A 57,671-nucleotide genomic window follows, 5' to 3' on the forward strand; every position below is an offset into this window, starting at 1 on the left:
CAGCCTGCCCACCGACACGCTGGACATCGGCTTCGCGCTGAACGGCTTCGCGCTGGGCGACAGCAACTACCCGATCACGCCCAAGCTGACCCTGACCAACAACAGCGGCACCACCCTGCCCGGCGGCACGGAGTTCCAGTTCGACGTCCCGACCGCGATCCCGTCGACGGTGACCGACCAGAGCGGCTTCGGCCTGACGGTGATCGCCAATGGCTCGAACGCGGCCGGCCACAACGTCGGCGGGCTGAAGAACGACTTCCACCGCGCCAGCTTCAAGCTGCCCGCCTGGCAGAGCCTGGCGCCCGGCGCCAGCGTCACGCTGACCATCAACTACTACCTGCCCATGCCCATGCCCAGCAACTGGACGGTCACGTTCGGCGGCCGCAGCTACGCGCTGGCGCAGGAAGCGCGGCGCGGCGCGGTGCCCGCCACCACCGCGGCCAGGACCTCCACCGCCGCCCGGCAGTGATTCAAGAACCTCCCCACCCACCCAACCTCGACATCAGGAGCTCGACATGAAGAACCGCATGGTCCGCCTCGGCGGCATCGCGCTGGCCGCGGCGATGGCCGCCGGCACCGCCCAGGCCTATGACTGCACCAACGTGCCCGAATGGTCCGCCTCGGCGATCTACACCGGCACGTCCAACAGCTACGCCAAGCAGAACAACATCGCCTACCAGGCCAAGTGGTGGACGCAGAACAACCCGCCGGCCAGCAACTCGGGCCAGTGGGACGTGTGGAAATCGCTGGGCGCCTGCGACACCGGCGGCGCCGACACCACGCCCCCGAGCGTGCCGGGCGGGCTGAGCTCCAGCAACATCACCACCAGCAGCATCACGCTGAGCTGGGCCGCGTCGACCGACGCCGGCAGCGGCGTCAACAACTACGAGCTGCTGCGCGGCGGCTCGCTGGTCGCCTCGCCCACCGGCACCAGCCACACCGACACCGGCCTGAGCGCCGGCACCGCCTACAGCTACCAGGTGCGCGCCAAGGACAAGGCCGGCAATGTCTCGGCGCTGAGCGCGGCGCTGCTCACCAGCACCGCCAGCGGCAACTGCGCCGCGGCGCCGGCCACGCCGGCCGGGCTGAGCTCGCCGTCCAAGAGCGCCACCAGCGTGAACCTGGCCTGGAACGCCGTCGCCGCCGGCCCGAACTGCACGGTGCAGTACCGCGTCAACCAGGGCGCGACCCAGGTCGCGCAGGGCGCGGCCACCAGCGCCAGCGTCGCCAACCTGACACCCGACACCAGCTACACCTTCACCGTCAGCGCCTTCAACCAGGCCGGCAGCTCGCAGCCGTCGGCGCCGATCACGGTCAAGACCGACACCCAGACCGCCGGCGGCAAGGTGCTGCTGGGCTACTTCGCGCAGTGGGGCATCTACGGCCGCAACTACCACGTGAAGAACATCGACACCAGCGGCTCGGCGGCCAACCTCACGCACATCAACTACGCCTTCGGCAATGTGCGCAACAACCGCTGCGAGGTCGGCAAGGTCATCCCGAGCAACGAGAGCACCGGGGAAGGCGGCGACGCCTTCGCCGACTACAGCAAGGCCTACGGCGCCGACCTGAGCGTGGACGGCAAGGCCGACACCTGGGACCAGCCGCTGCGCGGCAGCTGGAACCAGCTCAAGAAGCTCAAGGCCAAGTACCCCAAGCTGAAGGTGCTGATCTCGCTGGGCGGCTGGACCTGGTCGCGCGGCTTCTCGAGCGCGGCGCGTCCGGAGAACCGGGTGGCCTTCGTGCAGAGCTGCGTGGACGCCTACATCAAGGGCAACCTGCCGGTGAGCGACGGCGCGGGCGGCCCGGGCGCGGCGCTGGGCGTGTTCGACGGCATCGACCTCGACTGGGAGTACCCCAACGCCTGCGGCCTGGCCTGCGGCGCGGCCGAGGACCGGGAGAACTTCACCGCGCTGCTGGCGGAGTTCCGCAAGCAGCTCGACGCGGTCAAGCCGGGCCTGCTGCTGACGATCGCCTCCGGCGCCGGCGTGGACAAGGTGCGGGCCTACGACCCGGACAAGGTGCACCCCTACCTGGACTTCATCAACGTGATGACCTACGACTTCCACGGCGGCTGGGACACCATCACCGGCTTCCATTCGCCGCTCTATGCGCCGGCGAACGATCCGTCCACCGGTGACGTGCGCAAGTACAACACCAACGACGCGATGCAGGCCTTCCTGGACAAGGGCGTGCCGGCGAAGAAGCTCAACGTGGGCATCGGCTTCTATGGCCGCGGCTGGACCAACGTCCCGAACGTCAACAACGGCCTGTTCCAGAGCGGCACGCCGGCGCCGGGCACCTACGAGGCCGGCAACGAGGACTACAAGGTCCTGAAGAACCTGCAGGGCTACACCAGCCGGATCGACGAGGTCAGCAAGGCGCAGTGGATCTACAACGGCACGACCTTCTGGAGCTTCGACACCCCGGCGACCATCGCCACCAAGATGGCCTACGTGAAGTCCAAGGGCTTCGGCGGCGCCTTCTTCTGGGAGTTCTCCGGCGACGATCCGACCGCCTCGCTGTCCAAGGCGATGGGCGCCGGCCTGAAGTGATCCGCGGCGGCTGAGGCCGCTCCGTCCCCCCATGACGCCCCCGCGCGGTCCGCCGCCCGGGGGCGTTCTTCATCCTGCCAACGGGTGGCAGCACCCCCCAAGACCCTGCCTTGAACACTGTATGTACATCCAGTATTCTCCTTCCTCCCCAATGCACCAGCGCCCGAGTGGAAGGAACCCGTCATGCGACGCTACGAAGTCATCCTGGAGAGAGTCATGGTCCCGTACCACGAGCGTGAGCTCGCGCGGGTGATCGCGTCGCAGGTGCTGGATGCCCGGCTCGGCGGGCCGGCGGGCGTCGTCGACGCCTTCCAGGCCGCGCAGGCGGTGACCGGCGGCGATCCACGCTGGCCGGTGCCGGAGAGCGCGAGCCGGTCCGACGTGGCCGCCGTCAAGCGCTGGCGCCGCGCGACCGAGGCGGCGCTGGACGCGGTCGAGCGCGGCTTCGCCCACGTGTTCCTGGGCATGTCGGAGGAGGAGATCGAGCTGGCCCGCGCCGACGAATTCCTGAGCATCGTCCCCACCAGCAACGACCTGCCGCTGCCGGCGCGGCTGCTGTCGGAGGCGCGCGTCGGACTGCCCTGGTCGGCGACCGCGGCGGTCGTCGTCAGCGCCGCGGCGCAGGCCGCGCTCGTGGCGCCGGCGGCCCTGGTCGCGCAGGCGCCGGTGATGGCGCATGCGGCCGCCTTCGCGCGCTGATGCGCTGGCCGCGAGGTCGCCAGGAGTCGGCGACGCTCAGCTGGCGCGGAACACCAGTTCCTTGATCCGTGCGAGCCGGGGCGCCACGATCGGCACCGTCAGCATCGTCGAGCCCACCGCCATCAGCAGCAGCGCGGTGAAGGTGGACGGCGTGATCAGCTGCTTGTCCAGCAGCACGTTGGAAAACACGATCATGATCAGCGCCTTGGTCTGCAGCAGCCAGCCGATGATGCCGGCCTCGCCCGGCTGCCAGCGCAGGATGCGGCCGGCCGCATGCACGCCGATCAGCTTGCCGCTGATCGATGCCGCCAGCAGGATCGCCGCCGCCAGCACGATGACCGCGCCGCCGTCGGTGCCCCACTGGGTGCGCAGCCCGGTGCTGAGGAAGTAGACCGGCATCATGACCAGCAGCACGTTGTGCCGGAGCTGGTCCATCTGCGCCTGGTCGAACCAGTCCGCGTCCATCACGACGCCGGCCAGGAAGGCGCCCACCATGTAATGCAGCCCGCACCAGTCCGCGCCCAGCGCGCACAGCGCCAGCCAGACGATGCCGACGTACCAGCGGTCGTTGCGGGGAATGCGGACCATCAGCCGGCGGAACAGCACCGTCAGCAGCGCGAACGCGCCCAGGAAGACGGCCTGCTTCCCGATCCGGGACCAGTCCATCAGGATGATGGCCAGCACCGACCAGATGGCGATGTCGTCCAGGCTGGCGTAGCGCAGGATGCGCTGCCCGATGGGCTGGCGCAGCACCTCGAGCTTCTCCATCAGCAGGATCAGGATGGGCAGCGCGGTCACCGCGCACGACATGCCCACGCCGACGATGAACTGCCAGGTCTGGGCGCGCTCGCCGATCCACTGCGGCCCCAGCTGCATCAGCGCCACCGCCGCCACCGCGCCGAACGCCATCGGCACGCCCAGGGCCAGGCCGGCGGTGATGCCGCTCTCGACGCGATGGGCCCAGGCCTTCTTGAGGTCGAGCTCGATGCCCGCGATCCACACGAACAGCATGACCGCCCACCAGGCGATGCCGTTCAGCGAGCCCACCACCTGCGGGTTGAACACGAACTGGTAGTACTCGGGAAAGGCCCGGCCCAGGATGCCTGGCCCCAGCACGATGCCCGACAGGATCTGCACGATCACCAGCGGCGCGAAGTAGTCGGTGCCGCCCAGTCGCCACACCAGGTAAGGCAGGGCGAAGGTGATCGCCATCGCGATCAGGAAGATCTCGGTCGTGCTCATGGGCGGCTCCTGGCGTCCTCGCGCGCTGTCCGCCGTCCGGTGCGCTTGCCCGGCCGGTCGATGACAACGTTGTCTCACGCGAATCCGATCCTAGGGCGCGAGGCCCTGGATCGCCGCTCTCGTTTCCCCTATGAAAGCGGTTTCATAGCATTTCACTCCGGCAGCCGGGCGCCGGCAATCGGGGATCTCCCGCTGGTGGCCGAGATCTGCCCCAGCAGCCGGCCCGGCTCGGCGCCGACCATGTCCCAGGTGAAGCGCCACTCCCAGTTGCCGCCGAGGGTGCCGGGAATGTTCATGCGGTGTTCGCTGCCCAGCCCCAGGACGTCCTGCAGCGGATAGACCGCCACGCTCGCCACCGAGTTCGCGCAGGCGCGGATCATGGCCCAGTGGATGTCCTGGTCGCCGGCCGGCAGGTAGGCGGCGGCGAAGGCGCGCTCATGGGCGCTGGCCTGGTTCCACCAGCCGCGCACCGTGTCGTTGTCGTGGGTCCCGGTGTAGCAGACGGCCGCGCGCGGCCAGTTGTGCGGCAGGAACTCGTGACCGCCGTCGCCGCCGAAGCCGAACTGCAGGATCTTCATGCCCGGGTAGTTCAGCGCGTCGCGCAGCTCGTGCACGTCGGGCGTGATGAAGCCCAGGTCCTCCGCGACGATGGGCAGCTCGCCCAGCGACTTGGCGATCGCATCGAACAGCGCCTTGCCGGGACCGGTCTTCCAGACGCCGCGGGTGGCGTCGGGGCTGTCGCCGGGGATCTCGTAATAGGCGGCGAAGCCGCGGAAGTGGTCGATGCGGAAGACGTCGGCCGAGCTGAGCATGCGCTTGACCCGCGCGGTCCACCAGGCGAAGTGCTCATGGGCCATCTTGTCCCAGCGGTACATCGGATTGCCCCAGCGCTGTCCGGTGACCGACATCGCATCCGGCGGCACGCCGGCCACGACGGTGGTCTGGAACTGCTCGTCCAGCTCGTACAGGTCGGGGCGCGCCCAGCAGTCGGCGCTGTCGTGGGCGACGAAGATCGGCAGGTCGCCCATGATGTGGACGCCGCGTTCATTGGCATAGGCCTTGAGCGCGCCGACCTGGGTGTCGAAGCACCACTGCACGAACTGCCAGAAGCCGACCTCGTCCGCGTACTGCTCGCGCGCCGCGGCCAGCGCGCGCGGCTCGCGGGCCGCCAGGTCGCGCGGCCACGCCCACCAGGGCTGGCCGCCGCGCGACGAGCGGGTCGCCATGAAAAGCGCGTAGTCGTCCAGCCAGTCGCGCTGGGAGGCGCACCACAACTCGTAGGAGGCACGGTCGTCGGCCGACGCCCGCGCGAAGAATCCCGCCGCCGCCGCGCGCAGCTGCTGCTCGCGCCAGGGCAGCACGCGGCCGTAGTCGACGCGCCGGTCGTCGAAGCCGCCCTCGGGCGCCGCCGGCTGCGCCAGCCAGCCGCGCGCGACCAGCGGCTCCAGCGCCACCATCCACGGGCTGCCGGCGAAGGCCGAGACGCCCTGGTACGGGCTCTCGCCGGGGCCGATCGGCGTGCTCGGCAGCCACTGCCAGATCGACTGCCCCGCCGACTGCAGCCAGTCGACGAAGCGATAGGCCTCGGGGCCGAAGTCGCCGATGCCGTTGGGGCCGGGCAGCGAGGTGATGTGCAGCAGGACGCCGGACTGGCGCTGGTGAAGGTCGATCGTCATGGTGTCGTGTCGCTCGAGAGGGTGTTCGTGGAATTGGATCGGGTGTCGGTGTCGATGTGCGCCCGGGAGGTCGATGCGGCATTCGTGCGCGGCCGTCCCCACAGCATCAACGCGCGGGCCGGGACCGTCACGCCATCTTCGCCGCGATGGCCCGTCGGCGTCTCGCCGCTGCTGTCCAGCAGCAGGGTCCAGCCGCCAGCGCCGTCACTGTCACCGTCACTGGGGCGGTCGATGTCGCCCGCCGTCGGCAGCGTGAACGGCGTCGGGTTGGCGTCCGGGTTGACCATCAGCAGCAGGCGATCCTCGCCATCGCCCAGCACCGCCGCCAGCGCCGTGCGGCCGTCGACTCGCCAGTCCTGCTCGCGCATCTCGTGGCTCATGGCGTCGAACCAGCGCAGCGTCGGCTGCCCCGGCGCTTCGACATCGCCGTCATCGCCGCCGCCGCGCGTCTCGCCCTGCGGCGACGGGAACCACCGCGCGTGGCGCAGCAGCGCATGATCGCGGCGCAGCCGCGTCAGCGCGGCGGTGTAGGCGATCAGCGACTCGTCGGCCGCGGGCCAGTCCAGCCAGCCGATCGGGTTGTCCTGGCAGTAGGCGTTGTTGTTCCCGCCCTGCCCGTTGCCGAACTCGTCGCCCGAATACAGCATCGGCGTCCCCTGCGACAGCAGCAGCGTCGCGAGCATCGCGCGGCGCACGCGCTCACGGGTGTCGCGGATCGCGGGATCGTCAGTCGGGCCTTCGACGCCGAAGTTGCCGCACAGCTCGCCGTCGCGGCCGTCGCGGTTGTCCTCGCCATTGGCCTCGTTGTGCTTGCGCGAGTGGCTGACCAGGTCGGCCAGCGTGTAGCCGTCGTGCACCGCCAGGAAGTTGATCGATGCCAGCGGCGAGCGCGCGCCGCCGCCATTCGTCGGCGGCGCCGGGTCGAAGACGTCACGCGAGGCGCTGAAGCGGCGCGCGAATTCGGCGCGGTCGATGCGCCGGCCTTCCGGCCCGTGGCCGAGCCAGAAGCCGCGGGCCGCGTCGCGGAACTTGTCGTTCCATTCCATGAAGCGGCCCGGGAAGCGGCCGAGCTGGTAGCCCTGCGGTCCCGCGTCCCAGGGCTCGGCGATCAGGTGCACCTGCGCCAGCAGCGGATCCTGGCGCAGCGCGGTGTAGAAGGCCGACTGCGGATCGTGGCCCTCGGCGGTGCGGCCCAGCACCGGCGCGAGGTCGAAACGGAAGCCGTCGACGCCCATCTCGCCGACCCAGTGGCGCAGCGAGTCCAGCACCAGCTGCGTCACGCGCGGATGCTCGACCTGAACGGTGTTGCCGCAGGCGGTCAGGTTCTCCATCCGCGACGGATCGTCGGGCTGCAGCCGGTAATAGCTCTTCTGGTCCAGCCCGCGCAGCGACAGCGTCGGCCCCCACTCGTTGCCCTCGGGCGTGTGGTTGTAGACCACGTCGAGCACCACCTCGAGCCCGGCCTCGTGCAGCGCGTGGACCATGGCGCGGAACTCGGCCACGACGGCGCTCGGGTCGTGGCGCACCGCGGCGCTGGCCAGTCGCGGATCGGGCGCGAAGAAGCCCAGCGTGTTGTAGCCCCAGTAGTTGCTCAGCCCGGTGCCGGACAGGTGCGGTTCGTCGACGGCGAATTGCACCGGCAGCAGCGACAGCGTGGTCACGCCCAGGCGCTGGAAGTGCGCGATGGCCACCGGATGCGCGAGCGCCGCGTAGCTGCCGCGCAGCGCCTCGGGGATGCCGGGATGGCGCATCGAGAAGCCCTTGACGTGCACCTCGTAGAGCACGACGTCGCGCGCCGCATGGCGCGGCGCATTGGCGCGCGGACCGGGCCCCGCCAGCGGCGCGGCCACGCGCGCCTTCAGCGCGGTCGCGCCGTTGTCGCGCTCATCCAGCGCGAACGGGCCGTCCGGATGACCGAAGGGATAGCCATGGTCCTCGGGCAGGTTGCGGAACTCGCCGACGATCTCGCGCGCATAGGGATCGAGCAGCAGCTTGGCGGGGTTGAAGCGGTGGCCGTCGCGCGGCGCATGCGGGCCGTGGGCGCGCAGGCCATAGAGGCGGCCGGGCGCGACGCCGGCCAGGAAGCCGGTCCAGAGCCCGTCCACCGGGCCCTGCAGCGCATGGCGCGAGAGCTCCCGCGTGCCGGTGTCGTCGAACAGGCAGAACTCGACGCGCGTCGCATGGGCCGAGAAGACGACGATGTTGACGCCGCCGTCGCGGACGGTGACGCCCAGGGGTTCGTGGCGGCCGGCCTCGACCGCGGCTGGGATCGCGGGCAGCCCGGTACCCGCGGAGAGGGCGGAAGCAGCGCTCATTCGATTCATCGGAAAGCAGTGGCGCCGACGGCGGCGCTCGTCATGGAGCGAAGTATCCATCAGACGCTTGTAGTTTCTGTAGTTTCACTACATCGGGTTATCCCGATATTCGACGTAAGCCATTGATTTCACGCGATTCGACGACAATTGAACGGGTGTAGCCGCGTTGTGAATCGTCAATCCGCCATGTATATTCTCTACAAACATCGTTCGCTCCTTCGCCGCTGCGCGGTCGCGGCGACGGACGATCGATCGACACCAACGAACGAGACAGGCGGCGCCCTCCCCGGGCGCGCGCGGAGGTATCCAAGTGGCGGACGTGAAGCTGCACAGCGTGGTCAAGGCCTATGGCGAGACCAAGATCCTGCATGGCATCGACCTGGAGATCCGGGACGGCGAGTTCATGGTCTTCGTCGGCCCGTCGGGCTGCGGCAAGTCGACGCTGCTGCGCACGATCGCGGGGCTGGAAGACATCACCGGCGGCGAGATGCGCATCGGCGGGCGCCTGGTCAACGACGTGCCGCCGGCCGAGCGCGGCATCGCGATGGTGTTCCAGAGCTACGCGCTCTACCCCCACATGAACCTGTACGACAACATGGCGTTCGGGTTGAAGCTGGCCAAGGTGCCCAAGGACGAGATCGACCGCGCGGTGCGCTACGCCGCGCGCATCCTGCACATCGAGCATCTGCTCGAGCGCAAGCCCAAGGACCTGTCGGGCGGCCAGCGCCAGCGCGTGGCCATCGGCCGCGCGATCGTGCGCAAGCCCGAGGTGTTCCTGTTCGACGAGCCGCTGTCCAACCTCGATGCCGCGCTGCGCGTGCGCATGCGCTACGAGTTCGCGAAGCTGCACGAGGACCTCAAGACGACCATGGTCTACGTCACCCATGACCAGGTCGAGGCGATGACGCTGGCCGACCGCATCGTGGTGCTGAGCGCCGGGAAGATCGAGCAGGTCGGCACGCCGCTGGAGCTGTACGAGCATCCGGACAACCTCTTCGTCGCCGGCTTCATCGGCAGCCCGAAGATGAACTTCATCGAGGCCGAGATCGTCGCCGCCGCGGCCGATCACGCGGTGCTGCGGCTGAGCGACGGCGCGACCATCCGCGCCCACGTGGACGCCTCGCGCGCCAAGGCCGGCGACAAGGTCACGCTGGGCCTGCGGCCCGAGCACTTCGAGGTCGGCGGCGATGCCAACCTGATCTCGAGCACGGTGACCTTCGTCGAATCGCTGGGCGGCGTCACGCATGCGTACTGCGCCTATCCCGGCGTCGAGGAGGCGCTGACCTGCGAATTCGACGGCCGCAAGCGCGTGCGCTCCGGCGACACGCTGCAGCTGCAGCTGCCGCCCGACCTCTGCTACCTCTTCGACGCGCAGGGCCTGGCGTTCCAGCGCCTCGGGGCCGCGGCATGACCGCGCCGGCATCGCGCATGACGCTGGCCGCGGCCGCGCTCGCGGCGGTCGCGCTGCTCGGCGGCTGCAAGCAGGCCGCCGCACAGACGCCGCCCAAGCTGCTGGTCTGGATCAACGGCGACAAGGCCTACAACGGGCTGCAGAAGGTCGGCGACGCCTTCGAGCGCGAATCGGGCGTGAAGGTCGTGGTCGAGCATCCGGTCGACGCGCCCGAGAAGTACACCCAGGCGGCCGGCGCCGGCAAGGGACCGGACGTCTTCTGCTGGCCGCATGACCGCGTCGGCGAATGGGCCAAGGCGGGGCTGCTGACACCGATCCAGCCGCGCAAAGCGCTGTTCGACGAGGTCGAGGGCACAGCCTGGCAGGCGTTCCGCTATCAGGGCCGCTACTGGGGCTATCCGATCGCGATCGAGACCACCGGCCTGATCTACAACAAGGCGCTGGTCTCGCAGGCGCCGGCGACCTGGGACGCGCTGATCGCGCTGGACAAGACGCTGCGCCAGCGCGGCAAGCACGCGATCCTGTGGGACTACAACAAGAGCTTCTTCACCTGGCCGATGTTCGCCGGCGCCGGCGGCGTGATCTTCGGCCGTGACGCGCAGGGCGACTTCGACGCCGGCCAGGTGGCGGTGAACAACGAAGGCGCGCTGGCTGCGGGCCGCATGCTGGAGCGCCTCATCCAGGAGGGCGTGATGCCGCGCGGCGCGCGCTATTCCGAGATGGAATCGAGCTTCGCGCGCGGCGAGATCGCGATGATGATCTCCGGTCCCTGGGCCTGGGAGAACGCGCGCAAGGCCGGCATCGACATCGGCGTCGCGCCGATCCCCGCGGTGATCCCGGGCAAGCCGTCCAAGCCCTTCGTCGGAGTGCTGGGCTGCATGATCTCGGCGCCGTCGAAGAACAAGGACCTCGCGCGCGAGTTCATCGAGCGCCACCTGATGCGACCCGAGTCGCTGAAGGTGCTCGACGCCGACGTGCCCATCGGTGTGCCGGCCAACAAGGCCTTCTACCAGGCGCTGTCGGTGAATCCGCTGATCCGCGCCAGCATGGAGAACGCCCGCGCCGGCGAGGCCATTCCCAACATCCCCGAGGTGGGCCGCTTCTGGACCGCGATGGACGCGGCGCTGGAAGCCATCACCAACGGCCTGCAAAGCCCCAAGGACGCGCTGGACGGCGCCTCGGGCCGGATGCTGCTCAAGCAATGAACGCCACGACCGCCTCCTCCGCGGCCCTGTCCGCCGCCCTGCCCGGCTCGCCGCTGGCCGAGGCCTATACCCGCCAGCCGCCCGGCGCGCTGGAGCGACTGGGCCGCGCGCTCTACTGGCCGACGATCGCCGTCATCGTGCTGGCCGCGCTCTACCTCGTGTTCATGCTGTACGCCGCGGGGCTGACCAGCTGGGCGCTCGGCGTGCTGCTGCTGTCCGGCGCGGGCTTCGCCGTCTACCTGTCGAAGGCGGGCTTCGCGTATCGCTACCTGTTTCCCGGTGTCGCCGGGATGCTGCTGTTCATCGCCTTCCCGCTCGCATTCACGACGCAGATCGGTTTCACCAACTACTCGTCGGCCCACCTGCTCAGCCAGGAGCGCGTGCGCGAGTTCCTGCTGGACCAGCACGACACGGTGCTGGACGACGTGCGCGACTACAGCGTGCATGGCGCGGGCGGCGACTTCCGGATCGTGCTGCGCGACCCGGCCAGCGGTGCCGCGCAATTCGTCTCGCCGCCGCTGGCGCTGCGGCAGGCGGGCAAGCCGGTGGATGTCGCGATGCAGGCCGTCGGCCCGGCCGACGCGACGCTGGGCACCGCGCTCACGCTGAAGGAGCTCGTCGCGCACCGGCTGGCGCTCGCGCAACTGCGGCTGCGCCTGCCGGGCCAGGCCGGCGGCACCGCTGCCACCGACGGCGTGGGCGAGGCGTCGACGCTGCGCTACCTCGGCCTGCGCGAGTTCGGGCCGATCCGCCCCCACTTCGTGGAGCAGCCCGACGGCGCGATCAAGCGCGTGGCCGACGGCGCGCTCTTCCGCCCCGACGCGACCACCGGCTACTACGAAGGCCAGGGCGCGGCCGCGGGCACGCACCTGGCGCCCGGCTACAAGGTGATGGTCGGCGCGCAGAACTACCGGCGCATGTTGTTCGATGCCGAGTTCCGCGGCCCCTTCCTGTCGATCTTCGGCTGGACGGTGGTGTTCTCGCTACTGACGGTGGTCTTCGCCACCGCGATCGGGATGATGCTGGCGGTGCTGCTGAACTGGGAGGACCTGCGCTACCGCACGACCTACCGCACGCTGCTGTTCCTGCCCTACGCGGTGCCGGGCTTCATCTCGATCCTCGTGTTCAAGGGCCTGTTCAACCAGAACTTCGGCGAGATCAACGCGATCCTGGACGCGCTCTTCGGCGTGCGTCCGGCCTGGTTCGCGGACCCCGCGCTGGCGCGGACGATGCTGCTGATCGTCAACGTGTGGCTGGGCTACCCGTACATCATGATCCTGTGCACCGGGCTGCTGAAGGCGATTCCCTCGGACCTGTACGAGGCCTCGGCGCTCGCGGGCGCGGGGCCGCTGACCAACTTCTTCAAGATCACCGCGCCGCTGATCATCAAGCCGCTGTCGCCGCTGCTGGTGTCGGCCTTCGCGTTCAACTTCAACAACTTCGTGCTGATCGCGCTGCTGACCGATGGGCGGCCCGACTACCTGTCGACCAAAATCCCGGCGGGCCAGACCGACATCCTGGTCAGCTACACCTACCGCATCGCGTTCCGCGACTCGGGCACGGACTTCGGCCTGGCGGCGGCGATCTCGACGCTGATCTTCATCCTCGTCGCGGGGATGTCGCTGCTGAACCTGCGCCTCATGCGCAAAGCCAACTCATAAGGAAGCCCGGACATGGCGATCGTTCGAGGCAAACAGGCGCGCTGGCGCGTCGTCGCGGCGCATGCGCTGCTGTGGGTCTTCCTGGCGGTGACGCTGTTCCCGCTGCTGGCGGTGGTGTCGATCTCGCTGCGGCCGGGCAACTTCGCCACCGGCAGCCTGATCCCCACGACGATCAGCCTGGAGCACTGGCAGCTGGCGCTGGGCATTCCGTACCAGGCGGCGGATGGCTCGCTGGTGCAGCCCCCGTTCCCGGTACTGACCTGGCTGTGGAACTCGATCAAGGTGGCGACGATCTCGGCGCTGCTCATCGTGGGCATCTCGACGACGGCGGCCTACGGTTTCGCGCGGCTGCGGTTCCCGTTCAAGGGCGGCATCCTGAACAGCATGCTGCTGCTGCAGATGTTCCCGCCGGTGCTGGCGCTGGTGGCGATCTACGCGATCTTCGAGACCATCGGCAGCTTCGTGCCCTGGCTGGGCATCGAGACGCACGCCGGCGTGATCGTGGCCTACCTGGGCGGCGTGGCGACGCACATCTGGACCATCAAGGGCTACTTCGAGACCATCCCGGTCGAGATCGAGGAGAACGCCAAGGTCGACGGCGCGTCGCACTGGCAGGCCTTCCGGCTGGTGCTGCTGCCGATGGCGGTGCCGATCCTGATGGTGGTGTTCGTGCTGGCCTTCATCGGCTGCATCATCGAATACCCGGTGGCGTCGGTGCTGCTGCGCGAGGAGTCCAACCTGACCCTGGCGGTGGGCTCGAAGTACTACCTGCACGACCAGCGCTTCCTGTGGGGCGACTTCGCCGCGGCGGCGGTGCTGTCGGGGCTGCCGATCACGGCGGTGTTCCTGCTGGCGCAGCGCTGGATCGTGTCGGGGTTGACGGCGGGCGGGGTGAAGGGCTGACGGGCGCGACGCGCCGTCAGCGCGCCCGCCGGTACTCGTGGTGGGCGGCGAATGCCGCCGCGGTGGACGCGATGTCGGCCGCGGCGATGCGCGCCCGCCGCGCTTGCGCGCGCCAGTCGTCGACAGCAGTGGCCACCTCCTCGACGAGGGCGTCGCCGCGCTCCTGGCTCAAGCCGTAGAAGACCGCCGTGGCGCTGACCGTCGCCAGGCTCGGACGGTTGTCCACGTCATCGATGTTGAGCACGTGCTCCGCCTTGTCGACGTTCGGATTGATGTCGAAGGCCGGCGCCAATCGCCAGCCTTCCTTGCTCAACAGGAATCCGTGATTGCGCAGGTGGTCGTCGCGGTTGCCGACGGCCACGTTGAACGCAACCCGCCGGAACAGTTGTTCCAGGTCGGTCGCCACATGGTCGACCGCGCCGCGCTGGCGGATGAACTGGGCGAGCTCCAGGTAGCTCGTCCCCTCGCTGCGCTCCTTGCCCAGCAAGGTCATCGCTGACGCATAGAAGCGCCGCATCCCCGAGGCGCGGTCGAAGCGCTGCACGCAGAACGTGTGGAAGTCGCCCGTCAGGCGCAGCGCCTTGGCCTGCGGCACCTCGATGCCGGCGCGGCGCGCCAGGCCATGGACGAGGTGCTCCCAGGCACCGATGTCGCGATCGTCGTCCCGCGCAGGGAACTTGCCGATCCAGGCCGAGCCGTCCGCGTCCGTGAAGTTCGCCTTCGGTCGGACGCCCCCCAATGAGGCGCCCGGCGCCACCAGCACCGCCAGCCAGCGACGCAGGGCGCCCAGGTCGTCGATCCGGCGGCTGGTGAGCTCGATGGCCACCGCCTCGAGTTCGCGCAAGGTGGTGACGGGCGGTGCCGCCCGTTCGTCGTTGTCGAGGAAGGCGTCGCCGCCGACCGGCCGGAAACGCAGCGCGCCCTGTCGCGTCACGTCCTGCACACCGATGAGGAAATCCCACGCGTACAGGGTGCGTGCGGCGCGCCGCTCGTCCTTGGCCTGCAGTGCCTCGCGGCGTCGCATGAGCGTCTGGCCCCACCGATCCGGCGACGAGTCCAGGAAGATGCCGAAGTTGCCGGTCTCCGGCTTCGGGAAGAACGCGTTCGCATCGAGCGTCAGGCTTGGATCGAGCGAAAAGGCACGAGCATCCTTGAGCCACGCGCGCTCATAACGGAAGCGCACCTGCCCGCGATCGTGGGACAGCGTGCCCACAAGGACCGCCGGCCCCAGGTCGTCATCCAGCCAGACCTCCAGCACCTCTTCCCGCTTCGTCATGGTGTCTCCTCGTCCGAGGACGGGGAGTGGGCGCCGGACCTGCGCGCGGTTCGCCGGCGAGGTGAAGCGGCCGCACGATCGAGCGCGAGGTCCTGCAGGCGTCTGCCCACGTGATCGTCGGCCGCCAGTTGGTCGAAGTCCTGGTCCAGCCCCAGCGCGGCCAGCACGCGCAGACAGGTGCCGAGGGTGATGCCAGGGTCGCCGAGCTCGACCTTGTAGAGCGTGGTGCGCGAGATGCCTGCGCGCGCCGCGATCGCCGCGCTGCTCAACTGGCGACGAAGGCGGGCAAGGCGGATGCGCTCGCCCAGTCGGGCAAGCATCCGTTGCTCCTGCGGGAAAATTATCGGCGGTTTGCTTGGCATGTTCATCATTCTAGACATGAGGCGCACTATTTGTCCAAAATGATGAACATACGGGACCGATATGAGGCGGGGCACGAGACGGAGTCCTATCGCATTTGCACAGCGCCTTCAGCCCATACGGCTCTCCGTTCACCTCGCGCCAAGCCCCGTGCGAGCCACGAGCCATTCCGCCCCGTCGCGCCGCTTCACCAAACTTTGCGAAACGCGCCAGGCCCGATGCCGCCTGGGTTCTCACGCGTCCTTGACGCCGGGTGACACGGATCCGTCATGCGTGATTCCTAGAGTGCGCCGCGTTTCGGGCCGGCCCCTGCCCGGGCCACTCGAACCCGCCATCGCCACCACTCCAGGACGCCCCATGCGACCCAGCAAATCCACCGCGCTGAACGCCTCGCTCACCCTGATCGCCGCCGCCATCCTGGCCGCCTGCGGTTCCGACAACGACGGCCCGTCGACGCCCAGCGTCACGATCAGCGGCGTCGTCACCGCCGCCAGCTTCACGCCCGGCAGCGCCACGGATCCCACCCTGGCGCCCGCCTACTACGTCGGCGCCAAGGTCTGTGTCGACGCCGACGGCAACGGCGTCTGCGATGCCGCCGAGCACCCGGTCGTCACCGATGCCCAGGGCCGTTTCTCGCTGACCGTGCCGGCCAATGCCGCGCTGATCGCCGACATCGGCACCGACGCCATCGTCTCCGCCACCGGCGCCAAGGTCGCCAGCCGGGACGTGCTGCGCGCCTCGCTGGACCAGGTCCTCGACCAGGCCGGCCAGGTCGTCATCAGCCCGCTGTCCTCGGAAGTGCAGCGGCTCGTCGAGGCCAACGGCAGCAGCTACGCCGTCGAGAAGCAGACCGTGGCGACGCGCATCGGCGTGTCGCTCGACAAGGTGCTGGCCGACGTCAACACCGTCAGCGGCGCCGACCAGGCCGCCATGCTGGCCGAGTCCAAGGCCCTGGACAACCGCTTCACCTACGCCATCACCAAGCTCGACCGCGGCGACCTCTATCCCGACGCGCTGGCCGTGCCCGGCGGCGATCCGCGCCTGGCCGGGGCCGCCAACGTCAGCGCCTCCACCGCGCCCAGCGGGACCGACACCCGCGCGAAGATCACCTTCGCGCAGGCGCAGCAGGCGGCCTTCAACCTCGAAGGCATCCCGCGCTACGACCATCTCTTCATCGTGATGCTGGAGAACAAGGCGACGCTGTCGATCAAGGGCTCGCCGTGGGCGCCCAAGATCAACGCGCTGCTGGCCAGCGGCAACCAGCTGACCAGCTACTACGCCACCGGCAATCCGTCCGAGCCCAACTACACCGCGCTGGGCGGCGCCGACGACTTCGGCATCACCGACGACAGCCAGTGGAACTGCGACGCCACCGGCCCGAACGCGGTCCAGGATCTGCCGCTGCCCGACAAGACCCAGCCGGGCCTGGCCAGCTCGCCCTTCAACGCCAGCTGCACGCAGGCCGCGGCGGTCAACCACAACATCGTCGGCAGGCCCAACCTGTTCAACGCGATCGCGGCCGCCGGCATGACCTGGCGCACCTACAGCGAGTCGATGAACCCGGGACAGGACTTCCGCACCGACAGCGTCGCCGATGCCGCGGTCACCGCCGCGGACAACGTCTACGCGCCCGGCACCCTCAACGGCAACACCAGCGCCGTCGGCAATGCCGCGCTGACGCTGCCGATGCCCGCCGGCCTCTACAAGACCAAGCACCACCCGGGCATGGCCTACCAGAACGTGCGCAGCGCGCCGGAGTTCAAGTACAGCAACCGCACCATGGGCGGCGGCCAGTGGGACGCCAACCTGAAGAACAGCAGCGCGTATGCGATGCCCGCCAACTACGACATCGACCAGCTCGGCACCGACCTGGCCAGCGGCAAGGTCGGCACGCTGAACTTCCTGGTGCCCGACCAGTGCGACGACATGCACGGCATCAGCGTCGTGGGCAAGCTGGCGGGCGGCGGCACCGCCACCGCCAGCGACTGCGGCAGCGTCGCCAACAACGTGGCGCCGACCGCGGCGGCCAACATCATCACGCGCGGCGACAACTACGTCGACGCGCTGGTGAAGAGGATCCAGGCCTCGCCGCTGTGGAAGAACCCGGCCAAGCGCGTCGCGATCGTGCTGATGTTCGACGAAGGCAACGCCACCTCAGGCTTCAACTCCTGCTGCGGCTGGAACGTCTCCAACAGCGCGGTGTCCAAGCCGCTGGTCGTCGATCCCAAGACCGGCGCGGTCACGGTGGACGCCAGCATCAACAACTACACCAAGGGCAACCGCGGCCACGGCCAGAGCATCTTCGGCATCCTGACCAACCAGACGGGCGCGCCCAAGGGGGTCTCCGACGGCGATGCCTACAGCCACTTCTCGTTCGTGCGCACGCTGCAGGACATGTTCCAGCTGGCGGACCCGGCGGTGGATGCGTCCTACATGAACCGCTCGAAGTACACCGAGAAGTTCATCGCCGCCAACATCCTCAACCTGCCCGAGTACGCCGGCAGCGCCGACACCCACTTCGACGCGGTGCGCGCCATCAACCACGCCTGGCAGGCACCGGCGAGCTATACGCAGAAGCAGTCGGCCGACGTGAACACGCCGGCGCAGATCGGCGCCGACGCGGTCCAGACCAATGTCTGGGCGCTGACGAAGTAAGCCCGGCGACGCGCGCGATGTCCCGGCGAGCCCTCCTCTCCTCCGCCCGCGCGTCGCTGGCGGCCCTCGTGGGCGCCGGCACGTGCGTGGGCCTCGGCGCGTTGCTCGCGGCCTGCGGCCCGTCCGGCGAGGCGACGCCGGCGGGCCCGTCGGCCAGCGCCACCGCGGCCGCTCCCGACAGCGTCGGCACGGCGCTGAACCCGGCGACCCCGCTGAGCCTGGCGGCGCAGGTCGGCCAGAAGATGTTCTTCGACACCTCGCTGTCGGCCTCCGGCCGCATGGCCTGTTCGACCTGCCACGACCCGAAGCATGCCTATGCGCCGTCCAACGACCTGTCCGCCCAGCTGGGCGGTCCGGCGATGAACCAGACCGGCACGCGAGCCGTGCCGTCGCTGCGCTACAAGGACGCGACGCCGCCCTACGCGGACCTGCTCGACAACCCCGATGGCGTCAGCGTGCCGGGCCCCGGCGGCGGCTTCGCCTGGGACGGCCGCGCGGCCACGCTCGCCGAGCAGGCCGGCCTGCCGCTGCTCGATCCGCGCGAGATGGCCAACGCCAGCCGCGCCGACGTCGTGAAGCAGTTGCAGGCGGGTCCCTATGCGGCGCTGTTCCGCCAGGCCTTCGGCGCGCAGGTCTTCGACGAGGTGGACCGCGCCTTCGCCGCCGCGGGCCAGGCGCTGCAGGCCTTCCAGCTCGAGGACGTCAGCTTCCATCCCTACTCCAGCAAGTTCGACCTCTACATCGGCAACAAGATCGGCGGCGTGCTCACGCCGGCCGAGGCCCGCGGGCTGAAGGTCTTCGCCGATCCCAACGGCGGCAACTGCGCGTCGTGCCATTACCAGGGCGCCGGCCTGAACGGCAGCACGGCGCTCTTCACCGACTTCTCCTACGAGGCCATCGGCGTGCCGCGCAACGCGGCGCTGCCCGTGAACGCGGACCCGGGCTACGTCGACCTCGGCCTGTGCGGCCCGGCTCGCACCGATCACCCGCCGACGCCGGGCAACCGCTTCTGCGGCATGTTCAAGTCGCCCACGCTGCGCAACGTCGCTTCGCGGCGCAGCTTCTTCCACAACGGCATCTTCCATTCGCTCGAGCAGACGATCCGCTTCTACAACACGCGCGACACGATGCCGGAGCTCTGGTACCCCACCGTCGGCGGCCAGGCCAAGGCCACGCCCGATCCGGACTTCCCGGGCTACGGCCTGATCACCACGCAGTACGTCGGCGGCCAGGTGCGCAAGTTCGACGACCTGCCCGCGCGCTTCGTCGGCAACATCGACACGCAGATGCCGCTGGACGGCCGCCCCGCCCACAGCAAGCCGCCGATGTCCGAGCAGGACATCGCCGACCTCCTCTGCTTCCTCAACACGCTCAACGACAAGGACGTCCAGCCGGCCGAGCCGCCCAAGCCGGGCGCCTGCACGTCGTGATGCGTCGCTTCCCCATGACCAACGCCTTCCTCTTGCGCCGCGCCACCGTGTCCATCGGCCTGATCGCGAGCGCGCTCGTCCTGAACGCGCTCAGCGGATGCGCGCGCTCGGCGGCACCTTCCTCGGACCAGTTCGCCGCGGCGCTGAAGGACTACCTCGCCCAGCGCGGCGACCTGTGCCTGGCCAAGACCGACTGGCCCATCGACCTGACGCAGCACGAGATCGACACCGGCGCGCGCAACGCGCTGCAACTGCCGGTCCTGGAGCGACTGGGGCTGGCGAGCTCGACGGTCGCCGACGTCGATGTCAAGGACGATCAGGAGATGCCGCACCGCATGAAGGTCCGCCGTTATGCGCTGACCGAGGCGGGCCGGCAGTTCTACCTGACACGGGAGCGAGCCACGCCGGGCGGCGGCCGGCAGACGGTCGGCGACTTCTGCGCGGCCAGGCTGAGCCTGGACCGGGTCGTCCATTGGGAGCTGGCCGGCGAAGGCGGGGACCGGCTGGCGACGGTCAGCTACACCTACCAGGTCAAGGCCGCGCCCTGGACCGCGGACGCCGAGGTGCAGCGGGTCTTCCCCGTCGTCGCCCAGGTCATCCGCGGAGCGGGCAGCGCGCAGTTGCAGGAGCGGTTCCGGCCGACGGCGACCGGCTGGGTCGCGGTGGACCTGCCCTGAGCGCCGCCATGACGAGCGTCGTGCGCTTTCCGTCGGCCCTGGGCGATTGGGTCCGTCGACACCTGGACGACGGCGTGTCGCCCGATGAGCTGTGCCACGCGCTGCGCGAGCGCGCCATCGCGCCGGAAGCTGCGCAGGCGATCGTCGACGGCTTCGTCCGCGCGCGCCACGGCCACGCGCCGATGCCGGTCGATCAGGTCGTGTTGCCCTCGCTCGCGGCGCCGATCGGCACGCCGCTGCCGCCGTATCGCCAGGGCAAGCCGCGCCTGCGTCCCGGCACCTCGATCGCGACGCATGACCGCCTCGTGCGCGTCGCCGCACGCGCGGCGCAGCCGCTGCTGGCGGTGCTGAACGGCGTGATCGATGCCGAGGAATGCGAGCAGCTCATCGCGCTGGCGCGCCCGCGACTGCGGCCCTCGACGCTCGTCGATCCGCACACCGGTCGCGACGTGGTGAGCGGCTTGCGCAGCAGCTTCGGCATGTTCTTCCGGCGCGCCGAGACGCCGCTGATCGCGCGCCTGGAGCGGCGCCTGGCCGAGCTGATGAACCTCCCGGTCGCGCATGCCGAAGGCCTGCAGGTCCTGAACTACCCGCCGGGCGCCGGCAGCGCGCCGCACTACGACTTCCTCGTGCCGTCCAACCCGGCCAACCAGGCCTCGATCGAGCGCAGCGGCCAGCGCGTCAGCACCTTGGTGACCTACCTGAACGACGTGCCCGCCGGCGGCGAAACGGTCTTCCCGGCGGTCGGCTGGGCGGTGTCGCCGCAGCGCGGCCACGCCGTCTACTTCGAATACACCAATGCCCAAGGGCAACTGGACCACGCCTCGCTGCACGCCAGCGCGGCCGTTGTCCAGGGCGAGAAATGGGTCGCGACGACCTGGATGCGGGAGCGCCCGTTCGTGAGCGCGTAGGCCGGAGGGACGCAAGCCCGAAGAAGGGCTGACCCCGAGGGCTCTCGCCTCGAATCCGAGGTAGCGTTCCCGGCCATGCACGCCTCCTTGCCACGCCGACGCGCGCCGCTCGCGTCCCTCCCCGCCGCGCTGCTGACCGGCCTGGCGGCCACGCTGTACGCCACCGGGCCGGCGCTGGCCGCGCGGGCCGACGAGGCCGGCCCACCTCCAGCGATGCCCACGCCGAGCGCTTCGGGCGCCTGCGCCGCGTCGCTGGGCGCCGTCGCGGCAAGCCTGCGCTACGACTCGCGCCTCGCCGCCTTCAAGACGCCCTTCGGCGCGCAGCCGGCCAAGACCTGGATCGAGTTCCAGCTGACCGCGCTGCCCGGCGTCGAGAAGCTCGAGCTGGTCGTCGAGCGCCGCCGCGTCGAGGGCAACGAGGACCTGATCGCCTATGCCGAGGAGGCGCGCGTGCCGCTGCACAAGGCCGGCACCGCCGAGGGCCGCGAGCGCTGGAAGGCCCGACACCGCTTCGGCGCGGCGGGCGTCTACGGCTACTACTTCATCGCCACGATCGACGGTGCCCGCTACGTCGTCCAGAACAACGCCGACCCGATCCACTGGACCAAGGAGAAGGGCTCGATGGGACCGGCCAGCATCGCGCCGCTGCCCGAGGGCCCCGATGCCAAGGGGCCGTTCTCGATCCGCCGCTATCGCCAGACCATCCACGCGTCCGACTTCGCCGTCCCCGACTTCGCGCGCGACCTCATCTACTACTACGTCTTCCCCGAGCGCTTCCGCAACGGCGACACCTCCAACGATCCGCAGGTCGGCCAGGCCCGGTACCAGGACCACGGCATCGAGCGCCATCCGCGCTGGCTGGACCGCCCGTACAAGCCGGGCAGCGGCGACGGCTCGGACGCGGTCTACAACAACGACTTCTTCGGCGGCGACCTGGCCGGCCTCATCGACAAGCTCGATGACCTGCGCGAGCTGGGGGTCAACGCGCTGTACCTGACGCCGGTCTTCCAGGCCGCCAGCAATCACAAGTACGACACCGGCGACTACAAGCGCATCGATCCGGCCTTCGGCAGCAACGACGACTTCCAGCGCCTGACCAGCGAGGCCGGCAAGCGCGGCCTGCGCGTGATCCCGGACACCTCGCTGAACCACGTCGGCGCGGACTCGCCCTACTTCAACCGCTTCGGCAACTTCCCGGCCGGCGGCGCCTTCGACAACGGCAAGCCCAACCCGGCCTCGCCCTATGCGAGCTGGTTCCGCTTCGACCTCTCCCGGCCCAAACCCGACGACCAGTACGCCGCCTGGATCGGCATCAAGGACCTGCCCGAGCTGGACAAGTCCAGCCGCGCCTTCCGCGACTACGCCTTCGGCCGGGACGGCGTGATGCAGTTCTGGCTGGACCGCGGCGCGGCGGGCTGGCGCATGGACGTCGCGCCCTGGGTGCCGGACGATTTCTGGCGCGCCTGGCGCATCGCGGTCAAGCGTCACCAGCCGGAGGCGCTGACGATCGCGGAGACCTGGTTCGACGCCAGCAAGTTCTTCCTCGGCGACACCTTCGACGCGACGATGAACTACATCTTCCGCAATGCCGTGCTGGACTTCGCGGCCGGCGTCAGCGCGGAGCGCGCCTACCAGAACCTGGAGCTGCTGCGCGAGTCCTATCCGCCGCAGGCGCTGTTCGCGTCCATGACGCTGCTGTCCTCGCACGATCAGCCGCGCGCGCTGCATCACTTCGGCGTGCGCGACGACAGCCCGCCGGAGAAGGTCGCCGACGGCAAGCGGCGCCTGCTGCTGGCGATGTTCTTCCAGATGAGCTACCCGGGCGCGCCGACGATCTATTACGGCGACGAGGTGGGCCTGGGCGGCGGCGAGGACCCGTACAACCGTGCGCCCTACCCCTGGGCCGACGAAGGCGGGCAGCCGGACCTGGCGCTGCGCGCGCAGGTCAAGCGGCTGGTCGGCCTGCGGCAGTCGCAGCCGGTACTGCGGCACGGCAGCCTGTCCGCGCCGCTGTGGCTGGACGAGCACGTGATCGTGCTGCTGCGCCAGGATGGCCACCGCAGCGCGATCGTGGCGATGAACAACGCGACCGAGCCGATGCGGGCGACCCTCGCGCTGCCGCCGGCGCTGCGCGCCACGCCCTTCATCGACGCGCTGACACCCGGCGCGCCGATGAAGGCGGCGGGCAACGGCCAGTTGCTGATCGAGATCGGCCCGCTGAGCGGGCGGGTGCTGGTGGGCGATTGAGTCCGGCCGGGGATTGAGTTCAGCAGCGCGGCGCGCTCCGCGGGGTGATTGGCGCACGAGGCGCACGGGGCGCATCTGATCAGGCAGGCGGGGACTCGGCGATGGTCCGAAAGAGGCCACCCAGCGAATCGATCAGCGTGGCTGCGAGCGCGGTCTTCTGGCGCCCCTTCTTGCTGACGACGAAGAAGTCGACGGACACCGAGGGCTCGACGAGCGTCTGTATCGCCACCTGGTAGCGCGCGCAGGCCGGTGCCACGAACGCCGGCAGGGTGGCCACGCCGTGTCCCGCTTCGACCATGGCGATCATGGCCTGGATGTTCTGCAGCGCCCCACCACGCGTGGGCGCCAGGCCAAGGCGACGCAGCTGCGCATCCGCGAGCTTCTGGATCGGGTTGTCGACAGGCAGCGTGAGCAGGTGGTCGTCCGCCAGCGCGGACCAGCGCAGCGTCCGCCCGTTGCCGGCCTTCCGGCCGCTCCCCTTGAGCGGACGGGCACCCACGCGGACCATCGGAAAAGTCGCCAGCAACTGGCGCTCGATGCCGACCGCCGGCTTGAAGAACGCGCCCAGGCCGAGATCGATCTCGCCCGCCTCGATGCCCAGCAGGATGTCCCGACGGTCGAGGTCTGCGACCTGCACGCGGACGCCGGGCTGTGCCTGGTGGAAGTCCTGAAGCCAGCGCGGCAGCACGCTGGTGGCGATGAGCGGTGTCGCTGCCAGCGTCACCTGCTGCTCGGCCTCGGCCGAGAGCCGCCCGATGCCGGTGGTGGCGCGCTCCCAGGCGGCCAGCATGCCGCGCACCGTGGGCAGCAGCAGCTCACCGGCCGGGGTCAGGCTGACCGATCGCGTGGTGCGATCGAAGAGACGCCCGCCCACCTGGGCCTCCAGATCCTTGAGCATCAGGCTGAGCCCGGCCTGGGTGACAAAGATCTCCTCGGCAGCGCGCGTGAAGCTGCCCAGTCGCGCGACGGCGAGAAAGGCCTGGAGCTGCCGCGTACTTATATTCATAAGCTTGGACTATTAACCGATTTGATAGTTTAACTTCCCCTATTTATCCCGCTGCGCTGCAATCGCTCTGCGGCCGCCCAGTATTGGCCCGAGTGAAGGAGGCGCCCCGCCGGCGCCCCCATGCCAGAGCACTCCTACTGAGGCCGACCAAGTTCATTCACGAAAGAACGCAAGCCACTCCCGCATGAGCAAGCTCCCCGCACGCCCCCCAAAGGTTTTGATGCTGCTGACATCGGACTTCGTCACCGCCCGCTACGAGGCGCTGCGCGCCCGCGCGCCGGATCTCGAGATCGTCACCGAGCTCGGCCCGCAGGCCGACCCCGACATCACCGCCCTCTTCACCTTCAAGCTTCCGGCCGGGATCGCGCCGCGCCTGCCCAACCTGCAGCTCGCGGCCTCCGTCGGCGCCGGGGCCGATGGCCTGCTCGCCGCGCCTGACCTTCCCGCGCACGTCAGGGTCACCCGCGCGGTCGAGCCGGGGCTGGGCCTGAGCATGGCCCAATTCGTCGCCCTGCAGGTCCTGCGTCAGTTCCGCTCGTTGCCCATCATGGAACGGCAGCACGCCGCCGGCGAATGGAAGCGCCTGCCGGTGCCCGACGCGCGCCAGGTCACGGTGGGGATCATGGGGCTGGGCTCGATCGGCGGCGTCGTGGCCGATGTGGTCGCCGCGCTCGGCTTCAAGGTCATCGGCTGGACCCGCTCGGATGCACGCGCCGCGCGCGTGCCGGTTTTCGTCGGGGAGGCCGGCATGGCGGCCTTCCTCGGCCGCTCCGATTTCCTGGTGTGCCTGCTTCCTGGCACCCCGCAGACCGCCCGTCTCCTGGACCGGTCACGCCTGGCGATGCTGCCTCCCGGCAGCTTCGTGATCAACGTGGCGCGCGGTGGCATCCTCGTCGAGGACGATCTGCTCGCCCTCGTGAACGAGGGCCACCTGAGCGGCGCCGCGCTGGACGTCTTCGCCACGGAGCCGCTGCCGCCCGACAGCCCGCTGTGGCGCCACCCCCGCCTGCTTGTCACGCCGCACATCGCGGCCCAGCCCTCCGTGGGTCCGGTCGTCGAGCAATTCATCGAGAACCTGCGGCGGCTCGCGAACGGGCAGCCGCTGCTCGACGAGGTGGACCGGCTCGTGGGGTACTGAGCCGCCTGCAGGAGAGCGGCTAAGAGATATTTCGGCGATCAGAACTTGTAAGTCGCCCCCAGCAGGAAGGTGCGGCCCCACTTGATGTACTCCAGCGGGCGGTCCTTGGTCTGCGCGTAGGTGCGGTAGGCCTCGTCGGTCAGGTTGTTGACCTGCGCCAGCAGCCCCAGCCCCTTCAGCGGACCTTCGGTGAAGTTGTAGCCGATCTGCGCGTCGACGATGCTCTCGCCCACCACGTAGCGCAGCGTGCGCGAGCCGTTGAAGTTGCCGATCTCGCCGATGAAGTCGGACCGCTTGCGCTGGCTGATGCGGAACTCGAAGCCGTTGGCCTCGTAGTACGCGGTCAGGTTGTAGACCCGCTTGGACAGGCCCGGCAGCGAGATCGGCCCGCTGCCCACGCTGCTCGCGCTGTCCGGATCCTTGATCGAGATGTTGCTGTCGTTGAAGGTCGCGCTGGCGACGATGCCGAAGCCGTTCAGCATCGGGCTCACCAGGTTGAGCGGCAGCGACGCCGTCAGCTCCAGGCCCTTGAGCTGGCCGCCCTGCCCGTTGTACGGGGCGGTGAAATCGCCGGTCAGTTGCGCCGGCGGCTGGCCCGGCTGCGGCACGTAGTCGACGACGAAACGCGAGAAGTCGTAGCCATCCACCGTCTGCTTGTAGATGTAGCTGCGCAGGTCCTTGTAGTAGGCGGCCGCGGCCACGTAGGCCTTGTTGCCGAAGTACTTCTCCCACGACAGGTCGACCGCGTTGGCACGCCACGGATTCAGCGTCGGGTTGCCGCCCGTGGCGCCCGGCCTGCCGGTCGTGCCGTTGACGCCGAACTCCAGGCCCGCGTTCATCTGCTCCACGCGCGGACGCGCCATCTGCTTGGCCAGCGCGAAGCGCACCGTCTGCTCGCCCGGCAGGCTCCACGACAGGTTCATCGAGGGCAGGTAGTCGGTGTAGGTCTTGCCGCCCTCGATCGGCTTCACGCCGCCCGCGTTGTTGTTGAGCGTCGCGTCCCAGTAGTTGGACTGCGAGGACTGGTCGGTGCGCACGACCTGCAGGCCGATGTTGCCGCGCATCGGCACGCCGAAGGTGGTCGCGTCCAGGTTGCCCTTCAGGAATGCGGTGGTCGTCTTCTCCTTGACCTGCCAGGCCTTGGGGATCAGGTAGCTGGCCGTCTCCGTCGGCGCGAAGGTCATGTAGCGGCCGACCGCGCCCGGCACGTTCCACGCCGGGATCAGGCCCAGGCCGGCGAAGCTCAGGTCCACCGGGCGGTATTGCAGGTCCGGCGCGATCGCGGTGTCGCCCTGCGCGCCGACGTTGATGTTGCCTTCCGGCTGGCGCTTCTTCTTCGAGCGGTCCGCGTAGTTCAGGCCCGCCTCGAAGTCGGAGAACAGCCCGGAGGCGAAGTCGGGCGCCGGCAGGTTGCCCACCAGCTTGAAGCCGGTCAGCTCGTCCTTGACGCTGGGCACCTTGCCGTAGCCGGAGCCGTAGATCGTGTTCTGCAGCAGCAGCTGACTCGGATCCGAATAGTTGCGCAGCCCCGGCACGATCTGCGAGAAGCCGCCGGTGCGGAAGGCCAGGCCCACGTTGTCCAGCGGCCAGTCGGTCGCGGAGGCCCGCGCCAGCTGCGTGTTGTTCTCCAGGCTCAGCTCGTTGCGGGTGGCGCGCGAGTAGTTCACGTCGGCCATCAGCGACAGGCCGCTCTCGAACTTCAGCTTGTTGTTCCAGCCCGCGGCGACGATCTTGTCGTCGCGCTTGTTGTACATGCCGCGCACCAGCGGATAGGCGTTCAGCAGCGTGCCGCCGGTCTGGGTGCCGTTGTCGTTGACGGTGGGGTTCGACCAGTTCAGGCCGGCCGGCGGGTTGTTGCCGTTCCAGCCCAGGTTCATCTCGAACTGGTTGGCGGTGTCGACCTGCTTGGCCTTGGTCCAGAAGCCGTCGACGACGCTGGTCCAGTTCTGGCTCGGACGGAACTCGATCGTGCCCATCAGCGCGTCGCGCTCGCTCTTGCCGGTGCGGCGCAGCGCCTTGATGCCGCCGGAGTTGTAGGTGCCCGCCGGCAGGCCGGTGCGGCCGGTCTGGTCCCAGGGCTCGTAGAAGCCGACCTGCTCTTCCTGGACCGGCGTCTGCTGGTGCGCATACCCCAGCGACACGCCGATGCTACGGTTGGCGAACTGGTCGATGTAGCTGGCGCTCAGGCGGTTGCCGGTGGCGCTGGCGTCGGCCGCCTTGCCCAGCGAGTTGCGCTGGCCGCGGGCGTTCAGCGTCACCACGCGGCTGCTGAAATTCAGCGGGCGGACCGTCTGCATGTCGATCGTGCCCGACAGGCCCTGGCCGACCAGCCCCGCTTCCGGCGTCTTGTAGACCACCACGGCGCTGAGCAGCTCCGAGGGGTACTGGTCGAACTCGACGCTGCGGTTGTCGCCGGTGGAGACCAGTTCGCGGCCGTTGAGCAGGGTGGTGGCGAAGTCCGGCGACAGGCCGCGGACCGAGATCACCTGCGCGCGTCCCGCGACGCGCTGGGCCGACAGGCCGGGCAGGCGGGCGATGGACTCGGCGATCGACACGTCGGGCAGCTTGCCGATGTCCTCGGCGGAGACGGCCTCGACGATCGCGTCGGCATTCTTCTTGACCGAGATGGCGGCCTCGATGCCGCGGCGGATGCCGGTAACGGTCACCGTCTCCAGCGTCTTGTCGGCCGCGGCCTTGGCGGCGGCTTCCTTGTCCGTTTCGGTCTGGGCCTGCTGCGCCTGGGCGGCGCCGGCCATCAGGGCCAGCGTCACCAGGCAGCCGGCGGCGACCGGCTGCACACGGAACAGCTCGCGGGGGGCGTGCGATGTCTTCATTGGGTTTGTCTCCTGTAGCTCTGGCTGCGCTCGAGCGTCTTCTGGCGCTCGCTGGCTCGTCCTGCGGGGCACTGCGACCGGGAGGTTCACGTTGCAGGGACCACGGAACCCCTTGTTCGGAAAGAATTCTGTACTAAAACTAGATCACCCACCTAGTTCTCGCAAACCCTGGCGCTATTGAGTTAGCCGATTTATGGTGTGAAAACGACGAATAGACTGCGGGTTTCCACCGATAAAGCCGCAAAATGAGCAACGGAAATGAAAAACGGCGACCGCGCGGGTCGCCGTTTTGGCTTGGTGATGTAGCTGTACTACAGCATGGCGCTTCCTCAGCGCACCGACTGCTCCAGCGCGAAAGCGGCGCCGGCCAGCGCGGTCAGGGTGTCGGTGATCAACACGCAGGGAACGGCCGCCAGGTAGGAGGCGAAGCGCCCCTTGGCCTCGAAGCGCTCGCGGAACGGCGACTCGAAGAAGCGATCCCCCAGGCGCGGCACGATGCCGCCACCGATGTAGACGCCGCCGCGCGCGCCCAGCGCCAGCGCGACGCTGCCGGCGAAGCTGCCCAGGAAGACGCTGAACTGCGTCATCGTCCGCGCGCAGATCTCGTCGCCCCCCAGTGCCCGCTCCACGATCTGCTCCGCGGTCAGGCGCTGCGCCGGCGGCTGGCCCGCCACGGTCGCGACCGCGGCATGCAGCGTCGGCAGGCCGATGCCCGACAGGAAGCGCTCGGCCGACACATGCGGGAACTCGCGCCGCGCGACGGCGAGCAGTTCGCTTTCGTAGTCATTGGTCGGCGCCAGGGTCATGTGACCGCCCTCCCCCGGCAGCGCGATCCAGCCGCCCGAGGTCTCGATCACGCCGCCGACGCCCAGCCCGGTGCCAGGCCCGATCACCGCCAGCGTGCCGCGCGGCGTCGTCAGCGCGGGTCCCGGGACCGCGGCCACCTGGTCCGGCCGCAGGCCAGGCAGCGACAGCGCCAGCGCCTCGAAGTCGTTCAGCAGCCGCAGCTCGTCCAGGCCGAGGTCGGCCTGCAGCTGGCTGCGGGAGAAGGTCCAGTGGCTGTTGGTCAGCTCGATGCGGTCGCTCTTGATCGCGGTCGCCAGCGCCAGCGACGCCCGCCGGGGCCGCGCCTGAATGCCCAGACCGGCGAGTTCCTTCAGATAGGCCTCGGCCGCCGCGCGCAGCGATTCATATTGAGCGACCGGCAGCTTGCGCACATGCTCGACCGACTTGCCGGGGCCGTCGACCCACGCGAAGCGGGCATTGCTGCCGCCGATGTCCGCCACCAGCCACGGATACCCCGCGGCGCCCGTCGTCGCCACACCCTGATCTGCTTGCACTGTGCTTGTCCTGCTTGTTCGGCTTGTTGAGGCGCACCCCAAAGGTGCGCCGGAGGCCGCCTCGGAGGCGGAATCCGCGCAAGGTAGCAAAACTACAGCAATCACACAAGAGCACTGTCACCCGGTCGCACTTTTCGCGACGGTGGCCATGACGCAATCACTCCGATTTCGTTGGCAAGCGATTGTCACCAATCACTTTTCCCTCCCCATCCATGCCACCGACGGCCCTGAAAATCACTGTAGTCTCACTACAGCACCACGCGCCAAGACCAAGGCGCGGCTAGGGGCGAACCCTTCCGGCGCTCCCGGGCGTGGAGGCCATAATCTCCCCTTCCCCGACGCCCCCGCGCCGCCTGGATTCGCCCGGATCCATGCCAGGCCCGAGGCGGCCAGCACCTCTCCTTCATGCGTGAATTCGACAGTCCCCGGCTGATCGCCGACATCGGCGGCACCTTCGCCCGCTTCGCCCTGGAGACCTCCCCGGGAGAGTTCGAGCACATCGCGCTGCTGCGCTGCGCCGAGCACGCCGACTTCCACGCCGCCGTGCGGGCCTTCATGGACCGCCTGCCGCGCCAGTTGCGCGTGGCGCACGCGGCGATCGCGATCGCCAACCCGGTCGAGGGCGACCAGGTGCGGATGACCAACTACCACTGGCAGTTCTCGATCGAGGAAGCGCGCCAGCGCCTCGGCCTGGACACGCTGGTGGTCGTCAACGACTTCACCGCGCTGGCGATGGCGCTGCCGCGGCTGCGGGGCGGCGAGATCCGCCAGATCGGCGGCGGCGAGCCGCGCGCCCACAGCGTGATCGGGCTGCTGGGCTCGGGCTCGGGCCTGGGCGTGTCGGGCCTGATCCCGGCGGGCGAGGGCTGGATCTCGCTGGGCTCCGAAGGCGGCCACACCAACTTCGCGCCGCGCGACGAACGCGAGATCGCGCTGCTGCGCTTCGCCTGGAACGAGTACGAGCACGTCTCCTTCGAGCGGCTGCTGTCCGGCCCGGGCCTGGAGCTGATGCACCGCGCGATGGCGGACTACCTCCAGCGCCCGTCGGAGCCGCTGAGCGCGCCGGAGATCACCGCCCGCGCGCTGGAGGCCACCGACCCGGTCTGCGAGGAGACGCTGGAGCTCTTCTGCACGCTGCTGGGCACGGCCGCGGCCAACCTGGCGGTGACGCTGGGCGCCTTGGGCGGCATCTACATCGGCGGCGGCATCGTGCCGCGGCTGGGCGAGTATTTCGACCGCTCGCGCTTCCGCGCCCGCTTCGAGGACAAGGGCCGCTTCTCCGACTACGTCGCCGCGATTCCCACCTTCGTGATCACCGCGGAGCACGCCACCTTCAAGGGCGCGTCGGCGATCCTGGAGGCGCAGCTGCGCAGCCTGCAGACCAGCGGCGGCGCGTCGGCGATCGTCGGCCAGATCCGCCGCGCGCGCGACGGCCTGTCGCCGGCCGAGCAGCGCGTCGCGGACCATGTGCTGGCGCATTCGCGCAAGGTGCTGAACGATCCGATCGCCGAGATCGCCAAGGCCGCCAACGTCAGCCAGCCGACGGTGATCCGCTTCTGCCGCTCGCTGGGCTGCGAGGGGCTGTCCGACTTCAAGCTGCGGCTGGCGTCGGGCCTGACGGGCACGGTGCCGGTCAGCCACACGCAGGTGACGCAGGACGACTCGATGGTCGAGCTCGGCGAGAAGGTGCTGGGCAACACCGCGTCGGCGATCCTGCAGGTGCGCAGCCAGCTCAACCGCGACATGATCGACCGCAGCATCGAGCTGCTGCTGAAGGCCTCGCGCATCGAGTTCTTCGCGATCGGCCATTACGGCGTGGTCGCGCAGGATGCGCAGTTCAAGTTCCTGCGCCTGGGCGTGGCCTGCAACGCCTACGTGGAGCCGCGGCTGCAGCTGCTGGCGGCGCAGACGCTCAAGCCGGGCGACGTGGCGGTGCTGATCAGCAGCAGCGGCAAGCTGCCGGAGCTGATCGCGGTGGCCGACGCGGCGCGCGAGCGCGGCGCCCATGTGGTGGCGATCACCGCCAGCCAGTCGCCGCTGGCGAAGAAGGCCGACGCGGCGCTGATCGTCGACCACGTCGAGGACGTCGCGACGCACCTGCCGATGATCAGCCGCATCCTGCACCTGCTGGTGATCGACATGCTGGCGGTGGGCGTGGCGATGCGGCGCGATCCGGCGGGACCGGCCGGCGCGGTGCTTGGCGCCGCGCATCCGGACCTGGACGAGACCGACGAGGACGGCCGCGTCAGCGCGCGCCGCGCGGCGCCGGGCGTCAGCCTGGCCTCGCCGCTGGCCAAGCTGACGGCGCACAGCCGCTAAGCGCCGGGCCGCCGGTGCCCCTCACCAGTCTGCGAGCACCTCTTCCGCCAGCCCGAACGCGGTGCTCGCGCCGGTGCCGCCGGTCACCATCACCAGCCGCGTGCGCGGGTCCGGCGCCTCCACCAGGCACGGCACCTCGGCGCTGACCGGGTACACGCCGGTCCAGCGCTCGACGATCTCCAGGGACGGCAGCGCCAGCTGCCGGTGCAGCTCGTCGAGGATCAGCCGGTCCACCGCCTCGCTGGCGAAGGGCGGCAGCACCGGCCCGTAGTGGTGCGAGTCGCCGACGACCAGCGAGCCGTCCGCGCTCTGCACCACGATCAAATGGATCCCATGCGCCAGCGCGTCGTGCCGCTCGGCCGACAGGCGCTCGAGCAGCGGCCGCGCCTGCGGCAGCGCCGCGTAGCCCTCGTAGCGCACCAGGCTCAGGTCGGCCATCAGCGCCGCATTCAGCCGGAAGCCCGCCGGGGGCTTCACCCGCAGCATCTGCAGCTGGCACAACGACAGCGCATGGGGCGTCCAGCGCTCGGCGAAGAGGCCGTGCAGTTCCGCGCCCGAGCACACCACCACGCGCTCCGTGTGGTAGCTCGCCCGCGACGTGCGCACGTGCGGGGCTTCGGCCTCGAGCGCCGATTCGCCGAAGCGGAATTCGACGCCATGCCGCTCGGCCAGCCAAGCTGCGATGCGCGGGATCGCCTCGCGCGACTCGACGCGCAGCTCGTGCGGGCTGTACAGGCCGCCGCGCAGGCCCTCGGCCCGCAGGCCCGGCTGCCGCGCCAGCGCCGCGGCGGCATCGAGCCGCTCGCAGCCCTCGCCCATCTCGGTGGCGAGGAAGGCCTCCAGGATCGCCTCCGAGGCCTCGTGGCGCGCGGCGACCAGCAGGCCGGCGTGCTCGATGCGCAGGCCGGCCTGCGGCGCGAGCTCGGCCCACAGCTCGCGCGAGCGCCGCGCGCGCCGCCAGTGCGCGCCGCGCTGCTGGCCGGTCACGGTGACGAAACCGAAGTTGCGGATCGAGGCGCCGATGCAGGCGGCATCGCGCTCGACAACGACGACGCGCCAGCCGCGCCTGGCGCCAGCCCAGGCATGAGCCAGGCCGACGATGCCGGCACCGACCACGAGGAGCTCACAGTTCATGGGAATGTCAGTCAAGTGAAGCAGTCTCTTCCGCTCGCGGGAGAGAGAGTTGGCGGTGGCGAGATGGGCGCGCAGGCGCAGCAGGGCACGTCATGTCATCCATGCCGCTACCGGGCGCGCCAGCGCTGCGTGCGCTGCACCAGCAGGTGGCCGGCCAGGCCGATGACGCCGCGCCCGATCGCCGCCGTCGCGAACAGCAGCGTCGCCATCGCCGCGGCTGGCGCGGTATCGCCGGCATCGTCCATGGCCAGCACCGCGACCGCCGCCAGCGCCGTGTCGGGCGAATACAGGAACACCACCGCCGACACCGTCGTCAACGCGCTCACGAAGAAGTAGCCCGCCACCTGCACCAGCGTCGGGATCGCGATGGGCAGGTGCACGCGCACCAGATGGGTCCAGAACGGCAGCCCCAGCGACTCGGCCACGCGCTCGTACTCGGGGTCGAGCTGGCGCAGCGCGCCCAGCTGCGTCAAGTGCGCCACCGAGTAGTAGTGCGCCACCGTGCACAGCACCAGGATGCCCAGCCCGCCATACCAGCCGCGCAGCGGATTCCACGGCGCGTTGAAGAACAGGATGTAGCCCAGCCCCAGCGCCAGTCCCGGCACCGCCATCGGCAGCGTCGCCATCGCATTCAGCAGCCCGCGCGCGGCGCGATGCCCGCGCGGCTTGTCCACCAGCCAGGCCACCGCGAAGCTCATCACCGCGCCCGCCGCCGCGGTCCACAGCGCCATGCGCAGCGAGTTCCCGTAGCTGGCCCAGCCGCCGCCATCGCTCATGTCGAACTGGTAATGCGACAGCGTCGGCGCGAGCCGGTACGGCCAGTACTGCGCGAAGGACGCATACACGGCGATGCCGAACACGCCCACCAGCGCCGCGGCGACGACCGCGCAATACAGCAGCGCGGCCAGGTCCCGCGGCGCATGCGGCGTGGGGACGTGCGGCACCGCGCGCAGGCTCAGCACCGCCCGCTGGCGCGCGCGCAGGCGCTGCTCCAGCGCGAAGGCCCCCAGCGCCGGCAGCAGCAGGAGCAGCGCCACCACGGCGCCGCGGTCCAGGCGCTGCTGGCCGACGACTTCCTTGTAGATGTCGGTGGCCAGCATCGGCGTCTGCCCGCCGACCACCTTGGGCACGCCGAAGTCGGTCAGCACCAGCACGAACACGACCACCAGTGAGATCAGCAGCCCGTAGCGGCTGGCCGGCAGGGTCACGGTGCGGAACACCCGCCATCCGCCCGCGCCCAGGCAGCGCGCGGCCTCCAGGGTCCGGGCGTCGCTCGCGGACAGTGTCGTGGCCAGGATCAGCATCGCGTGCGGGAAGGTCCACAGCACCGACCCCATCACGATGCCGGCCGGCCCGTAGATGCCGTCCACGCCGACCGCGTGCAGCACGCCCTTCAACAGGCCCTGATTGCCGAAGGCATAGACCAGCCCGATGGCCGCCAGCAGCGACGGCGCCAGCAGCGGCAGCAGCGCCAGCGCGCGCCACAGTGCCCGCGCCGGCAGCGCGGTGTGCGTCAGCGCCCACGCGTAGCCGTAGGCCAGCACGACGCAGACCAGCGCCGACACCGCCGACAGCGCCACGCTGTGCCGCAGCGCGCTCCAGCGACCGGTCGAGAAGTACGCGGCGAAGTGCGCGCCGCCGACGAAACGCCCCTGCCCGTCCAGCACGCTCTGCGCCAGCAGCGACACCAGCGGCAGCAGGATGATCAGCGTCAGCACGACCAGCGCCGCGGCCATCAGCCCGCGCAGCGCCCAGGCCTCGACGGGCCAGCGCCGAGCGGGCCGCTCCTGCGCCGCGCGCGGGATCGCCGTCCCCGACTCGCTCGCCCGCGCGCGCGCCGGTCCGCCGCTCACGCGACCCTCCGCATCGACAGCGGCGCGTCGAAGAGCTGGATCGCCGCGGCCGCCAGGCGCAGTCCGCGGACCTCGCCCTCCCGCAGGCCGGCGGCCTCGGCGCTGGGCAGCTCGACGCTCAACGCGCCGCCGAGCGCGTCGCTGCGCAGCAGCACCTGCGTCACCGCGCCCTGGAACTGGAGCGCGTCGACGCGCGCGCGCAGCATCGCGCCCGCGCCGTCGAGCAGCTGCACCGCCTCGGGCCGGATGCCCAGCCGCACCACGCTGCCGGTCTTGTAGACGCGCGTGTCGCAGTCGACCAGCGTGGTGCCCACGCGCACCCGGCCATCGGCCACCACCTGCCCCTCCATCCAGTTCATGCGCCCGATGAAGCCGGCCACCAACGCGCTGGCCGGCTGCTCGTAAAGTTCGCGCGGCGCGCCCTGCTGCGCGATCTGTCCGCGGGCGAGCAGCACCACGCGGTCGGACATCGCCAGCGCCTCGTCCTGGTCATGGGTGACCATCAGCGTCGTGATGCCCAGCCGCTGCTGCAGCGCGCGGATCTCGGCGCGCAGCTCCTGCCGCACCTGCGCGTCCAGCGCCGACAGCGGCTCATCCAGCAACAGCAGCCGCGGTCGCGGCGCCAGCGCGCGCGCCAGTGCGACCCGCTGCTGCTGGCCGCCGGAGAGCTGCGAGGGAAACTTGCCGGCCTGCTCCGGCAGGCCCACCAGCGCCAGCATCTCCGCGGCGCGCTCGGCCGCCTCGCGGCGCGGCAGGCCGCTCAGTCCATAGCGGACGTTCTCCATCGCCGTCATGTTGGGGAACAGCGCGTAGGACTGGAACACGACACCGAAGCGGCGCTGCGACGCCGGCCAGGCAGTGATGTCCTGCCCCTGCATCAGCACCTGCCCGAGCTCGGGGGTCTCGATGCCGCAGACGATGCGCAGCAGCGTGGTCTTGCCGCAGCCCGACGGGCCGAGCAGCGAGACGAACTCGCCGGCGCGCAGGTCCAGGTCGATGCCTTGCAGCACCGTCTGGGAGCCGAAACGCTTGGTGATCTGGCGCAGGTGCAGCATGGCTCGCCCGTGGTCCGTCATCCGTGGTGCGTGTTGGTCGGTGGCCCGGGCCGGATCACTTCTTCTCGGCCTTGGCCTCGTAGCGGCGCGACCACTCGGCCAGGATGCGATCCCGATTGGCGGCGGCCCAGCCGAAGTCGTTCTTCGCCAGCAGCTTGTCGAGGTCGGACGGCACGTACTCCAGCTGCTCCTGCACCGACGGCAGCGCCAGCACGGCGAAGTTCTTCGCGTACAGCTCATTGGCCTTGCGGGTCACCGCCCAGTCGGCCAGCGCCCGGGCGGCCTCGGGCTTGCGCGTCGACTTCATGATCGCGGTGGCCTCGACATCCCAGCCCAGACCCTCCTTCGGGAAGACGATGTCGATCGGCGCGCCTTCCTTCTTCGTCTTGTTGGCGCGGTACTCGAAGGACAGGCCCACCGGGAACTCGCCGGCGCCGGCCTGGCGGCAGGGCTTGGAGCCGCTGTGGGTGTAGACGCCGATGTTCTGGTGCAGCGCGTCCATGAAGGCCCAGCCCTTGGCCTCGCCCATCATCTGCAGCCAGGCCGAGACCATCAGGTAGCCGGTGCCGCTGGAGGCGGGATGCGGCATCGTCAGCAGGCCCTTGTAGACGGGCTGGGTGAGGTCGCTCCAGGCGGCAGGCCGCGGCAGGTTGCGCCTGGCCGCCTCGGCGGTGTTGAAGCAGACCGCGGACGACCACAGGTCCATGCCGACCCAGGTCGGCTGCGGCCGCGGGTCGCGCATGGTGGGGCGCACCTGCTCGAGGCCCTTGGGCGCGTAGGCCGCCAGCAGCCCTTCCTTGTCCAGCAGCATCAGCGAGGTCGCGGCCAGTCCCCAGACGACGTCGGCCTGCGGATTGGCCTTCTCGGCCAGCAGGCGCGCGGTGACGATGCCGGTGGACTCGCGCACGAACTTCAGCTCGATGGCCGGGTGGTCCTGCTCGAAGGCGGTCTTGTAGGCCTTGATCTGGTCGGCTTCGAGCGCGCTGTAGACCAGCAGTTCAGTCTTGCCCTGGGCGTGGGCCTCGGGGCTGGTCAGCGCGGCGATCACCGCCAGGCTCAGCGCGGCGGCGGTGTGGACGAGGGTCGAGAAGGACTTGAGACGCATGGGCGCTCCATGGGGGGATGCGGCACCCCGGTCGGGGTGATCGATGGGCGACACTGTAGGAATGGCATATGTCATTGACACGTCAAACGACCCAAGTTCCCGAAAGCCGGTATTGGCGGATTTGGGGTCGCCGTCATGCTGGTGAACCAGCTCAAGGCCTTCTTCGCGGTGGCGCGGCTGGGGTCGATCACGGGCGCGGCGCGGCAGCTGGGGCTGTCGCAGCCGACGGTGACGACGCAGGTCCGGGCGCTGGAGGAGCAGTACGGGGTGGAGCTCTTCCACCGCGGCGGCGGCCGGCTGACGCTGAGCGAGGCCGGCCGACGGCTGATGCCGCAGGTCGACACGCTGCTGCAGCAGGAACTGGACATCGAATTCGCGCTGCGCAACTCGGCCGAGCTGCAGGGCGGGACGCTGCGCCTGGGCGCGACGGCGCCCTACTACACGCTGACGCTGGTGCAGCGCTTCAAGGTCCGCCATCCGCGGGTGGAGCTGAGCGTGTCGGCCGGCAATTCGCGGCAGATGGTGGATGCGCTGCTCGCCTACCAGGTGGACCTGGCGACCTCCAGCCATCTGGAGGACGACCCGCGGCTGCACCGGGTGGCGCTGGGGGCCGATCCGCTGATGCTGCTGCTGCCGCGCGGGCATGCGCTGGCGCGGGCGACGGCGGTGCCGCTGGCGGCGCTGGGCGCGGAAACGCTGCTGATGCGGGAGCGCGGCTCGATGACGCGCGCGCTGACCGAGCAGGCGCTGGAGGCGGCGGGCGTGCGCCCGCGGGCGCAGATGGAGATCGCCAGCCGCGAGGCGCTGCGGGAGGCGGTGGTGCGCGGGCTGGGGGTCAGCATCTTCGCCGCGCACGAGACCGGGCGCGACCCGGAGCTGGTCGCCCTGCCCTTCGAGGCGCCGATGCCGATGGTGCGGGAGTACCTCTACTGCCTGCGCGAGCGGCAGGGCGCGCGGCTGATCGAGGCGATGCTGGGCTGCGTCGAGCCCGGCGGCTGAGGCCGCCCCGCATCCAGCCCACAATCGCCCGGCCGCACGACCTCACGCCCCCCCTCATCCGCAATCACCCATGCAAGACACCTGGTGGCAATCACTCGTCCAATGGACGCTCTGGGGCGCCGCGATGGCGCTCGTCATGGGCTGGATCGGTCGCAACCGGCTGAAGCCCCGTCCCGAGGCCGAGGCGCATTTGCTGCGCCATCCGATCAGCACGCTGGTGATCGGCGTCATCGGCGCGGTGTTCTTCTTCGGGCTCGCGATCATCTCCAACACCGTCGGCAAGAACCCCACCGCGACCGTCTGGACCACGCTCTGCTTCATCAGCCTCGGGCTGATGTCGGCGCCGATGATCCTGGACTACGTCTACGGCCGCCACCAGGTGTCGGAGGAAGCCATCGCCTATGGCCGCCTGCTCGGCCGGCGCGGCGTCATGCGCTGGGCGGATGTCCGGCGGATCCGCTTCTCGCCGGGCATGAAATGGTTCGTGCTGGAAGACCAGCAGCGCACTCGCGTGCGCGTCTCGGCGATGCTGATGGGCCTGCCGGAGTTCGCGCGGCTCGCGCTGGCGCGGGTGCCGCCCGAGGCCCTCGACGACCGCACCCGCACGCTGCTCACCGAGACCAGCCTGGGACGGCCACCGCGGGTCTGGGGCTGAGCCCGGCTTCTGGCGGCCCCAGGCGGACCCTGGCGGCCCCCGCTGGCCACGCGCCCAGCCGCCCCGCCGGCAGCGGGGCGTCGCGCTTCAGGCGTCGAACCCGGGGCACTGCCGATGCGCCTGCCGCAGCAGCGTCGGCCAGACGAAGGCACCGCCCAGGCCGCCGGTCTGCACCCGCATCGACTCGGCGGTGCCGCGGATGACCGCGTCGTCGACCGACGTGAGCGCCGCGCCGCCGGACTGCGCGGCGATCTGGATCTGGCAGGCGCTCTCGAAGGTGTACATCGACAGGAAGGCGTCGCCGATGGTCCTGCCCACGGTCAGCAGGCCGTGGTTGCGCAGGCAGTAGAAGATCTTGTCGCCGAGGTCGCGCTGCAAGCGCGGCTGCTCGTCCGGACGGATCGCGACGCCCTCGTAGTCGTGGTACGCCAGCGAGGCCAGCACGAAGGTCGACTGCTGCGAGATCGGCAGCACGCCGTCCTTCTGCGCCGACACCGCCACGCCGGCCCGCGTGTGCGTGTGCAGCACGCAACCCACGTCCGGCCGCGCCGCATGGATGGCCGAATGGATGATGAAGCCGGCCTGGTTCACCGGGAACGGCGTCTCCTGCAGCTTGTTGCCGAGCGCGTCGACCTTGATCAGGCTGGAGGCCGTGATCTCGTCGAACATCAGGCCGTAGGGGTTGATCAGGAACTCATGCGCGTCGCCGGGCAGCCGCGCGCTGATGTGCGTGAAGATCAGGTCGCTCCAGCCATAGCGCGCCACCAGCCGGTAGCAGGCGGCCAGGTCCACGCGCAGCTGCCATTCGGCGTCGCTGACCTGGCCCTTGAGCGATGGGATCCGGGCGGTGATGTCGTCCATGAACGCGTCTCCTGGTCGCGCCCGGCCCTTCATCGGGCCGGGTCCGCGGCGGATCGTCCTCCCGGACCGCCACCGCGGCTGTCGCGTTCAGGACAGCCCCGTTCAGAACGCCGCGATCCCCGTCTGCGCCCGTCCCAGGATCAACGCGTGGATGTCGTGCGTGCCCTCGTAGGTGTTGACCACCTCGAGATTGACCAGGTGGCGCGCGATGCCGAACTCGTCGCTGATGCCGTTGCCGCCCAGCATGTCCCGCGCGGCGCGCGCGATCTCCAGCGACTTGCCACAGCTGTTGCGCTTCATGATCGACGTGATCTCCACCGCCGCCGTGCCCTCGTCCTTCATGCGCCCCAGCCGCAGGCAGCCCTGCAGGCCCAGCGTGATCTCGGTCTGCATGTCCGCCAGCTTCTTCTGCACCAGCTGGTTGGCGGCCAGCGGCTTGCCGAATTGCTTGCGGTCCATCGTGTACTGCCGCGCGGTGTGCCAGCAGGCCTCGGCCGCGCCCAGCGCGCCCCAGGCGATGCCGTAGCGGGCGCTGTTCAGGCAGGTGAACGGGCCCTTCAGGCCGCGCACCTCGGGGAAGGCGTTCTCCTCGGGGCAGAACACCTCGTCCATCACGATCTCGCCGGTGATGGACGCGCGCAGTCCCACCTTGCCGTGGATCGCCGGCGCGCTCAGGCCCTTCCAGCCCTTCTCCAGCACGAAGCCGCGGATCTGGCCGCCGTCGTCCTTGGCCCAGACGACGAACACGTCCGCGATCGGGCTGTTGGTGATCCACATCTTGCTGCCGCTGAGCGAGTAGCCGCCCTCGACCTTGCGCGCCCGCGTGATCATCGACCCCGGGTCCGAGCCGTGGTTCGGCTCGGTCAGCCCGAAGCAGCCGATCCACTCGCCGCTGGCCAGCTTGGGCAGGTACTTGCGCTTGGTCGCCTCGTTGCCGAACTCGTGGATCGGCACCATCACCAGCGAGCTCTGCACGCTCATCATCGAGCGGTAGCCGCTGTCCACGCGCTCGACCTCGCGCGCGATCAGGCCGTAGCAGACGTAGTTCAGACCGGCGCCGCCGTATTCCTCCGGAATCGTCGGCCCCAGCAGGCCCAGCTCGCCCATCTCGCGGAAGATCGCCGCGTCGGTCTTCTCATGCCGGAAGGCCTCCAGCACCCGCGGCGCCAGCCGGTCCTGGCAGTAGGCCCGCGCCGCGTCGCGCACGGCGCGCTCGTCGTCGCTCAGCTGCTGCTCCAGCAGCAGCGGATCGTCCCAGTGGAATGCGGCCTTCGCGGCCTTGGATGCTTGGCTCATGATGTCTCTTCCGTTCCTGTTGATGTGACTGCGTCTCCCGGGACGCGGCGCAGGCTGGGACCGATCCTAGTCCCGCGCCGGCACCACCGCCGTCACCTCGATTTCAACCTTCGCACGATCCTCGATCAGCCCCGCCACCTGCACGGCGGTCATCGCGATGCCGTACTCGCTGCCCAGCACCTCGCGGTAGGCCTGCCCGACCTCGCGGCCGCGCGCGACGTACTCGCGCTTGTCGACCAGGTACCAGGTCATCCGCGCAATGTGCCTCGGCTCGGCGCCGGCCTCGGCCAGCACCGCCTTGATGTTGATCAAGGCCTGCCGCACCTGGTCGACGAAATCGTCGCTCTCGAACTGGCACTGCCCGTTCCAGCCGATCTGGCCGGCGACGAAGACCTGCGTGCCGACCGCGGCCACGCCATTGGCATAACCGCGCGGCGCGGCCCAGGCCGCCGGCTGCAGCAGGCGCTTGGCGGCGGGGGTGTTCTTCTCGTTCTCGTGGCTCATCGTCGTGACTCCTCTACTGCTCGGACGATTGATGGGATTGCTGCGCCTGGACCGCCCGCACCAGCGCGGCGCGGACGTCCTCGGGAAAGGGCTGGGACTGATGCGTCTCCAGCGAGGTGCACACCAGCACCTGGCCGAAGCTCACGCGCGCGCCGTCGGCGCCGTCGAAGCGCACCCGCAGCGACAGCGAGCTGCGCCCCACCCGCTCGATCCACAGCCGCTGCGTGAGCCGGTCGCCCTGGCGGCTGATGCGCTCGAAGTTGGTCTGCAGCTGCACCGTGGGCAGGCCAATGCGACGCGGGCCCAGCAACTCGGCGTACGACACGCCCAGGCCCTCGTTGAACCAGTCTTCGACGAAGGCGTTCAGCAGCTCGTAGTAGCGCGGGAAGAAAACGATGCCGGCCGGGTCGCAATGACCGAAGCGGATCAGCACCTCACGCTCGAAGGCGGCATTCGTCACATCGTCCTCCTCAGACGCCCAGATGGCGGTGCCACACGCCGTGATCGGCCGCCAGCGCCGCGGAGTCGCCCCGCCAGACGACCTGGCCACGCTCCACGATGCTGTGCCGGTCGGCGAGGCGGATCAGCCGCTTCACATACTTGTCGACCACCAGGATGGTCTGGCCCGCCTGGCGCAGCGTGTCCAGGCAGCGCCAGATGTCCTCGCGGATCAGCGGCGCCAGGCCCTCGGTGGCCTCGTCCAGCACCAGCAGCCGCGGATTGGTGACCAGCGCGCGGCCGATGGCGAGCATCTGCTGCTCGCCGCCGGACAGCTGCTGGCCGAGGTTGGCCGCGCGCTCCCGCAGCCGCGGGAACAGCGCGAAGACCCGCTCGACGCTCCACGGCTCGGCCGCGCGGCAGCGGTTGGCCTCGAAGGCCTGCAGGTGCTCCAGCACGCTGAGGTTGGGGAAGACCTGGCGCCCCTCGGGCACGATGGCCAGGCCCAGCCGCGCGATGCGGTCGGCGCGCCAGCCGGTCACGTCCTCGCCGGCGAAGCGGATGCGTCCGCCGCTCGGCGCCAGCCAGCCGGTCAGGCAGCGCAGCGTCGTGCTCTTGCCCATGCCGTTGCGGCCCAGCAGCGTCGCGACCTCGCCCGGCGCGATGCGCAGGTCGAGGCCGAACAGCACCTGGCTGCCGCCGTAGCCGGCGCGCAGGCCCTCGATCTCGAGCAGTGCGTCGCTCATGCACCCTCCTTCGCCGGGTGGCTCCGGGCCGACGGGCCGGCCGCGTCCGCCGCATCCATCGCGTCCGCCCGGTCCGCGGCCTCCGCCTCGTCGCCGAGGTAGGCCTGCCGGACCGCCGCGTCGTTGCGGATCTCGTCCGGCGTGCCGGTGGCGATGACGCGCCCGCTCACCAGCACCGACACGCGGTCGGCGAGCCGGAAGACCGCGTCCATGTCGTGCTCGACCAGCAGCAGCGTCAGCCGCTGCGCCTTCAGCGCCGACAGCAGCTCGACCATGCGCGCCGACTCGTCCGGCCCCATGCCCGCCATCGGCTCGTCCAGCAGCAGCAGCCGCGGCCGCGCCGCCAGCGCCAGCGCGAGTTCCAGCTGGCGCTGCTCGCCATGCGCCAGCGTGCCCGCGACGCGGTCGGCCGTCGCCGTCAGGCCCACCAGCGCCAGCATCGCCTCGGCATCGGCATAAGCGGCCTCGTCCGCGCGCGCCGGACGCCACCACGAGGGCGCCACCGGCCGCCGCGCGAGCACTGCCAGCACCACGTTGTCCAGCACGGTGAAGCGCCGGTAGATGCTGGTGATCTGGAACGAGCGCACCAGGCCGACGCGCACGCGCTGCGGCATCGACAGCGCGGTGACGTCCTCGCCATCGAAGAACAGGCCGCCGCCATCGGGCGCCAGCGCGCCGGAGATCTGGTGGATCAACGTCGTCTTGCCGGCCCCGTTCGGGCCGATCAGCGCATGGGTCTCACCGGCGCGCACCTCGAGGCTGGCCTCGTCGGTCGCGGTCAGCGCGCCGAAGCGCTTCACCAGGCGATGCACCTGCAGCAGTGCGAGCTCGGGCAAGCGCGACGGCGACGCCCTCGACAGGTCGTGCAGGACCTCAGGCATGCGCGGTCCCCTTGGACCGGGCGCGCCTGCGCCCGACCAGCCCAGTGAGCCCTCGCGGGGCGAAGAGCACGACCACCAGCAGGATCGCGCCGAGCGCGAACTGCCAGTGGATCGTGACGCCGGACAGCAGTTCCTCGAGCAGCAGGAAGGCGGCCGCGCCCAGCGGCCCGCCCCACAGTGCGCCGGCGCCGCCCAGGATCACCATCACCATCAGCTGGCCCGACTGCGACCAGTGCATCAGGTGCGGCGACACCAGGCCGTTCAGGTTGGCCAGCAGCGCGCCGGCCAGGCCCGCGATCGCACCGGCGACGACGAAGGCGGTCCACTGCACCGCGAAGACCCGGCCGCCGGTCGCGGCGACGCGGGTCTCGTTCTCCCGCGCCGCCTGCAGCAGCCAGCCCAGCGGCGAATTGACCAGCCGGCGCAGGCCCGCGAACACCAGCGCGAAGACGCCCAGCGCGACCCAGTAGAACGAGGCATCGTCGGCGAGGCTGAGCGGCAGGCCGGACAGGGTCGAGCGCGCCGCCAGCGGCAGGCCGTCGTCGCCGCCGTAGGCCTTCAGCGAGACCGCCAGGTAATGGAACATCTGCGCGAAGGCCAGCGTGATCATGATGAAGTACACGCCGCGCGTGCGCAGGCTGATGGCGCCGATCACCGCCGCCGCGACGCCCGACACGACCATCGCGGCCGGCCATGCGATCCAGGCCGAGCCGATGCCCGCATCTGCCAGCACGGCGACGGTGTAGGCGCCCAGGCCGACGAAGGCCGCATGGCCGAAGCTCACCAGCCCGCCGAAGCCCAGGATCAGGTTCAGGCTCGCCGCGGCGATCGCGAAGATCAGCACCCGCGTCGCGACCACCGTGTAGAACTCCAGGCCCAGCGCCTGCAGCAGCGGCGGCAAGGCCGCCAGCGCCACCAGCAGCGCCCAGGCCCAGGGGCCCAGGGCGCGATGGTGCAGCAGCGTGTGGCGGGTCGCCACGGGCTCGGTGATCGGCCCGCGGATCGGCCCGGTGATCGGCTCGGTGATCGGCTCTGTCATGGGCTCAGCCTCTCGCGGGGAACAGGCCGCGCGGTTTCCAGAACAGCACCGCCGCCATCAGCAGGTAGATCAGGATCGACGCCAGCGCCGGCCCGAGGTTGGACGCCACCTCCGGCGACGCCACCTGCCGCAGCACCGCGGGCAGCAGCGTGCGCGAGCCGGTGTCCACCAGCCCCACCAGCAGCGCGCCGACCAGCGCGCCGCGGATCGAGCCGATGCCGCCGATCACGATCACGACGAAGGCCAGGATCAGGATGCTCTCGCCCATGCCCACCTGCACCGCCAGCAAGGGGCCCAGCAGCGAGCCCGCCAGCGCGCACAGCGCCGCGCCGACGCCGAAGACCGCGGTGAACAGCCGGTCCGCGGGCACGCCCATCGCGGTGGTCATCGCGCGGTTGGAGGCGCCGGCCCGCACCCACATGCCCCAGCGCGTGCGCGTGACCAGCAGGTACAGCGCCACCGCCACGACCAGCCCCACGCCGATGATGAGCAGCCGGTAGGCCGGATACATCAGCCCGGGCAGCAGCTCGACCGGACCGGACAGCGCGGCCGGCGTGTTCAGCATCAGCGGCTGCTCGCCCCAGATCATGCGCACGCCTTCGTTGAGCATCAGGATCAGCGCGAAGGTCGCCAGCACCTGGCTCAGGTGGTCGCGCTGGTAGAGGCGGCGCAGCAGCGTCACCTCCAGCGCCATGCCCAGGAGCGCGGTGCCCGCGATCGCCACGAGCACGGCGATGCCGAAGGACGCGCCCGCCGCCATCGCCGCCGCGGCCAGGTAGGCGCCGACCATGTACAGCGAGCCGTGCGCCAGGTTGATCAGGTCCATGATGCCGAAGACCAGCGTGAGGCCGGCCGCCAGCAGGAACAGCATCAGCCCGAACTGCAGGCCGTTGAGGGCCTGCTCGGCGACGAGGATGAGGTCCATCGATGCGCGCCCGCCGCCTTCACTTCATCTTGCACAGCGGCGCGTAGGCGTCGGCGTGCTGCTCGAAGATCTTGCCCAGCGTCCGGTTGGTCACGCGGCCCTGCGGGTCCTTGGTGATCACGCGCAGGTAGTAGTCCTGCACCGGGTACTGGTTGTGGTTGAAGCGGAACGGGCCGCGCACCGAGTCGAACTTCGCCGCCTTCAGCGCCTTGAGCAGCGCGGGCCGGTCCTCGACCTTGCCCTTCACGTCGCGCACCGCCGCGCCGATCAGCTGCGCCGCGTCGTAGCCCTGGCTCGCATACAGCGAGGGCAGCCGGCCGTAGGCCTTGAAGAAGTCGGCGACGAAGCGCTTGTTGGCCGGGTTGTCCAGGTCGTGCGCCCAGTGCGAGCTGTTGAACATGCCCAGCATCGGCTCGCCGACCGCCTTGATGACGTCCTCGTCCGCGGAGAAGCCCGGGCCGAAGAGCGTGATGTCCTTGGACAGCCCCGCGCCGACGAACTGCTTGATGAAGTTGATGCCCATGCCCCCGGGCAGGAAGATGTACATCGCATCGGGCTTGGCGGCGCGCGCCTGCGCGAGTTCCGCGGCGTAGTCCAGCTGGCCCAGCTTGGTGTAGATCTCGTCGGCCACCGCGCCCTTGTAGTAGCGCTTGAAGCCGGCCACCGCGTCCTTGCCGGCGGGGTAGTTGGGCGCCAGCACCACGACCTTCTTGAAGCCCTTGTCCATCACCGTCTTGCCGACGGCCTCGTGCAGGTTGTCGTTCTGCCAGGCGACGTTGAAGAAGTAGCGGTTGCACTGCTCGCCGGCGTACTGCGACGGCCCGGCGTTGGCGCTGACATAGGGCACCTGCGCCGCGAAGACGCTGGGGCCGACGGCCAGCATCACGTTGGAGAACACGATGCCGGTCATCACGTCGACCTTGTCGCGCTTGAGCAGCCGTTCGGCCGATTGCTTGGCCACCTCGGGGTTCTGCTGGTCGTCGGCGGTCAGGACCTCGACCGGCAGTCCGCCCAGCTTGCCGCCGCCCTGCTGGACCGCGAGCGCGAACCCATCGCGGATGTCGACGCCCAGGCCGGCGCTGGGCCCCGACAGCGTGCTCAGCATGCCGACCTTGAGCTTGTCGGCGGCCTGCGCCGGCGCCGCCAGGGCGAGCACCGCGCCCATGGCGGCGAGCGCGGCGAGCGCGCGCTGGACAACGGTGGGCTCGTACTGCGGCGACGGCTTCGTTTCGTTCGCGTTCATCGGACGCTCCAGAAAGGCCCCGTGAGGGGCGGGTCGGATGGTCACGCCGGTGCGGCTGGGCGCGGTGGGGATCGCTGCGCGCGGCGTCATGCTTCGCGCAGCCGGAAGCGCTGCAGCTTGCCGGTCTCGGTCCGGGGCAGGCTGGCGCGGAACTCTATCGCACGGGGGTACTTGTACGGGGCGATCGTGGCCTTGACGAAGTCCTGCATCGCCTTGATCAGCGCGGCCTCATCGTCGGCGCCAGCCGCGCCGGGCTTGAGCACGACGAAGGCCTTCACCAGCTGGCCGCGCTCCTCGTCCGGCACGCCGACCACCGCGCATTCGGCGACCGCCGGATGGGCCAGCAGCGCCGACTCCACCTCCGGCCCAGCGATGTTGTAGCCGCCGGAGATGATCATGTCGTCGGTGCGCGCCTGGTAGACGAAGTAGCCGTCGGCGTCGATGAGGTAGGCGTCGCCGGTCAGGTTCCAGCCGTGCCGCACGTACTGGCCCTGCCGGTCGTCGGCAAGGTAGCGGCAGCCGGTCGGTCCCTGCACCGCGAGCTTGCCAACGGTACCCGCCGGCACGTCGCGCCCCGCGTCGTCGACGACGCGGGCGCGATAGCCCGGCACCGGCCGGCCGGTCGCGCCCGGCCGCGCGGTCTCCTCGGTGTGCGAGATGAAGATGTGCAGCAGCTCGGTCGCGCCGATGCCGTCGATCAGCTCGATGCCGGTGGCGTCCTTCCACAGCTGCCGCGTCGCCGCGGGCAGCGCCTCGCCCGCGCTGACGCACTTGCGCAGCGACGCCAGGTCGTGGGACGCCGCCTGCGCCGCCATCGCGCGGTAGGAGGTCGGCGCGGTGAAGCAGACCGTCGCGCGTTGCTTCGCGATCGCGGGCAGCAGCACGTCGGGCGAGGCCTTCTCCAGCAGCACCGTCGACGCGCCGACGCTGAGCGGGAACAGCACCAGCCCGCCCAGGCCGAAGGTGAAGGCCAGCGGGGGACTGCCGATGAATACGTCGTCGGCTTTCGCGCGCAGGCAATGCACCGGCCAGCATCGGCAGATCGCGATCACGTCGCGATGGAAGTGCATCGTGCCCTTGGGCTGGCCCGTCGTGCCGGAGGTGAACGCGATCAGCGCGCAGTCGTCGGACGCGGTGTCGACGTTGTCGAAGCGCTCGGATTGGCGTTCGGCCAAGGCCTCCAGGCCATCGGCCGCTTCGCTGCGGAACAGACAGACCCGCGCCAGCACCGGGCACTGCGCCCGCGCCGTCTCCAGTTCCCCGGCCAGCGCCTCGTCGCACAGCGCATGCGAGATGCGTGCCTTCTCGATGACCTGGCCCAGTTCCTTGGCGCGCAGCAGCGGCATCGTCGCCACCGCGATCGCGCCGGCCTTCATCACCGCGAACCAGCAGGCGGCCATCTGCGGCGTGTTGGCGCCGCGCAGCAGCACGCGGTTCCCCGGCACCACACCCATCTCGTTCACCAGCACGTTGGCGATGCGATTGGCCTGCGCCTGCAGCTCGGCATAGGTCCAGCGCAGTTCGCCGCCGCGCCCGTCGCCGCCGATCACGCAGGCGCGATCGCCCTGCCCCTGCGCGACCCAGCGATCCAGCAGCTCATGCGCGCAGTTCATCCGCTCCGGGAATCGCAGCGCCGGCAGGTCGAAGACCAGCTCCGGCCACTGGTCCAGCGGCGGAAGGTTGTCACGGGCGAAGGTGTCCTGGTGGGCGCTGCGGTGCATGAGGAAGTCCTTATCCGTTCTTCAACAGGTCTCGTCCGATGATCAGCTGCTGGACCTCGCTGGCGCCCTCGTAGATGCGCAGCGCGCGGATCTCGCGGTACAGCGACTCGACGATCTCGCCGCGCCGCACGCCGCGCCCGCCATGCAGCTGCACCGCCGCGTCGATGACGCGCTGCGCGCCTTCGGTCGCCATCAGCTTGGCCATCGCGGCCTCGCGGGTGATGGTGCGACCCTGGTCGCGCTCCCAAGCCGCGCGGTAGACCAGCAGCGCGCTGCTGTCGACGGTGCAGGCCATGTCGGCCAGCTTGGCCTGGGTCAGGGCCAGGTCGGCCAGCGTCGCGCCGAACATCGCGCGCTCCTTGGACTGCGCGAGTCCTTCCTCCAGCGCGCGGCGGGCGAAGCCCAGCGCCGCGGCGGCCACCGAGGTGCGGAACACATCCAGCGTGCGCATCGCCACCTTGAAGCCTTCGCCCGGCGCGCCGACCATCGCGGACTTCGGCACGCGGCAGCGCGTGAACCGCAGCGTCGCCAGCGGGTGCGGCGCGATCACGTCGATGCGCTCGGCGATCTCGAAGCCGGGAAGGCCCGCGTCGACGATGAAGGCGCTGATGCCGCGCGAGCCGGGCGCTTCGCCGGTGCGCGCGAACACCACGTAGAAATCAGCGATGCCGCCGTTCGAGATCCAGGTCTTCTGGCCGTCGAGCACGTAGTGGTCGCCGTCCTCACGCGCGGCGCACTGCATCGCCGCGACATCGGACCCCGCCTCCGGCTCGGAGAGCGCGAAGGCCGCCAGCGCTTCACCGCGCGCGACGCGCGGCAGGTAGGCCTCGCGCTGCGCCGGGGTGCCCATCAGCGAGATCGCGCCCGATCCCAGTCCCTGCATCGCGAAAGCGAAGTCCGCCAGCCCGTCGTGGCGCGCCAGCGTCTCGCGCAGCAGGCAGATGGCGCGGGTGTCGATGGCCTCGCCCTCGCCGGCCACCGCATGCCTCAGCCAGCCGCCGGCGCCGAGCGCCTTCACCAGTGCCCTGCAGCTCGCGTCCACGTCCTCGTGATCGACCGCGCCATGGGCGAGGTGCGTCGCGCACCACGCGTCCAGTTCGCTCGCGAGCGCGCGATGCCGGTCCTCGAAGAACGGCCAGTCCAGGTGCTTCAGGTGATTCATGCCGTCCTCAATCGCCCTTGAATTCGGGGCGCTGCTTGGCGACGAACGCGTGGTACGCGCGGTGGAAGTCCTGCGTCATCATGCAGATCGCCTGGGCTTGCGCCTCGGCCTCGATGGCCTCGTCGACGCCCATCGTCCATTCCTGATGCAGCATCCGCTTGGTCATCGCATGCGCGAAGTTGGGGCCGGCGGCGATCTCCGCGGCCCAGGCCACCGCTTGGGCTTCCAGCGCGTCCGGCTCCGCCACGCGGTTGAAGAAGCCCCACTGCAGCGCCTCTTCACCGCCGAGGCTGCGGCCGGTGTAGAGCAGGTCCGACGCACGGCCCTGACCGACGATGCGCGGCAGCAGCGCGCAGGCGCCCATGTCGCAGCCGGCCAGGCCGACGCGCGTGAACAGGAAGGCCGTCTTGCTGCGCGCGGTGCCGACGCGCAGGTCCGAGGCCATCGCCATGATCGCGCCAGCGCCGGCGCACACGCCGTCGATGGCGGCCACGACCGGCTGCGGGCAGGCCCGCATCGCCTTGACCAGGTCGCCGGTCATGCGGGTGAAGGCGAGCAGGTCCGGCATCGACATCTTCGTCAGCGGGCCGATGATCTCGTGCACGTCGCCGCCGGAGCAGAAGTTGCCGCCCGCGCCCTGAACGACGATCGCGTTCACCTCGTCGACATAGGCCAGCGTGCGGAACAGGTCGCGCAGCTCGGCATAGGACTCGAAGGTCAGCGGGTTCTTGCGCTCGGGACGGTTCAGCGTGATCACGCCGACCTCGCCCTCCTGCCGCCACGCGAAGTGGCGGGGCTCGAAGCCCTTCAGGCTGCGCCGGTTGCCGCTGATGAGGTGTTGATCCATCGATTCGTGCTCCTTGATTCGTTCACTGGCGCCGATGCGCCGCATCGGCCACCGGCCTGTTCATCGCTCCGCGCCGCGTGGCGCCATGGCCTGCATCCGCCGCTCATCGGCGCGCGGCGTCCAGCTGCGCGAGGTGGCCCTTCAGCCCCGCGAGCAGCGCGTACACCTGGGTCTTCTCCTCGGTCGACCAGCCGGCCAGCAGCTCGACGATCCAGCCCTCGTGCGTCGCCGCCATGCGCTTGAACTGGCGCCGCCCGGCCGGCGTCAGCCGCACGGTCACGCTGCGCCGGTCCGACGGATGCGGCTCGCGCACGACCAGCCCCTCGGCCTCGAGCTGGTCGGTGATGCCGGTGACGTTGCCGCCGGTGACCATCAGCCGCTGGGACAGCTCGCGCATCGTCAGGCCGTCGGGGCTGCGCTCGAGCTGCGCCAGCAGGTCGAAGCGCGGCAGCGTCGTGCCGAAGTCGTTGCGCAGGCGCTGGCGGATCTGGTCCTCGATGCGCGTCGTGCAGGCCAGCAGGCGCAGCCACAGGCGCAGCGCCTGATGGTCGCCATCGTGCAGCCGCGACTCCAGGTCGGGCACGAGCTCGGGGCCCAGGTCCTCGTCGCTGTCGCGCATCACATCACCTCCCCGCCGGCGACCGCGATGGCCTGGCCGGTGATGGATCCGCTGTCGCGCCGCGCCAGCCAGGCGACCGAGGCGGCGACCTCCGCCGGGTCCACCAGCCGGCCCTGCGGATTGACCGCCGCCAGCTCGGCCCGGGCTTGCTCCGGCGTGCGGCCGGTCTTGGCGACGATGGTGTCGATCGCGCCGGCGACGATGTCGGTCTCGGTGTAGCCGGGGCAGACCGCGTTGACGGTCACGCCCTTGCGCGCCGTCTCCAGCGCCAGCGCGCGCGTCAGACCGAGCACGCCATGCTTGGCCGCGCAGTAGGCCGCGACATAGGCGTAGCCCTTCAGCGCGGCGGTGCTCGCGACATTGACGATGCGGCCGAAGCGGCGCTCGCTCATCGCCGGCAGCACCTCGCGGCTGCACAGGAAGCTGCCGGTGAGATTGACGTCGAGCAGTCGCCGCCAGGTCTCCAGCGAGGTCTTCGCGAACGGCGCGGTCTCGACCTGGCCGGCGTTGTTGACCAGCAGGTCGACCGGCCCGGCGGCCTTCACCGCCGCGGCGAAGGCCTGGCGCACGCTGGCCTCGTCGGCGACGTCGCAGACCTGCAGCTCGACCGACGGACCGCCGTCGACGCTGAGCCGGTCGCGCTGGGCCTGCAGCCGATCCAGCCGGCGCCCCATCAAGGTGAGGCGCGCGCCGTCGGCGATCAGCGCCTGCGCGATCGCGGCGCCGATGCCGGAGCCGCCGCCGGTGACGACCGCATGCAGTCCTTCGAGGGGATACGGGTTGCTCATGCCGCCTGCCTGTCCATCGTTGCTCGAATGCCCATCGCTGCGCCGCGTCCCGCCGCTCAGACGCCGAGCGCCCGGTTGGCCTGCTCCTGCGCCGCGGCGCCGCCGCCCATCGCGCGCTGGCGTTCGAAGTCGCGTTCCATCTGGCTCTTGCCGGACAGGTACTGCACCGGCCAGTCCAAGCCCGGGCCCAACAGATAGCCGATGCGCGCCGCCTCGGTCAGCGTCCAGGCCGGATTGGCCAGATGCGGCCGCGCGACGGCGCACAGGTCGGCACGCCCGGCCGCGATGATGCTGTTGACATGGTCCGCCTCGGAGATCGCGCCCACCGCGATCGTGGCGATGCCGGCGCGGTTGCGCACGCTCTCGCTGAAGGGCGTCTGCCACATGCGGCCGTAGACCGGCTTCTCGCGCTTGCTGACCTGGCCGGACGAGACATCGATCAGGTCGGCGCCCGCGGCCTTGAAGGCCTCGGCGATCGCGACCGCGTCCTCCGGCGTCGTGCCGCCGGGCACCCAGTCGTGCGCGGAGATGCGCACCGACATCGGCTTATCCGCCGGCCAGACCGCGCGCATCGCGGTGAAGACCTCGAGCGGATAACGCAGCCGATGCTCCAGCGTGCCGCCGTAGTCGTCAGTCCGCTGATTGGTCAGCGGCGACAGGAAGCTCGACAGCAGGTAGCCGTGCGCGCAGTGCAGCTCCAGCCAGTCGAAGCCGGCCTCGGCGGCCCGACGGGTGGCGGCGACGAAGTCGGCCTTGACGCGGTCCATGTCGTCCCGCGTCATCGCGCGCGACCACTGGCTCACGCCCTCCAGGTATTGCTGCGGCGAGGCCGAGATCAGCGGCCAGTTGCCCTCGTCCAGCGGCTGGTCGATGCCCTCCCAGGCGACGCGGGTCGAGCCCTTCGCGCCGGCATGGCCGAGCTGCATCGCGATCTTGGCGGTGGAGCTCGCATGCACGTGGTCGACGATGCGCCGCCAGCCGTCGCGCTGCGCGTCGTTCCACAGGCCCGGGCAACCGGGCGTGATGCGGGCATCCGGCGAGACGCAGGTCATCTCCGCGAAGACCAGGCCCGCGCCGCCCATGGCGCGGGCGCCCAGGTGCGCGAGGTGGTAGTCCGCCGGCTGGCCGTCGACGCACGAGTACTGCGCCATCGGCGAGACGACGACCCGGTTCTTCAGCGTCGTGCCGCGCAACGTGAACGGCGTGAACATCGGCGGCGCGGCGCGGTCCAGGCCCGAGCGGCGCGCCAGCCAGGCCTCGTATTCGCCGACATAACGCGCATCGCGCAGGCGCAGGTTCTCGTGCGAGATCCGCTGCGAGCGCGTCAGCAGCGAGTACGCGAACTGCTCCGGCGCCAGGCGCGCGTGGCGGTCGACGTTCTCGAACCATTCGGTCGAATTGCGCGCCGCGTTCTGGATGCGCAGCACCTCGATCGAGCGGGTGGCTTCGTATTCGTCGAGCGCCGAGGACAGGCTCTCCACGCCGCCACCGTGGCGTTCGATGTCGCGGGCCAGCGCGATCGCATCCTCCAGCGCGAGCTTGGTGCCCGAGCCGATCGAGAAATGCGCCGTGTGCGCCGCGTCGCCCATCAGCACCACCGGCGCGCGGCCGTTGTGATGCACCCAGCGCTTGCAGACCACGCGAGGGAAGCGGATCCACTGCGCGGATCCGCGCAGGTGCGCCGCGTTGGAAATCAGCGGATGGCCGTCCAGCACCTTGGCGAAGAGCCGTTCGCAGAAGGCGATGCCGTCCTCCTTGCTCATGTCCTCCAGGCCGGCGGCCTTCCACACCGGCTCGGGCGTCTCGACGATGAAGGTCGAGTGCGTCTCGTCGAAGCGGTAGGCGTGCGCCTGGAACCAGCCCCATTCGGTCTTCTGGAAGTCGAAGGTGAAGGCGTCGAAAAGCTTGGTGGTGCCGAGCCAGACGAAGCGGCACTGCCGCAGGTCGATGTCGGGCTGGTAGGTCACGGCGTACTTCTGGCGCAGGCGGCTGTTGAGGCCATCGGCCGCGATGATCAGGTCGGCATCGATGCCGGCGTCGTCGATGACCTCGGTCTCGTAGCGGATCGCGACGCCCAGTTGCTCGCAGCGATCGCGCAGGATGTCCAGCAGCTTGCGGCGGCCGATGCCGCAGAAGCCATGCCCGCCCGAGACCATGGTGCGGCCGTCGATGTGGACCGCGATGTCGTCCCAATGGTTGAAGGACTGCAGGATCTGCTCGGCGGTCTGGGGATCGGCCTCGCGCAGCGCAGCCAGCGTCTGGTCGGAGAACACCACGCCCCAGCCGAAGGTGTCGCCGGCGCGGTTGCGCTCCAGCACCGTGACCTCATGGGCGGGATCCTGCCGCTTCATCAGCAAGGCGAAGTACAAGCCGGCGGGGCCGCCGCCGATGCAGGTGATGCGCATGTTTCCGAGGCCCGCTCGCGCCGGCCGATGACTGCTTGACGGGAGCACTTTAGGCATTGATAGTTGAGGTGTCAACGATCTGGATAACCCTGAGCCCATCGGCGTCGTGAGGCCGGGCGGCTTGCGGAAACGATGCCGCCTTGTTGGAATTAACCGACACCACGGCCTCCGACCCGGCGCTAAGGTGCGCGCCGTCGTGCCCAAGGCCGGCAGGAGCAACAGATGAAGTCAACACGCCCGTCCCTGTGGGACATCTCGCCGGTGGTGGCGCCCGACGCGCCGATCTTTCCCGGCGACGAGCCCTACGCGCTGAAGTGGACCGCCCGGCTGTCGCCGGAGTGCCCGGTGAACCTGAGCGCGATCACGATGTCCCCGCATGTCGGCGCGCATGCCGACGCCCCGCTGCATTACGCCGACGGCGTCGCGAGCGCCGCGGAAGTCGCACTCGATCCCTACCTCGGCCCCTGCCGCGTGATCCATGCGATCGGCTGCGGCCCGCTGATCCGCGTCGAGCACCTCGAGCACGCCGCGCACGACCTGCCGCCGCGCGTGCTGGTGCGCTGCAACGAGCGCGCCGACACGGTCTGGAATCCCGAGTTCAGCGCCTATGCGCCGGAGACCGTCGAGTGGCTCGCGGCGCGCGGCGTGAAGCTGATCGGCCTGGACACGCCCTCGGTCGATCCCGCCACCAGCAAGACGCTGGACAGCCACCAGCGCCTGCTGCGCCTGGACCTGCGCGTGCTCGAGAACCTGGTGCTCGACGACGTGCCCGAGGGCGACTACGAACTGATCGCGCTGCCGCTGAAGCTGGCCGGCGCCTGCGCCTCGCCGGTGCGCGCGGTGCTGCGCTCGCTGTGAGCCGGGCCGCCGATCCTCGCGCCGCCGCCATCCCCTTCCCTTCCACCTTCCCCTTGCATTGGTCTGGAACCCCCATGACGACAAGACAAGATTGCCTGGCCCTGGACGCCGCCGATCCGCTGGCGACGCTGAAGGACCAGTTCTCGCTGCCCGCGGGCACGCTCTACCTCGACGGCAATTCGCTCGGCGCGATGCCCAAGGCGACCGCGGCCCGCGTGCAGCAGGTCATCGCGGACGAGTGGGGCCGCGACCTGATCAAGAGCTGGAACACCGCGGGCTGGATGGACCTGCCCGGCCGCATCGGCGACAAGATCGGCCGGCTGATCGGCGCCGCGCCGGGCGAGACCATCGTCGCGGACTCGACCTCGCTCAACCTCTACAAGGTGCTGAGCGCGGCGCTGCGCATCGTCCAGGCCGATGACGCCGCGGGTCGCCGCACGATGATCGTGTCGGAGCGCAGCAACTTCCCGACCGATCTCTACATCGCCGAGAGCCTCGCGCAGCAGCACGGCATGACGCTGCACCTGGTCGATCAGGTCGACGAGATCCCCGCCCTGCTGAACGACCGGCTCGCGGTGCTGATGCTGACCGAGGTCAACTACCGCACCGGCCGCAAGCACGACATGAAGGCCGTCACCGCCGCGGCGCACGCCGCCGGCGCGCTGACCGTCTGGGACCTGGCGCACTCCGCCGGCGCGATCCCGGTCGACCTGAATGGCGCCGACGCCGACTTCGCCATCGGCTGCGGCTACAAGTACCTCAACGGCGGCCCTGGCGCGCCGGCCTTCGTCTGGGCGCATCCGCGCCATGCGGACCGCTTCTGGCAACCGCTGTCGGGCTGGCTGGGCCATGCGGCGCCATTCCAGTTCACCTCGAACTACGCGCCCGCCGCCGGCATCAAGCGCTACATCTGCGGCACGCCGGCGATCCTGTCGACGGCCGCGCTCGAGTGCGGCGTCGACACGCTGCTGGCGGCCGAGCCCTTCGGCGGCATGGGCGCGCTGCGCGAGAAGTCGATCGCGCTGACCGAGCTCTTCGCCCGCCTGGCCGAGGAACGCTGCGGCGCGCAGGGCGTCCACGTCGTCTCGCCGCGCGAGGCCGCGCTACGCGGCAGCCAGGTCTGCCTGGCGCTGAAGGCGCCACTGCATGAGGCGGGCTACGCCGTCGTGCAGGCACTGATCGAGCGCGGCGTGATCGGCGACTTCCGCGCCGGCGATCCCGCACGGCTGGACCAGGTGCCGCACATCCTGCGCTTCGGCTTCACGCCGCTGTACATCGGCTTCGCCGACGTGTGGGACGCGGTCGAGCATCTGCACCAGGTGCTGGCCAGCGGCGAATGGCGCGAGGCGCGCTTCAACACCAAGGCGGCAGTGACATGAGCTGCCCGATGGGACACGGCACCGGCGCCGTCACGGGAACCGGCGCGGGCGACACCCCGGCGCCGGGCGGCGAGGCGATCGTGCGCGAGGAAGGCGCGCAGCTCGACTTCTCCAAGGACATGAGCTACGGCGACTACCTGCACCTGGACAAGGTGCTGAGCGCGCAGCATCCGCTCTCGCCCGACCACAACGAGATGCTCTTCATCGTCCAGCACCAGACCTCGGAGCTGTGGATGAAGCTGATGCTGCACGAGCTGCAGGGCGCCGTCGCCCACGTCGCGGCCGACCAGCTGCCCGAGGCCTTCAAGATGCTCGCGCGGGTGTCGCGCATCATGGAGCAGCTGGTGCACGCATGGGACGTGCTCGGCACGATGACGCCGCCGGAGTATTCGGCCATCCGACCCTACCTCTCGAGCAGCAGCGGCTTTCAGAGCGCGCAGTACCGGCGCATCGAGTTCATGCTCGGCAACAAGAACGCCGCGATGCTCAAGCCGCATGCGCATCGCGCCGACCTGCTGGCCCAGGTGCAGGCCGCCTATGAGGCGCCGTCGCTGTACGACGAGGTGCTGCGCCTGATGCAGCGCCGCGGCATCGCGGTGCCGGCTGCGCGCCTGGACCGCGACTGGACCCAGCCCTATGCCGCCGACGACGGCGTGAAGGCCGCCTGGCTGGAGGTCTACCGCGACCCCAAGGCGCACTGGGACCTGTACCAGATGGGCGAGGAACTGGTCGACCTCGAGGACGCCTTCCGGCTCTGGCGCTTCCGCCACGTCACGACGGTGGAGCGCGTCATCGGCTTCAAGCGCGGCACCGGCGGCACCGGCGGCGTCAGCTACCTGCGCAAGATGCTGGACGTGGTGTTGTTCCCCGAGCTCTGGGCGCTGCGCACGGAACTCTGAGCGCACCGCCGCCGCGCCGGCGGAAGGAAGTCATGGGGGCCCCGCTTCTACAATCGACGGCTTCGGCGCGCGGCTGACCCGGCCGCCGCGCTTCATGCCCGTCAACCCGTCGAGGCCCGCCATGGACACCCGCCTTTCCGAGATCAAGCTGCGCATCGCCAAGCTGCGCGACGCGCTGCGCAACGCCGGCGCCCACGCCATCCTGGTCCCCTCGGCCGACCCCCATCTCTCCGAATACCTGCCGCGCCGCTGGCAGGCGCGCGAGGTGCTCTCCGGCTTCACCGGCTCGATGGGCACGCTGGTCGTCACGCTCGACGACGCGCAGCTCTTCGCCGACAGCCGGTACTGGACGCAGGCCGAGCGCGAACTCGCCGGCAGCGGCATCGCGCTCTTCAAGAT

47 protein-coding genes (2 of these 47 cut by a window edge) are annotated in these 57,671 nt (G+C 70.3%); 20 read left to right on the forward strand and 27 right to left on the reverse strand.

Annotated elements, in window-relative coordinates:
- From FHT38_RS14025 to FHT38_RS14035, 3 genes are all read left to right on the forward strand, one after another.
- Positions 1-469, forward strand: the 3' portion of a protein-coding gene (locus tag FHT38_RS14025; protein ID WP_183492130.1) for a chitinase C-terminal domain-containing protein. The gene continues 2,141 nt to the left of window position 1, outside the view; 469 of the gene's 2,610 nt are visible here — the last part of the coding sequence; its start codon lies beyond the left edge, outside the window; the stop codon is at positions 467-469.
- A gap of 46 nt (positions 470-515) precedes the next feature.
- Positions 516-2,555 (forward strand): glycosyl hydrolase family 18 protein, encoded by a 2,040-nt coding sequence (locus FHT38_RS14030; protein WP_221213772.1) that lies wholly within the window; start codon positions 516-518, stop codon positions 2,553-2,555.
- Positions 2,556-2,738: 183 nt separating this feature from the next.
- Positions 2,739-3,254, forward strand: coding sequence for a hypothetical protein (locus FHT38_RS14035; RefSeq protein ID WP_183492131.1), 516 nt, complete (start codon positions 2,739-2,741; stop codon positions 3,252-3,254).
- Between the two features lie 36 nt (positions 3,255-3,290).
- Here FHT38_RS14035 and FHT38_RS14040 read toward each other — a convergent pair whose 3' ends face one another.
- The 3 genes from FHT38_RS14040 to glgX all read right to left on the reverse strand — a co-directional run bounded on the left by FHT38_RS14040 (position 3,291) and on the right by glgX (position 8,487).
- On the reverse strand, positions 3,291-4,496 hold the full coding sequence (locus FHT38_RS14040) for a cation:proton antiporter (RefSeq protein ID WP_091732654.1): 1,206 nt from the start codon (positions 4,494-4,496) through the stop codon (positions 3,291-3,293).
- Positions 4,497-4,648: 152 nt separating this feature from the next.
- Entirely contained in the window at positions 4,649-6,172 is a 1,524-nt protein-coding gene (malQ, locus tag FHT38_RS14045; protein WP_183492132.1) for a 4-alpha-glucanotransferase, read from the reverse strand.
- Positions 6,169-8,487, reverse strand: a complete 2,319-nt coding sequence (glgX, locus tag FHT38_RS14050) for a glycogen debranching protein GlgX (protein WP_183492133.1) — start codon at positions 8,485-8,487, stop codon at positions 6,169-6,171. The genes malQ and glgX overlap by 4 nt, the downstream gene beginning before the upstream one ends.
- A 310-nt stretch (positions 8,488-8,797) precedes the next feature.
- Between glgX and FHT38_RS14055 the strand changes: the two genes are divergently transcribed.
- Genes FHT38_RS14055 through malG form a run of 4 tightly spaced genes read left to right on the forward strand, consistent with a single transcriptional unit; the run spans position 8,798 to position 13,667 of the window.
- On the forward strand, positions 8,798-9,898 hold the full coding sequence (locus FHT38_RS14055) for an ABC transporter ATP-binding protein (protein WP_183492134.1): 1,101 nt from the start codon (positions 8,798-8,800) through the stop codon (positions 9,896-9,898).
- Complete coding sequence (gene malE / locus FHT38_RS14060; protein ID WP_183492135.1) at positions 9,895-11,103, forward strand: maltose/maltodextrin ABC transporter substrate-binding protein MalE; 1,209 nt, start codon at positions 9,895-9,897, stop codon at positions 11,101-11,103. Before FHT38_RS14055 ends, malE begins: the two co-directional genes overlap by 4 nt.
- A complete protein-coding gene (gene malF / locus FHT38_RS14065) occupies positions 11,100-12,764 on the forward strand; it encodes a maltose ABC transporter permease MalF (RefSeq protein ID WP_183492136.1) in 1,665 nt (554 codons plus the stop codon). Before malE ends, malF begins: the two co-directional genes overlap by 4 nt.
- Before the next feature lie 12 nt (positions 12,765-12,776).
- Positions 12,777-13,667, forward strand: coding sequence for a maltose ABC transporter permease MalG (malG, locus tag FHT38_RS14070; RefSeq protein WP_091732632.1), 891 nt, complete (start codon positions 12,777-12,779; stop codon positions 13,665-13,667).
- A gap of 16 nt (positions 13,668-13,683) precedes the next feature.
- Here the strand turns inward: malG and FHT38_RS14075 are convergent, their stop codons facing one another.
- Positions 13,684-14,943 (reverse strand): type II toxin-antitoxin system HipA family toxin, encoded by a 1,260-nt coding sequence (locus FHT38_RS14075; RefSeq protein WP_183492137.1) that lies wholly within the window; start codon positions 14,941-14,943, stop codon positions 13,684-13,686.
- On the reverse strand, positions 14,940-15,263 hold the full coding sequence (locus FHT38_RS14080) for a helix-turn-helix transcriptional regulator (protein ID WP_255488688.1): 324 nt from the start codon (positions 15,261-15,263) through the stop codon (positions 14,940-14,942). The genes FHT38_RS14075 and FHT38_RS14080 overlap by 4 nt, the downstream gene beginning before the upstream one ends.
- A 397-nt stretch (positions 15,264-15,660) precedes the next feature.
- On the opposite strand from FHT38_RS14080, the gene FHT38_RS14085 reads away from it, so the two are divergent.
- From FHT38_RS14085 to FHT38_RS14105, 5 genes are all read left to right on the forward strand, one after another.
- Positions 15,661-17,958 (forward strand): phosphoesterase, encoded by a 2,298-nt coding sequence (locus tag FHT38_RS14085; RefSeq protein WP_183492139.1) that lies wholly within the window; start codon positions 15,661-15,663, stop codon positions 17,956-17,958.
- Positions 17,959-17,975: 17 nt separating this feature from the next.
- A complete protein-coding gene (locus FHT38_RS14090) occupies positions 17,976-19,388 on the forward strand; it encodes a cytochrome c peroxidase (protein ID WP_183492140.1) in 1,413 nt (470 codons plus the stop codon).
- 14 nt (positions 19,389-19,402) lie between these two features.
- The gene (locus tag FHT38_RS14095; RefSeq protein ID WP_221213991.1) at positions 19,403-20,065 is read left to right on the forward strand and encodes a hypothetical protein; all 663 of its coding nucleotides are present in this window, start codon (positions 19,403-19,405) and stop codon (positions 20,063-20,065) included.
- Between the two features lie 8 nt (positions 20,066-20,073).
- Complete coding sequence (locus FHT38_RS14100; protein WP_183492142.1) at positions 20,074-20,976, forward strand: 2OG-Fe(II) oxygenase; 903 nt, start codon at positions 20,074-20,076, stop codon at positions 20,974-20,976.
- Positions 20,977-21,051: 75 nt separating this feature from the next.
- Positions 21,052-23,223 (forward strand): glycoside hydrolase family 13 protein, encoded by a 2,172-nt coding sequence (locus tag FHT38_RS14105; RefSeq protein ID WP_183492143.1) that lies wholly within the window; start codon positions 21,052-21,054, stop codon positions 23,221-23,223.
- Between the two features lie 79 nt (positions 23,224-23,302).
- On the opposite strand, the gene FHT38_RS14110 is transcribed toward FHT38_RS14105, so the two are convergent.
- Positions 23,303-24,229: a LysR family transcriptional regulator gene (locus FHT38_RS14110; RefSeq protein WP_183492144.1), complete on the reverse strand. Its 927-nt coding sequence runs from the start codon at positions 24,227-24,229 to the stop codon at positions 23,303-23,305.
- A 184-nt stretch (positions 24,230-24,413) separates the two neighbouring features.
- Here FHT38_RS14110 and FHT38_RS14115 point away from each other — a divergent pair, with 184 nt between their 5' ends.
- Positions 24,414-25,367 (forward strand): glyoxylate/hydroxypyruvate reductase A, encoded by a 954-nt coding sequence (locus FHT38_RS14115; protein ID WP_221213773.1) that lies wholly within the window; start codon positions 24,414-24,416, stop codon positions 25,365-25,367.
- A gap of 38 nt (positions 25,368-25,405) precedes the next feature.
- Here the strand turns inward: FHT38_RS14115 and FHT38_RS14120 are convergent, their stop codons facing one another.
- Positions 25,406-28,201, reverse strand: a complete 2,796-nt coding sequence (locus FHT38_RS14120; RefSeq protein WP_221213774.1) for a TonB-dependent receptor — start codon at positions 28,199-28,201, stop codon at positions 25,406-25,408.
- A gap of 329 nt (positions 28,202-28,530) precedes the next feature.
- Positions 28,531-29,541: a glucokinase gene (gene glk, locus FHT38_RS14125; RefSeq protein WP_310737377.1), complete on the reverse strand. Its 1,011-nt coding sequence runs from the start codon at positions 29,539-29,541 to the stop codon at positions 28,531-28,533.
- Positions 29,542-29,946: 405 nt separating this feature from the next.
- Between glk and FHT38_RS14130 the strand changes: the two genes are divergently transcribed.
- Entirely contained in the window at positions 29,947-31,860 is a 1,914-nt protein-coding gene (locus FHT38_RS14130; protein ID WP_091732595.1) for a glucokinase, read from the forward strand.
- A 21-nt stretch (positions 31,861-31,881) separates the two neighbouring features.
- Here FHT38_RS14130 and FHT38_RS14135 read toward each other — a convergent pair whose 3' ends face one another.
- The 4 genes from FHT38_RS14135 to FHT38_RS14150 form a co-directional block, all read right to left on the reverse strand.
- Positions 31,882-32,994 (reverse strand): TIGR03364 family FAD-dependent oxidoreductase, encoded by a 1,113-nt coding sequence (locus FHT38_RS14135; protein ID WP_183492145.1) that lies wholly within the window; start codon positions 32,992-32,994, stop codon positions 31,882-31,884.
- A 107-nt stretch (positions 32,995-33,101) separates the two neighbouring features.
- A complete protein-coding gene (locus tag FHT38_RS14140) occupies positions 33,102-34,847 on the reverse strand; it encodes a putative 2-aminoethylphosphonate ABC transporter permease subunit (protein WP_310737378.1) in 1,746 nt (581 codons plus the stop codon).
- Positions 34,844-35,902, reverse strand: a complete 1,059-nt coding sequence (locus FHT38_RS14145; RefSeq protein WP_183492146.1) for an ABC transporter ATP-binding protein — start codon at positions 35,900-35,902, stop codon at positions 34,844-34,846. The genes FHT38_RS14140 and FHT38_RS14145 overlap by 4 nt, the downstream gene beginning before the upstream one ends.
- A 55-nt stretch (positions 35,903-35,957) precedes the next feature.
- Positions 35,958-37,007 (reverse strand): putative 2-aminoethylphosphonate ABC transporter substrate-binding protein, encoded by a 1,050-nt coding sequence (locus tag FHT38_RS14150; RefSeq protein ID WP_183492147.1) that lies wholly within the window; start codon positions 37,005-37,007, stop codon positions 35,958-35,960.
- Positions 37,008-37,142: 135 nt separating this feature from the next.
- Here FHT38_RS14150 and FHT38_RS14155 point away from each other — a divergent pair, with 135 nt between their 5' ends.
- Positions 37,143-38,006: a LysR substrate-binding domain-containing protein gene (locus tag FHT38_RS14155; RefSeq protein WP_183492148.1), complete on the forward strand. Its 864-nt coding sequence runs from the start codon at positions 37,143-37,145 to the stop codon at positions 38,004-38,006.
- Positions 38,007-38,076: 70 nt separating this feature from the next.
- Complete coding sequence (locus FHT38_RS14160) at positions 38,077-38,661, forward strand: PH domain-containing protein (RefSeq protein WP_183492149.1); 585 nt, start codon at positions 38,077-38,079, stop codon at positions 38,659-38,661.
- 87 nt (positions 38,662-38,748) lie between these two features.
- Here the strand turns inward: FHT38_RS14160 and FHT38_RS14165 are convergent, their stop codons facing one another.
- The 15 genes from FHT38_RS14165 to FHT38_RS14235 all read right to left on the reverse strand — a co-directional run bounded on the left by FHT38_RS14165 (position 38,749) and on the right by FHT38_RS14235 (position 54,136).
- On the reverse strand, positions 38,749-39,522 hold the full coding sequence (locus FHT38_RS14165; protein WP_183492150.1) for a class II aldolase/adducin family protein: 774 nt from the start codon (positions 39,520-39,522) through the stop codon (positions 38,749-38,751).
- A gap of 102 nt (positions 39,523-39,624) precedes the next feature.
- The gene (locus FHT38_RS14170; protein ID WP_183492151.1) at positions 39,625-40,818 is read right to left on the reverse strand and encodes an acyl-CoA dehydrogenase; all 1,194 of its coding nucleotides are present in this window, start codon (positions 40,816-40,818) and stop codon (positions 39,625-39,627) included.
- A 66-nt stretch (positions 40,819-40,884) separates the two neighbouring features.
- A complete protein-coding gene (locus tag FHT38_RS14175; protein ID WP_147240687.1) occupies positions 40,885-41,322 on the reverse strand; it encodes a RidA family protein in 438 nt (145 codons plus the stop codon).
- A gap of 13 nt (positions 41,323-41,335) precedes the next feature.
- On the reverse strand, positions 41,336-41,782 hold the full coding sequence (locus tag FHT38_RS14180) for a thioesterase family protein (protein WP_091732553.1): 447 nt from the start codon (positions 41,780-41,782) through the stop codon (positions 41,336-41,338).
- A gap of 10 nt (positions 41,783-41,792) precedes the next feature.
- On the reverse strand, positions 41,793-42,506 hold the full coding sequence (locus tag FHT38_RS14185) for an ABC transporter ATP-binding protein (protein WP_404935713.1): 714 nt from the start codon (positions 42,504-42,506) through the stop codon (positions 41,793-41,795).
- Positions 42,503-43,387 carry an ABC transporter ATP-binding protein gene (locus tag FHT38_RS14190; protein WP_183492152.1) on the reverse strand — a complete coding sequence of 295 codons (885 nt, stop codon included), beginning with the start codon at positions 43,385-43,387 and terminating at the stop codon, positions 42,503-42,505. Before FHT38_RS14190 ends, FHT38_RS14185 begins: the two co-directional genes overlap by 4 nt.
- Positions 43,380-44,426 carry a branched-chain amino acid ABC transporter permease gene (locus tag FHT38_RS14195; protein WP_183492153.1) on the reverse strand — a complete coding sequence of 349 codons (1,047 nt, stop codon included), beginning with the start codon at positions 44,424-44,426 and terminating at the stop codon, positions 43,380-43,382. Before FHT38_RS14195 ends, FHT38_RS14190 begins: the two co-directional genes overlap by 8 nt.
- Positions 44,427-44,430: 4 nt before the next feature.
- Positions 44,431-45,351: a branched-chain amino acid ABC transporter permease gene (locus FHT38_RS14200; RefSeq protein ID WP_183492154.1), complete on the reverse strand. Its 921-nt coding sequence runs from the start codon at positions 45,349-45,351 to the stop codon at positions 44,431-44,433.
- Between the two features lie 19 nt (positions 45,352-45,370).
- Positions 45,371-46,516, reverse strand: coding sequence for an ABC transporter substrate-binding protein (locus FHT38_RS14205; protein ID WP_255488813.1), 1,146 nt, complete (start codon positions 46,514-46,516; stop codon positions 45,371-45,373).
- Positions 46,517-46,680: 164 nt separating this feature from the next.
- Positions 46,681-48,315 carry a benzoate-CoA ligase family protein gene (locus FHT38_RS14210; protein ID WP_183492156.1) on the reverse strand — a complete coding sequence of 545 codons (1,635 nt, stop codon included), beginning with the start codon at positions 48,313-48,315 and terminating at the stop codon, positions 46,681-46,683.
- 10 nt (positions 48,316-48,325) lie between these two features.
- Positions 48,326-49,477 carry an acyl-CoA dehydrogenase family protein gene (locus tag FHT38_RS14215; protein ID WP_183492157.1) on the reverse strand — a complete coding sequence of 384 codons (1,152 nt, stop codon included), beginning with the start codon at positions 49,475-49,477 and terminating at the stop codon, positions 48,326-48,328.
- A gap of 7 nt (positions 49,478-49,484) precedes the next feature.
- Positions 49,485-50,324 (reverse strand): enoyl-CoA hydratase family protein, encoded by an 840-nt coding sequence (locus tag FHT38_RS14220; RefSeq protein WP_183492158.1) that lies wholly within the window; start codon positions 50,322-50,324, stop codon positions 49,485-49,487.
- Between the two features lie 103 nt (positions 50,325-50,427).
- Positions 50,428-50,943 carry a MarR family winged helix-turn-helix transcriptional regulator gene (locus FHT38_RS14225; RefSeq protein WP_183492159.1) on the reverse strand — a complete coding sequence of 172 codons (516 nt, stop codon included), beginning with the start codon at positions 50,941-50,943 and terminating at the stop codon, positions 50,428-50,430.
- Positions 50,943-51,731, reverse strand: a complete 789-nt coding sequence (locus FHT38_RS14230) for an SDR family NAD(P)-dependent oxidoreductase (protein ID WP_183492160.1) — start codon at positions 51,729-51,731, stop codon at positions 50,943-50,945. The genes FHT38_RS14225 and FHT38_RS14230 overlap by 1 nt, the downstream gene beginning before the upstream one ends.
- A 56-nt stretch (positions 51,732-51,787) precedes the next feature.
- A complete protein-coding gene (locus tag FHT38_RS14235) occupies positions 51,788-54,136 on the reverse strand; it encodes a bifunctional salicylyl-CoA 5-hydroxylase/oxidoreductase (protein WP_183492161.1) in 2,349 nt (782 codons plus the stop codon).
- Positions 54,137-54,358: 222 nt separating this feature from the next.
- On the opposite strand from FHT38_RS14235, the gene kynB reads away from it, so the two are divergent.
- The 4 genes from kynB to FHT38_RS14255 all read left to right on the forward strand — a co-directional run.
- A complete protein-coding gene (gene kynB, locus FHT38_RS14240; protein ID WP_183492162.1) occupies positions 54,359-54,994 on the forward strand; it encodes an arylformamidase in 636 nt (211 codons plus the stop codon).
- Positions 54,995-55,068: 74 nt separating this feature from the next.
- Positions 55,069-56,373 carry a kynureninase gene (kynU, locus tag FHT38_RS14245; RefSeq protein WP_183492163.1) on the forward strand — a complete coding sequence of 435 codons (1,305 nt, stop codon included), beginning with the start codon at positions 55,069-55,071 and terminating at the stop codon, positions 56,371-56,373.
- Complete coding sequence (gene kynA, locus FHT38_RS14250) at positions 56,370-57,272, forward strand: tryptophan 2,3-dioxygenase (RefSeq protein ID WP_183492164.1); 903 nt, start codon at positions 56,370-56,372, stop codon at positions 57,270-57,272. Before kynU ends, kynA begins: the two co-directional genes overlap by 4 nt.
- A gap of 121 nt (positions 57,273-57,393) precedes the next feature.
- Positions 57,394-57,671, forward strand: partial view of an aminopeptidase P family protein gene (locus FHT38_RS14255; protein WP_183492165.1) — the start only. Its footprint extends 1,540 nt past the window's final position; 278 of the gene's 1,818 nt are visible here — the first part of the coding sequence; its start codon is at positions 57,394-57,396; the stop codon falls past the right edge of the window.

The sequence above is a fragment of the Mitsuaria sp. BK041 genome (assembly GCF_014193085.1).
Lineage (GTDB): Bacteria > Pseudomonadota > Gammaproteobacteria > Burkholderiales > Burkholderiaceae_C > Roseateles.

Bases quoted from the DNA above. Each gene is read 5' to 3' on its own strand.
- FHT38_RS14030 (WP_221213772.1), top strand. From the start codon at position 516: ATGAAGAACCGCATGGTCCGCCTCGGCGGCATCGCGCTGGCCGCGGCG.
- FHT38_RS14035 (WP_183492131.1), top strand. From the start codon at position 2,739: ATGCGACGCTACGAAGTCATCCTGGAGAGAGTCATGGTCCCGTACCAC.
- FHT38_RS14040 (WP_091732654.1), bottom strand. From the start codon at position 4,496: ATGAGCACGACCGAGATCTTCCTGATCGCGATGGCGATCACCTTCGCC.
- malQ (WP_183492132.1), bottom strand. From the start codon at position 6,172: ATGACGATCGACCTTCACCAGCGCCAGTCCGGCGTCCTGCTGCACATC.
- glgX (WP_183492133.1), bottom strand. From the start codon at position 8,487: ATGAGCGCTGCTTCCGCCCTCTCCGCGGGTACCGGGCTGCCCGCGATC.
- malE (WP_183492135.1), top strand. From the start codon at position 9,895: ATGACCGCGCCGGCATCGCGCATGACGCTGGCCGCGGCCGCGCTCGCG.
- malF (WP_183492136.1), top strand. From the start codon at position 11,100: ATGAACGCCACGACCGCCTCCTCCGCGGCCCTGTCCGCCGCCCTGCCC.
- malG (WP_091732632.1), top strand. From the start codon at position 12,777: ATGGCGATCGTTCGAGGCAAACAGGCGCGCTGGCGCGTCGTCGCGGCG.
- FHT38_RS14075 (WP_183492137.1), bottom strand. From the start codon at position 14,943: ATGACGAAGCGGGAAGAGGTGCTGGAGGTCTGGCTGGATGACGACCTG.
- FHT38_RS14080 (WP_255488688.1), bottom strand. From the start codon at position 15,263: ATGCTTGCCCGACTGGGCGAGCGCATCCGCCTTGCCCGCCTTCGTCGC.
- FHT38_RS14085 (WP_183492139.1), top strand. From the start codon at position 15,661: ATGCGACCCAGCAAATCCACCGCGCTGAACGCCTCGCTCACCCTGATC.
- FHT38_RS14090 (WP_183492140.1), top strand. From the start codon at position 17,976: ATGTCCCGGCGAGCCCTCCTCTCCTCCGCCCGCGCGTCGCTGGCGGCC.
- FHT38_RS14095 (WP_221213991.1), top strand. From the start codon at position 19,403: ATGACCAACGCCTTCCTCTTGCGCCGCGCCACCGTGTCCATCGGCCTG.
- FHT38_RS14100 (WP_183492142.1), top strand. From the start codon at position 20,074: ATGACGAGCGTCGTGCGCTTTCCGTCGGCCCTGGGCGATTGGGTCCGT.
- FHT38_RS14105 (WP_183492143.1), top strand. From the start codon at position 21,052: ATGCACGCCTCCTTGCCACGCCGACGCGCGCCGCTCGCGTCCCTCCCC.
- FHT38_RS14110 (WP_183492144.1), bottom strand. From the start codon at position 24,229: ATGAATATAAGTACGCGGCAGCTCCAGGCCTTTCTCGCCGTCGCGCGA.
- FHT38_RS14115 (WP_221213773.1), top strand. From the start codon at position 24,414: ATGAGCAAGCTCCCCGCACGCCCCCCAAAGGTTTTGATGCTGCTGACA.
- FHT38_RS14120 (WP_221213774.1), bottom strand. From the start codon at position 28,201: ATGAAGACATCGCACGCCCCCCGCGAGCTGTTCCGTGTGCAGCCGGTC.
- FHT38_RS14130 (WP_091732595.1), top strand. From the start codon at position 29,947: ATGCGTGAATTCGACAGTCCCCGGCTGATCGCCGACATCGGCGGCACC.
- FHT38_RS14135 (WP_183492145.1), bottom strand. From the start codon at position 32,994: ATGAACTGTGAGCTCCTCGTGGTCGGTGCCGGCATCGTCGGCCTGGCT.
- FHT38_RS14145 (WP_183492146.1), bottom strand. From the start codon at position 35,902: ATGCTGCACCTGCGCCAGATCACCAAGCGTTTCGGCTCCCAGACGGTG.
- FHT38_RS14150 (WP_183492147.1), bottom strand. From the start codon at position 37,007: ATGCGTCTCAAGTCCTTCTCGACCCTCGTCCACACCGCCGCCGCGCTG.
- FHT38_RS14155 (WP_183492148.1), top strand. From the start codon at position 37,143: ATGCTGGTGAACCAGCTCAAGGCCTTCTTCGCGGTGGCGCGGCTGGGG.
- FHT38_RS14160 (WP_183492149.1), top strand. From the start codon at position 38,077: ATGCAAGACACCTGGTGGCAATCACTCGTCCAATGGACGCTCTGGGGC.
- FHT38_RS14165 (WP_183492150.1), bottom strand. From the start codon at position 39,522: ATGGACGACATCACCGCCCGGATCCCATCGCTCAAGGGCCAGGTCAGC.
- FHT38_RS14170 (WP_183492151.1), bottom strand. From the start codon at position 40,818: ATGAGCCAAGCATCCAAGGCCGCGAAGGCCGCATTCCACTGGGACGAT.
- FHT38_RS14175 (WP_147240687.1), bottom strand. From the start codon at position 41,322: ATGAGCCACGAGAACGAGAAGAACACCCCCGCCGCCAAGCGCCTGCTG.
- FHT38_RS14185 (WP_404935713.1), bottom strand. From the start codon at position 42,506: ATGAGCGACGCACTGCTCGAGATCGAGGGCCTGCGCGCCGGCTACGGC.
- FHT38_RS14190 (WP_183492152.1), bottom strand. From the start codon at position 43,387: ATGCCTGAGGTCCTGCACGACCTGTCGAGGGCGTCGCCGTCGCGCTTG.
- FHT38_RS14195 (WP_183492153.1), bottom strand. From the start codon at position 44,426: ATGACAGAGCCGATCACCGAGCCGATCACCGGGCCGATCCGCGGGCCG.
- FHT38_RS14200 (WP_183492154.1), bottom strand. From the start codon at position 45,351: ATGGACCTCATCCTCGTCGCCGAGCAGGCCCTCAACGGCCTGCAGTTC.
- FHT38_RS14205 (WP_255488813.1), bottom strand. From the start codon at position 46,516: ATGGGCGCGGTGCTCGCCCTGGCGGCGCCGGCGCAGGCCGCCGACAAG.
- FHT38_RS14210 (WP_183492156.1), bottom strand. From the start codon at position 48,315: ATGCACCGCAGCGCCCACCAGGACACCTTCGCCCGTGACAACCTTCCG.
- FHT38_RS14215 (WP_183492157.1), bottom strand. From the start codon at position 49,477: ATGAATCACCTGAAGCACCTGGACTGGCCGTTCTTCGAGGACCGGCAT.
- FHT38_RS14220 (WP_183492158.1), bottom strand. From the start codon at position 50,324: ATGGATCAACACCTCATCAGCGGCAACCGGCGCAGCCTGAAGGGCTTC.
- FHT38_RS14225 (WP_183492159.1), bottom strand. From the start codon at position 50,943: ATGCGCGACAGCGACGAGGACCTGGGCCCCGAGCTCGTGCCCGACCTG.
- FHT38_RS14230 (WP_183492160.1), bottom strand. From the start codon at position 51,731: ATGAGCAACCCGTATCCCCTCGAAGGACTGCATGCGGTCGTCACCGGC.
- FHT38_RS14235 (WP_183492161.1), bottom strand. From the start codon at position 54,136: ATGCGCATCACCTGCATCGGCGGCGGCCCCGCCGGCTTGTACTTCGCC.
- kynB (WP_183492162.1), top strand. From the start codon at position 54,359: ATGAAGTCAACACGCCCGTCCCTGTGGGACATCTCGCCGGTGGTGGCG.
- kynU (WP_183492163.1), top strand. From the start codon at position 55,069: ATGACGACAAGACAAGATTGCCTGGCCCTGGACGCCGCCGATCCGCTG.
- kynA (WP_183492164.1), top strand. From the start codon at position 56,370: ATGAGCTGCCCGATGGGACACGGCACCGGCGCCGTCACGGGAACCGGC.